55 protein-coding genes, 1 pseudogene and 1 riboswitch (1 of these 57 running past the window's edge) are annotated in these 57,671 nt (G+C 33.9%); of the genes and pseudogenes, 19 read left to right on the forward strand and 37 right to left on the reverse strand.

Annotation, left to right across the window (positions count from 1 at the left end; translation table 11 throughout):
• A protein-coding gene (locus ACTYBU_RS03535; protein ID WP_445487205.1) for a sortase crosses the window boundary here: on the forward strand, window positions 1-477 show its 3' portion. The gene continues 108 nt to the left of window position 1, outside the view; 477 of the gene's 585 nt are visible here — the last part of the coding sequence; its start codon lies beyond the left edge, outside the window; its stop codon occupies window positions 475-477.
• Between the two features lie 103 nt (window positions 478-580).
• Here the strand turns inward: ACTYBU_RS03535 and ACTYBU_RS03540 are convergent, their stop codons facing one another.
• Window positions 581-3,946: a hypothetical protein gene (locus ACTYBU_RS03540; RefSeq protein WP_445487206.1), complete on the reverse strand. Its 3,366-nt coding sequence runs from the start codon at window positions 3,944-3,946 to the stop codon at window positions 581-583.
• Between the two features lie 167 nt (window positions 3,947-4,113).
• On the opposite strand from ACTYBU_RS03540, the gene ACTYBU_RS03545 reads away from it, so the two are divergent.
• The gene (locus ACTYBU_RS03545; protein WP_445487208.1) at window positions 4,114-5,490 is read left to right on the forward strand and encodes a dipeptidase; all 1,377 of its coding nucleotides are present in this window, start codon (window positions 4,114-4,116) and stop codon (window positions 5,488-5,490) included.
• Between the two features lie 148 nt (window positions 5,491-5,638).
• On the opposite strand, the gene helD is transcribed toward ACTYBU_RS03545, so the two are convergent.
• From helD to ACTYBU_RS03560, 3 genes are all read right to left on the reverse strand, one after another.
• Window positions 5,639-7,960: an RNA polymerase recycling motor HelD gene (gene helD / locus ACTYBU_RS03550; RefSeq protein WP_445487210.1), complete on the reverse strand. Its 2,322-nt coding sequence runs from the start codon at window positions 7,958-7,960 to the stop codon at window positions 5,639-5,641.
• A 317-nt stretch (window positions 7,961-8,277) separates the two neighbouring features.
• Complete coding sequence (locus ACTYBU_RS03555) at window positions 8,278-9,546, reverse strand: MFS transporter (RefSeq protein ID WP_445487211.1); 1,269 nt, start codon at window positions 9,544-9,546, stop codon at window positions 8,278-8,280.
• A gap of 367 nt (window positions 9,547-9,913) precedes the next feature.
• Complete coding sequence (locus tag ACTYBU_RS03560; protein ID WP_445487213.1) at window positions 9,914-11,860, reverse strand: LTA synthase family protein; 1,947 nt, start codon at window positions 11,858-11,860, stop codon at window positions 9,914-9,916.
• A 473-nt stretch (window positions 11,861-12,333) separates the two neighbouring features.
• On the opposite strand from ACTYBU_RS03560, the gene ACTYBU_RS03565 reads away from it, so the two are divergent.
• Window positions 12,334-13,377 carry a M42 family metallopeptidase gene (locus ACTYBU_RS03565; protein ID WP_445487215.1) on the forward strand — a complete coding sequence of 348 codons (1,044 nt, stop codon included), beginning with the start codon at window positions 12,334-12,336 and terminating at the stop codon, window positions 13,375-13,377.
• Window positions 13,378-13,676: 299 nt separating this feature from the next.
• On the opposite strand, the gene ACTYBU_RS03570 is transcribed toward ACTYBU_RS03565, so the two are convergent.
• The 10 genes from ACTYBU_RS03570 to ACTYBU_RS03615 form a co-directional block, all read right to left on the reverse strand.
• Complete coding sequence (locus ACTYBU_RS03570; protein WP_445487216.1) at window positions 13,677-14,246, reverse strand: M15 family metallopeptidase; 570 nt, start codon at window positions 14,244-14,246, stop codon at window positions 13,677-13,679.
• Window positions 14,247-14,251: 5 nt separating this feature from the next.
• Complete coding sequence (locus tag ACTYBU_RS03575) at window positions 14,252-15,199, reverse strand: response regulator (RefSeq protein ID WP_445487218.1); 948 nt, start codon at window positions 15,197-15,199, stop codon at window positions 14,252-14,254.
• Between the two features lie 6 nt (window positions 15,200-15,205).
• A complete protein-coding gene (locus ACTYBU_RS03580; RefSeq protein WP_445487220.1) occupies window positions 15,206-16,501 on the reverse strand; it encodes an ATP-binding protein in 1,296 nt (431 codons plus the stop codon).
• Window positions 16,502-17,115: 614 nt separating this feature from the next.
• Window positions 17,116-18,390: a cation:dicarboxylate symporter family transporter gene (locus tag ACTYBU_RS03585; protein WP_445487222.1), complete on the reverse strand. Its 1,275-nt coding sequence runs from the start codon at window positions 18,388-18,390 to the stop codon at window positions 17,116-17,118.
• 284 nt (window positions 18,391-18,674) lie between these two features.
• Window positions 18,675-21,812 carry an AAA family ATPase gene (locus tag ACTYBU_RS03590; protein ID WP_445487224.1) on the reverse strand — a complete coding sequence of 1,046 codons (3,138 nt, stop codon included), beginning with the start codon at window positions 21,810-21,812 and terminating at the stop codon, window positions 18,675-18,677.
• Window positions 21,809-22,954: an exonuclease SbcCD subunit D gene (locus tag ACTYBU_RS03595; RefSeq protein WP_445487550.1), complete on the reverse strand. Its 1,146-nt coding sequence runs from the start codon at window positions 22,952-22,954 to the stop codon at window positions 21,809-21,811. The genes ACTYBU_RS03590 and ACTYBU_RS03595 overlap by 4 nt, the downstream gene beginning before the upstream one ends.
• 172 nt (window positions 22,955-23,126) lie before the next feature.
• Window positions 23,127-23,327 carry a cold-shock protein gene (locus ACTYBU_RS03600; RefSeq protein WP_445487226.1) on the reverse strand — a complete coding sequence of 67 codons (201 nt, stop codon included), beginning with the start codon at window positions 23,325-23,327 and terminating at the stop codon, window positions 23,127-23,129.
• Window positions 23,328-23,613: 286 nt separating this feature from the next.
• On the reverse strand, window positions 23,614-23,748 hold the full coding sequence (locus ACTYBU_RS03605; protein ID WP_445487227.1) for a YvrJ family protein: 135 nt from the start codon (window positions 23,746-23,748) through the stop codon (window positions 23,614-23,616).
• Window positions 23,749-23,817: 69 nt separating this feature from the next.
• On the reverse strand, window positions 23,818-24,033 hold the full coding sequence (locus tag ACTYBU_RS03610; protein WP_445487229.1) for a DUF2922 domain-containing protein: 216 nt from the start codon (window positions 24,031-24,033) through the stop codon (window positions 23,818-23,820).
• Between the two features lie 25 nt (window positions 24,034-24,058).
• Window positions 24,059-24,277 carry a DUF1659 domain-containing protein gene (locus ACTYBU_RS03615; RefSeq protein WP_445487230.1) on the reverse strand — a complete coding sequence of 73 codons (219 nt, stop codon included), beginning with the start codon at window positions 24,275-24,277 and terminating at the stop codon, window positions 24,059-24,061.
• Between the two features lie 226 nt (window positions 24,278-24,503).
• Here ACTYBU_RS03615 and ACTYBU_RS03620 point away from each other — a divergent pair, with 226 nt between their 5' ends.
• Window positions 24,504-24,770, forward strand: coding sequence for a phage holin family protein (locus tag ACTYBU_RS03620; RefSeq protein WP_445487232.1), 267 nt, complete (start codon window positions 24,504-24,506; stop codon window positions 24,768-24,770).
• Window positions 24,771-25,055: 285 nt separating this feature from the next.
• Here the strand turns inward: ACTYBU_RS03620 and ACTYBU_RS03625 are convergent, their stop codons facing one another.
• The 3 genes from ACTYBU_RS03625 to ACTYBU_RS03635 all read right to left on the reverse strand — a co-directional run bounded on the left by ACTYBU_RS03625 (window position 25,056) and on the right by ACTYBU_RS03635 (window position 27,102).
• Complete coding sequence (locus ACTYBU_RS03625; protein ID WP_445487233.1) at window positions 25,056-25,523, reverse strand: CcdC family protein; 468 nt, start codon at window positions 25,521-25,523, stop codon at window positions 25,056-25,058.
• 344 nt (window positions 25,524-25,867) lie between these two features.
• Entirely contained in the window at window positions 25,868-26,227 is a 360-nt protein-coding gene (locus tag ACTYBU_RS03630) for a response regulator (RefSeq protein ID WP_445487234.1), read from the reverse strand.
• 167 nt (window positions 26,228-26,394) lie between these two features.
• Window positions 26,395-27,102, reverse strand: coding sequence for a cytochrome c biogenesis protein CcdA (locus ACTYBU_RS03635; RefSeq protein WP_445487236.1), 708 nt, complete (start codon window positions 27,100-27,102; stop codon window positions 26,395-26,397).
• A gap of 349 nt (window positions 27,103-27,451) precedes the next feature.
• Between ACTYBU_RS03635 and ACTYBU_RS03640 the strand changes: the two genes are divergently transcribed.
• Window positions 27,452-27,652 (forward strand): Spo0E family sporulation regulatory protein-aspartic acid phosphatase, encoded by a 201-nt coding sequence (locus ACTYBU_RS03640; protein ID WP_445487237.1) that lies wholly within the window; start codon window positions 27,452-27,454, stop codon window positions 27,650-27,652.
• A gap of 265 nt (window positions 27,653-27,917) precedes the next feature.
• Here ACTYBU_RS03640 and ACTYBU_RS03645 read toward each other — a convergent pair whose 3' ends face one another.
• The 6 genes from ACTYBU_RS03645 to yneA form a co-directional block, all read right to left on the reverse strand.
• Window positions 27,918-28,136 (reverse strand): YneF family protein, encoded by a 219-nt coding sequence (locus tag ACTYBU_RS03645; RefSeq protein WP_445487239.1) that lies wholly within the window; start codon window positions 28,134-28,136, stop codon window positions 27,918-27,920.
• An 84-nt stretch (window positions 28,137-28,220) separates the two neighbouring features.
• The gene (gene sirA, locus ACTYBU_RS03650) at window positions 28,221-28,661 is read right to left on the reverse strand and encodes a sporulation inhibitor of replication protein SirA (RefSeq protein WP_445487241.1); all 441 of its coding nucleotides are present in this window, start codon (window positions 28,659-28,661) and stop codon (window positions 28,221-28,223) included.
• A gap of 222 nt (window positions 28,662-28,883) precedes the next feature.
• Window positions 28,884-30,899, reverse strand: a complete 2,016-nt coding sequence (gene tkt, locus ACTYBU_RS03655; RefSeq protein WP_445487242.1) for a transketolase — start codon at window positions 30,897-30,899, stop codon at window positions 28,884-28,886.
• Window positions 30,900-31,376: 477 nt separating this feature from the next.
• Window positions 31,377-31,610, reverse strand: coding sequence for a DUF896 domain-containing protein (locus ACTYBU_RS03660; protein WP_445487244.1), 234 nt, complete (start codon window positions 31,608-31,610; stop codon window positions 31,377-31,379).
• 423 nt (window positions 31,611-32,033) lie between these two features.
• A complete protein-coding gene (locus tag ACTYBU_RS03665) occupies window positions 32,034-32,684 on the reverse strand; it encodes a YneB family resolvase-like protein (protein ID WP_445487246.1) in 651 nt (216 codons plus the stop codon).
• Between the two features lie 72 nt (window positions 32,685-32,756).
• Window positions 32,757-33,068: a cell division suppressor protein YneA gene (gene yneA / locus ACTYBU_RS03670; protein ID WP_445487248.1), complete on the reverse strand. Its 312-nt coding sequence runs from the start codon at window positions 33,066-33,068 to the stop codon at window positions 32,757-32,759.
• 155 nt (window positions 33,069-33,223) lie between these two features.
• Between yneA and lexA the strand changes: the two genes are divergently transcribed.
• From lexA to ACTYBU_RS03685, 3 genes are all read left to right on the forward strand, one after another.
• Window positions 33,224-33,844, forward strand: a complete 621-nt coding sequence (gene lexA, locus ACTYBU_RS03675) for a transcriptional repressor LexA (RefSeq protein WP_445487249.1) — start codon at window positions 33,224-33,226, stop codon at window positions 33,842-33,844.
• 674 nt (window positions 33,845-34,518) lie between these two features.
• A complete protein-coding gene (locus ACTYBU_RS03680) occupies window positions 34,519-34,674 on the forward strand; it encodes a hypothetical protein (protein WP_445487251.1) in 156 nt (51 codons plus the stop codon).
• A gap of 210 nt (window positions 34,675-34,884) precedes the next feature.
• A complete protein-coding gene (locus ACTYBU_RS03685) occupies window positions 34,885-35,172 on the forward strand; it encodes an AbrB/MazE/SpoVT family DNA-binding domain-containing protein (RefSeq protein WP_445487252.1) in 288 nt (95 codons plus the stop codon).
• A 121-nt stretch (window positions 35,173-35,293) separates the two neighbouring features.
• Here the strand turns inward: ACTYBU_RS03685 and ACTYBU_RS03690 are convergent, their stop codons facing one another.
• From ACTYBU_RS03690 to ACTYBU_RS03700, 3 genes are all read right to left on the reverse strand, one after another.
• The gene (locus ACTYBU_RS03690) at window positions 35,294-36,073 is read right to left on the reverse strand and encodes a nucleotidyltransferase domain-containing protein (protein ID WP_445487254.1); all 780 of its coding nucleotides are present in this window, start codon (window positions 36,071-36,073) and stop codon (window positions 35,294-35,296) included.
• A complete protein-coding gene (locus ACTYBU_RS03695; RefSeq protein WP_445487255.1) occupies window positions 36,070-36,549 on the reverse strand; it encodes a YbaK/EbsC family protein in 480 nt (159 codons plus the stop codon). The genes ACTYBU_RS03690 and ACTYBU_RS03695 overlap by 4 nt, the downstream gene beginning before the upstream one ends.
• 226 nt (window positions 36,550-36,775) lie before the next feature.
• Window positions 36,776-37,204: a cell wall hydrolase gene (locus ACTYBU_RS03700; RefSeq protein WP_445487257.1), complete on the reverse strand. Its 429-nt coding sequence runs from the start codon at window positions 37,202-37,204 to the stop codon at window positions 36,776-36,778.
• Window positions 37,205-37,588: 384 nt separating this feature from the next.
• On the opposite strand from ACTYBU_RS03700, the gene ACTYBU_RS03705 reads away from it, so the two are divergent.
• Both ACTYBU_RS03705 and ACTYBU_RS03710 read left to right on the forward strand, forming a co-directional pair.
• Window positions 37,589-38,176, forward strand: coding sequence for a CBO0543 family protein (locus ACTYBU_RS03705; RefSeq protein ID WP_445487259.1), 588 nt, complete (start codon window positions 37,589-37,591; stop codon window positions 38,174-38,176).
• 74 nt (window positions 38,177-38,250) lie between these two features.
• Window positions 38,251-38,406, forward strand: a complete 156-nt coding sequence (locus ACTYBU_RS03710) for a DUF4021 domain-containing protein (protein WP_445487260.1) — start codon at window positions 38,251-38,253, stop codon at window positions 38,404-38,406.
• Between the two features lie 68 nt (window positions 38,407-38,474).
• Here the strand turns inward: ACTYBU_RS03710 and ACTYBU_RS03715 are convergent, their stop codons facing one another.
• Window positions 38,475-38,768, reverse strand: coding sequence for a hypothetical protein (locus tag ACTYBU_RS03715; RefSeq protein WP_445487261.1), 294 nt, complete (start codon window positions 38,766-38,768; stop codon window positions 38,475-38,477).
• Window positions 38,769-38,955: 187 nt separating this feature from the next.
• On the opposite strand from ACTYBU_RS03715, the gene lepB reads away from it, so the two are divergent.
• Window positions 38,956-39,501: a signal peptidase I gene (gene lepB, locus ACTYBU_RS03720; protein ID WP_445487263.1), complete on the forward strand. Its 546-nt coding sequence runs from the start codon at window positions 38,956-38,958 to the stop codon at window positions 39,499-39,501.
• A gap of 535 nt (window positions 39,502-40,036) precedes the next feature.
• Here lepB and ACTYBU_RS03725 read toward each other — a convergent pair.
• The 3 genes from ACTYBU_RS03725 to ACTYBU_RS03735 all read right to left on the reverse strand — a co-directional run bounded on the left by ACTYBU_RS03725 (window position 40,037) and on the right by ACTYBU_RS03735 (window position 43,811).
• Entirely contained in the window at window positions 40,037-40,459 is a 423-nt protein-coding gene (locus ACTYBU_RS03725) for a (2Fe-2S)-binding protein (RefSeq protein ID WP_445487551.1), read from the reverse strand.
• A 209-nt stretch (window positions 40,460-40,668) separates the two neighbouring features.
• Window positions 40,669-41,493: an FAD binding domain-containing protein gene (locus ACTYBU_RS03730; RefSeq protein WP_445487264.1), complete on the reverse strand. Its 825-nt coding sequence runs from the start codon at window positions 41,491-41,493 to the stop codon at window positions 40,669-40,671.
• Window positions 41,490-43,811, reverse strand: coding sequence for a xanthine dehydrogenase family protein molybdopterin-binding subunit (locus ACTYBU_RS03735; protein ID WP_445487266.1), 2,322 nt, complete (start codon window positions 43,809-43,811; stop codon window positions 41,490-41,492). Before ACTYBU_RS03735 ends, ACTYBU_RS03730 begins: the two co-directional genes overlap by 4 nt.
• A 321-nt stretch (window positions 43,812-44,132) precedes the next feature.
• On the opposite strand from ACTYBU_RS03735, the gene ACTYBU_RS03740 reads away from it, so the two are divergent.
• From ACTYBU_RS03740 to queF, 3 genes and pseudogenes are all read left to right on the forward strand, one after another.
• On the forward strand, window positions 44,133-45,074 hold the full coding sequence (locus ACTYBU_RS03740) for a bile acid:sodium symporter family protein (RefSeq protein ID WP_445487268.1): 942 nt from the start codon (window positions 44,133-44,135) through the stop codon (window positions 45,072-45,074).
• Between the two features lie 191 nt (window positions 45,075-45,265).
• Window positions 45,266-45,309, forward strand: a riboswitch (PreQ1 riboswitch).
• Window positions 45,310-45,432: 123 nt separating this feature from the next.
• On the forward strand, window positions 45,433-45,609 hold the full coding sequence (locus ACTYBU_RS03745; protein WP_445487269.1) for a hypothetical protein: 177 nt from the start codon (window positions 45,433-45,435) through the stop codon (window positions 45,607-45,609).
• A 304-nt stretch (window positions 45,610-45,913) separates the two neighbouring features.
• Window positions 45,914-46,246, forward strand: a pseudogene (gene queF / locus ACTYBU_RS03750) (preQ(1) synthase); the annotation flags it as partial.
• A gap of 64 nt (window positions 46,247-46,310) precedes the next feature.
• Here the strand turns inward: queF and ACTYBU_RS03755 are convergent.
• The 4 genes from ACTYBU_RS03755 to ACTYBU_RS03770 all read right to left on the reverse strand — a co-directional run bounded on the left by ACTYBU_RS03755 (window position 46,311) and on the right by ACTYBU_RS03770 (window position 50,317).
• Window positions 46,311-46,820, reverse strand: coding sequence for a YfiT family bacillithiol transferase (locus tag ACTYBU_RS03755; RefSeq protein ID WP_445487270.1), 510 nt, complete (start codon window positions 46,818-46,820; stop codon window positions 46,311-46,313).
• A 32-nt stretch (window positions 46,821-46,852) separates the two neighbouring features.
• Window positions 46,853-48,523 carry an ATP-binding protein gene (locus ACTYBU_RS03760; protein ID WP_445487272.1) on the reverse strand — a complete coding sequence of 557 codons (1,671 nt, stop codon included), beginning with the start codon at window positions 48,521-48,523 and terminating at the stop codon, window positions 46,853-46,855.
• Between the two features lie 206 nt (window positions 48,524-48,729).
• Entirely contained in the window at window positions 48,730-49,311 is a 582-nt protein-coding gene (locus tag ACTYBU_RS03765) for an LOG family protein (protein WP_445487274.1), read from the reverse strand.
• 169 nt (window positions 49,312-49,480) lie between these two features.
• Window positions 49,481-50,317, reverse strand: coding sequence for a helix-turn-helix transcriptional regulator (locus ACTYBU_RS03770; RefSeq protein ID WP_445487275.1), 837 nt, complete (start codon window positions 50,315-50,317; stop codon window positions 49,481-49,483).
• Between the two features lie 117 nt (window positions 50,318-50,434).
• On the opposite strand from ACTYBU_RS03770, the gene fabF reads away from it, so the two are divergent.
• The gene (fabF, locus tag ACTYBU_RS03775; RefSeq protein ID WP_445487277.1) at window positions 50,435-51,673 is read left to right on the forward strand and encodes a beta-ketoacyl-ACP synthase II; all 1,239 of its coding nucleotides are present in this window, start codon (window positions 50,435-50,437) and stop codon (window positions 51,671-51,673) included.
• A gap of 386 nt (window positions 51,674-52,059) precedes the next feature.
• Here fabF and ACTYBU_RS03780 read toward each other — a convergent pair whose 3' ends face one another.
• Window positions 52,060-52,716, reverse strand: a complete 657-nt coding sequence (locus ACTYBU_RS03780) for a TetR/AcrR family transcriptional regulator C-terminal domain-containing protein (RefSeq protein WP_445487278.1) — start codon at window positions 52,714-52,716, stop codon at window positions 52,060-52,062.
• Between the two features lie 119 nt (window positions 52,717-52,835).
• Here ACTYBU_RS03780 and ACTYBU_RS03785 point away from each other — a divergent pair, with 119 nt between their 5' ends.
• The 4 genes from ACTYBU_RS03785 to ACTYBU_RS03800 all read left to right on the forward strand — a co-directional run bounded on the left by ACTYBU_RS03785 (window position 52,836) and on the right by ACTYBU_RS03800 (window position 55,754).
• Window positions 52,836-54,326, forward strand: a complete 1,491-nt coding sequence (locus ACTYBU_RS03785; protein ID WP_445487279.1) for an MDR family MFS transporter — start codon at window positions 52,836-52,838, stop codon at window positions 54,324-54,326.
• Window positions 54,327-54,517: 191 nt separating this feature from the next.
• Window positions 54,518-54,673, forward strand: a complete 156-nt coding sequence (locus ACTYBU_RS03790; protein ID WP_445487280.1) for a hypothetical protein — start codon at window positions 54,518-54,520, stop codon at window positions 54,671-54,673.
• Window positions 54,674-54,957: 284 nt separating this feature from the next.
• Complete coding sequence (locus tag ACTYBU_RS03795; RefSeq protein WP_445487282.1) at window positions 54,958-55,065, forward strand: YjcZ family sporulation protein; 108 nt, start codon at window positions 54,958-54,960, stop codon at window positions 55,063-55,065.
• A 446-nt stretch (window positions 55,066-55,511) separates the two neighbouring features.
• Window positions 55,512-55,754, forward strand: a complete 243-nt coding sequence (locus tag ACTYBU_RS03800) for a DUF2164 domain-containing protein (RefSeq protein ID WP_445487284.1) — start codon at window positions 55,512-55,514, stop codon at window positions 55,752-55,754.
• A 472-nt stretch (window positions 55,755-56,226) separates the two neighbouring features.
• On the opposite strand, the gene ACTYBU_RS03805 is transcribed toward ACTYBU_RS03800, so the two are convergent.
• Window positions 56,227-56,397 carry a hypothetical protein gene (locus tag ACTYBU_RS03805; RefSeq protein ID WP_445487285.1) on the reverse strand — a complete coding sequence of 57 codons (171 nt, stop codon included), beginning with the start codon at window positions 56,395-56,397 and terminating at the stop codon, window positions 56,227-56,229.
• Between the two features lie 628 nt (window positions 56,398-57,025).
• Window positions 57,026-57,556 (reverse strand): GrpB family protein, encoded by a 531-nt coding sequence (locus tag ACTYBU_RS03810; RefSeq protein WP_445487287.1) that lies wholly within the window; start codon window positions 57,554-57,556, stop codon window positions 57,026-57,028.
• Between the last annotated feature and the right edge of the window lie 115 nt (window positions 57,557-57,671).

Raw genomic sequence — 57,671 nt, forward strand, 5'->3', positions numbered from 1 at the left:
CAAACAACTATTCCATACAAAGAATATACAAACAACAAGCATGCACCCTTGCGAACAAGTACCATGCTTAAAGAAGGGGACTTGATAGGAAATATTATTTTGCCAACTCTTCACAAATCAATGAACATATATCAAGGAACAAATCAAAAAATTTTAGATAAAGGAATTGGACATTATTTAGAAAGTTCTATGCCTGGAGATCACAATAACACTGTTCTATCCGGACATAGAGATACTTTCTTCCGCGCTTTAAAGGATATAAAACCAAAGGATTTTATTCTAATCAAAACGAATAAGGGAACATTTTATTATAAAGTGAGAAAAATTGATATTGTTACTTCTAACAATCACCAAGTATTAACCGTAAAATCAAGGCCAATATTAACATTAACTACATGCTATCCCTTCTATTATATTGGGAATGCACCAAAACGGTATATTGTAACATCAGATCTTATCAAAAGTGAAACCAATTAATACCACTTCACTAAGCCGCTCCATTTTTGGCTTATTCTCCTATTAATCCATGGGCAATACATCCTAACTTCCTTTGGAGCTGCAAGTTAGGATTTTTTCTTTGTTATTGCCATTTAGATAAATTATTTTTTATCTTACTTTTCCAATCTACAAACTTCAACATGATTTTTTCACCGTTTTTTTGTTTTTGCCATTCATAATAGCTCGCAATAACAATCAACAAGCTTCCGGCTATAAGAAGGTATGCCCACCATGGGAAATTCCCCCAGAAAGGTCTTGTTTGCAGCAGAACGTTTAAAAGAAGCACGATTATTCCAATAAAGAAGTAGGATTTATATTTAAAATAGAATCCACAAACTACAGATAATAACGATAAACTTCCTAATATGATCGCATCAAAGATCGTGGCTGTTTGCAAAGCATCTACTATCAATAACATAGAAGCAATAATTAAAACGACCCATTCAGCTCGATTTACCATTTTAGAAGGAATACCTTTTACGATTTTTTTACTGATGATGATCAGAATAACCCAAGGGAGTACAATTGTTTCTTCTGAAAGATAATATGGGATCGGCAGCAACTTTAACAGTGCATAATATGGCTGCAGCAAATAAAGGACCGCTGACATAACAGGAATCCACCCTATGTTTTTTGGCATCCTTCCTTTTTGAATGAATAAAGAACCAGCAATAAGCAAACCCGGTAAAATAGTCGCCCATGAATCGTATCCATTTATCTTGTATAACAACAAAAAGAAAATAATGCCTGTCACGCTGTAAAAATCAATATAATTTCCTTTCTTCTCTCCAAAACAATAGAGTGTTTTATAAGCATAAGATCCAATAAAGATAAGCATAATGCCTAAAATACTATATAAAAGAAATTGATCAAACGGAATCAATTTTTGGCTATAATGAAATCTTTCCGTACAAGCTAACAGTAAAATGAGCCCCGCTCCCTGAAAGTAATGCCTTTTCGAAAGATACGTATAAATTAAATAAAGTGCAATATAACATAATCCCACCGTATAAGTGTGAGCAGTATAATTGGAAGCAGCTATCCAAGAGCCTATTCCTATAATAGATAACGGATAGAAAAAATACACTACTGCAGTCTTTTTTCCCTTATGGATTAGCATATTGACGAAAAAAACTAAGATACTAGTTAATATAAATGCCTGCGATAAAGGACTGCCTCCAGCAAATCCCTTATTGATACTTGATGCAAAATACAATAAAAAGCAGCAATAACAAGCATAATGAAATAAACTATTCACTATATTATGTTTAATCATAAACGCACTAATCATATAAGCAAGTAATGCTATTAAAAAATGCATATGTATACTGTTCCCATTTACTAGGTAATCAGCAGAAATAGAAATCAATAAATACATATGTGCAATAATAAAAAACGAACGTTTAAATGGTGTTTTGTTTACCATCCATTGCAAAACAAAAAACAGTATCCAACCATAGGTATTCCATTTTATTTGCATCGTTAAAGACACATGAAAAAGATCTCGAATGAATGATAAATAAGTTATTGGCACCATAATACTCACTAACCAGATGATCATCCAATCTTTTTTTGCTTTATAAAAAGCTAAAAAGACGAGTAAGCCAGCTGTATAGATACATGTTCTTATCCATATGACCTGAGGCGGTTCTGAAGCTGTTAGCAAAATAGCTAACAAATACATTCCTTGCCCAATAAAAAAACTTATTCGATTTATCAATAGATCTTTATTCGAAAAAATTGCTTTCGTTGCCAATAATGTGACACTTGAACATGCAATGACGAATGCTGTCCCCTTCATTTCCAACATAGGAATTGCCTCAAAAAAAGCAAGATACGCTGCAGCAAAACAACATGGTATGAAATATGGCAAAGTAGGCAAATAACAAACTGGCCATTTCTCTTTTTTCACCAGCATTAAGATGAATCCTAAAAGAAGAAACAAACAGCATGCATACCACTCTCCTAGATAAAACATACCTGTAAAACACGCAAATGAAAGCATGAGCGATAAGCCAATTACTGCAGAACTATACTTAATTTTTTCAAAAAATTTTGTTCGATTAAGGAATCCCAACAGGCCAAAGAGTACAAACCCAATACTGTACAAAACAATAAATAAAGCTGGCAACGAAGTGATCAGGTTCATTTTTAATGCAATTTGAAATAAGGAAAGTCCGCTAAATGCAGCTGGCGTATATTCAAAAAATCTATAGGGCAATTTATTTGCCAAAAAAGTAAATTGACCAGCAATCATCAAATAAGTTATTGCTAAGATTATGGAACCTTTAAAATCAAAATCCATGTAAAAAAACTGGCAATAAACAAAGAGCATGCAAATAACAATTGCACTAGAAATCTCCCAAGTTTTTCCCCAGTTAATAGACCCTCCTTTTAATATAAATCCAATCAGCATAATAAACAAAGCTACTATAGCGAAAAACATTGGACTCCAAACATACATCAGATCAATTGTCATAATGCGGTAACAGCCAATAACGATCATTAACGTCACAAAAATATGGTAGTGCTTATATTTTGTTTCATATAATATCCCCATATACAAAACACCTAACAATATAAAGTTAATCCCTTGAAATACTGCACTATTATATAGAAAGGCTAAACAAATTGTTGTTAGCAAAAGATGAACCTGTGTATAAATCGGCAGCTCTTTTGCCATTTTTGTTACCCACATATTTTCTTTATATTTAGAAAGAAGCAAAATCATGCAGCTATTAAAGCCAATAAAAAAGAAGAAAAATAGATCCTTTGAAGGATGAAAGCTTAGTAGTAAAAATGCAATCATCGTTGAAAATGCTGCTAATGTTACGATACGAAAAAAAGCAGACTGTAGAAAATTAGCTAAATAAAAGTAAAGAGGAATTAATAATCCAGTGCCGATAACACCCAGAATATAGTTTCCTTCCCCTCTTAATGAAAGAAAATGCCCTAACAATTCAAACCAGCTGACTGATATCATGCCAATTGGCAAAAAGAAACTTCCTAAGACAAAAAATGCAAAAGCCGTTTTTTCTATTTTAACTATATTTTTTGCAAAAACTGCAAAACTGTAGAATACAATGGAAACCAAAAAGATAGAGCCTGCTTTCATCCATCCTTCCATGCTGTCCCAATTGCTTGTAGCAACAAACATTCCCCCAAGCAAAAGAAAAAAAACGCCAATGTACAACAAAAATCCAATATTTTTTTCCCTAAGTTCTTCTTTAGTGTGAATTTTTTTCTCTTTTATTTTTTGGGGCTTCTCCTCCGCTTTCTGTACTGTTTGTGTTTTTAATGAAACCTCTGCTTCTATTTTTATTTTTTTCTCTTCGTAAAAATGATGATATGCATGTAATACAAGGTCATATACGCTTGTCGTTATGTATTGATTATTAAGCAGTGTTTTTAATTCCGTTGTAAAAATATCCTTTTTGTTTTGTTCCATTAAAACCATTCCCCCTTTTCTATAAAAAACTAAAACAACTTTTTATACTTTAAGTGTAATATTACATTAATTGTAACTATTATTCAACTGTTTTATCCTCTAAAAGAAAGGATTTACCCTCTCTTTTATCGAATTTTATTTTGATAGTCTAAATTAGGAGGGATAAAATGGACAAAGAAATCATGGCTTATTTATCCAAAAACCGAAAAGCACATTTAAATGAATTATTTCAGTTCTTATCAAAAGAAAGCATTAGTGCACTTCCTGATTACAAACAAAAGGTGCAAGAAACAGCACAATGGACAGCTGAAGCTTTAAAGAACGCAGGAATGGAAAATGTAAAAGTTTATGCAACAGAAGGTCACCCTGTAGTTTATGGCGACTATCTTCATGCAGAAGGGAAACCGACGGTGCTTGTGTATGGTCATTATGATGTTCAGCCTGTTGATCCGCTTCATTTATGGCAGAGTCCCCCTTTTTCTCCAGAAATCCGCAGTGACAAAATTTTCGCACGAGGTGCGAGTGATGATAAAGGTCAAGTATTTATGCATATAAAAGCTGTTGAGGCTATTTTAAAAACCATGGAAGAGCTTCCTGTAAATATGAAGTTTTGCATAGAAGGAGAAGAAGAAATCGGCAGTCCTAATCTTCCAGTATTTGTGAAAAATAATACTGATTTGCTGCAGGCGGATGTCATCGTAATCTCTGACACTAGCATGATGGAAAAAGGCAAACCTACAATCTGTTATGGACTGCGCGGACTATGTGGATTGCAAATTAATGTTAAAGGGCCTAAAGGAGATCTGCATTCAGGACTTTTTGGAGGAGCGGTTCAAAATCCAATAACTGCATTAGTTTCTATTTTATCTTCCTTTCATAATGAAAATGGAGAAATTACAGTTGAAGGCTTTTACGATAAAGTGGAATCGTTGACAATGGATGAAAAAAATGCTTACGAGGCATTAGACTTAAAAGATGATATATTTATCAAACAAACTGGTGTTCCTTCCCTTTTTGGCGAGAAAGGTTATAGTACATTGGAAAGAATGTGGGTTCGTCCAACATTAGAGATTAATGGTATAAATGGCGGTTTTCAAGGCGAAGGAATCAAAACAGTCATTCCTTCTGAAGCAAGTGCAAAAATTACGTGTCGGCTTGTGCCGAATCAAGATCCTGATGAGATTATTTCCTTATTACAGGCCCATATTCAAAAACAAATACCTGTTGGAGTAGACGTCTCCATCCAGTTATTTGATAAAGGCGCCCCATTTGTCACTCCATTTGATCATCCGGCCATACAGGCTGCTGGAAGATCATATGAAAAGGTATATCACGTGCCTACTTCCTATACAAGAGGCGGTGGCTCCGTTCCGATTGTAGCTGTTTTTGATCAATTTCTTGAATTGCCTATTGTTTTGATGGGGTTTGGTCTGCCAGATGAAAATTTTCATGCACCCAACGAACATTTTCATTTAGAAAATTACGATAAAGGATTGCAAACAATTTGTACATATTGGTATGAACTGGCTCATACTTTATCATAATATTGAAAATCAGAGGCTAGTTATTGACTAAAGTATGTAATTCAACAAAATATATTTCCGTTTGATCAGCGACCCATTGTTATCTTATAAATGACAAGTTGGAAACGAAAGACCTCTACTTTTTAGACTCTAGTAGAGGTCTTTTTAATCAAAAAATTTGTTCGTCCGCTTCAACGATATGATACGTATTTTTATTGATATTTTTCAGAAAGGAATTTCTCTTTCCACTTTCAGAAAAAAGGACCAGCTCATGCATTGCTCTGGTACATGCAGTATAAAATAATTCTTTCTCTAGATGATTTGTGTATAAGGAACTATTATAGATAATGACTCCATCAAATTCGATTCCTTTCGCCAAGTAGGCTGGTATAATGGAAATACCTTTTTCATAAGAGACCGTGCCTTTTTCAATTAACCGGACATCTATATGTTTTTTTAACCAGCCATATACACGTTCACTTTCTTTTTTTGTTTTACATATAACAGCACTTGTTTCATAGCCTTTATTCTTTAGCTGCCGCAATTCTCTTAAAACTTCCTTTTTAAACAATTCCACATTTGCCACTTCACGAACTACTGGTTTTTCACCATTCCGATTAAAAGGCTCGATCATCTCCCCTTTTTCAGCCAAACCCTTTGTAAATTCTACTATCTCCCTAGTTGATCGATAACTTTTTGTCAATACAATCTGTTCTATTTCTTTACTGTTTTCACTCTGCATCCATTCATTATTTTCATGGGCATAGATGGCTTGGTTTACATCCCCTAATAAAGTCAATTTGCTGTATGGAAACAATTCTTTTATATATTCCATTTGAAATGGTGAATAATCTTGTGCTTCATCAATAAAAACATGCTTCATGCTTGTGCTGGATTTTTTTCCTTCCATTTTATCTTTAAAATAAGCGAATGCTGTACCATCTTCATTCCAAAGCTGTTTATTTTTAATTGCATTCAATGTATTCGCTTGAATGAGCATCCATTCTTGTTCTGTTAGGATGCTTGGTGCATCATGTTGAAAAGCTTCCTGGTACATTGCACCATAATCAACAAAACGCAAGGTTTTTATCCGCTTGTATATTTTTTTGAATCGTTTATTTACGATTAATTTCCGTAGAATTTGTTCTTCTTCATTAAAATAGGAAAACTCATCCGACTTTTTTTGCGATGCCCTATATGCTTCTAAAAACTCCTCTTTATCTAAAAGCTGCATCTCTTCCTCTACCCAGCTTTGCTTTCTTTCTTGCTTTGCATGTACTTTCATTTCTTTTTGAACCCATTCTTTTAATAATTGCAATCTGTTTGCCAAGGGTAAAGAAGTATCCCATTCATAAAATTTACGTGTTAGTTCTTCTTTCGAAAAAAGCACTTTATTCCGAAAAGCAATATTTTTAAAAAGAATTCCCTTTGATGCCAATTGTGCTAAATGTGTATCTAGATTCTTTTTAAATGCAAGACTGCTTTTATATTGAATGCTTTTAAGTCTCATTTTTTGCAATGATTGATTTTCTTCTGACAAAAGAACCTCTAATTGAGAGAAAGGATCTTCCACCGCCCAGCTAGAACCAATTCTGCTTACTATATACTCCTGAAAAGTAGACTGCTGCATATTTTCTTCCCCAAGCTCTGGAAGTACGGTGGAAACATAACTATTAAATAATGGGTTCGGAGAAAATAACATGATATTATCAGACGTTAATGTTTGTCTATGCCGGTACATTAAATAAGCAACTCTTTGCAATGCAGCAGAGGTTTTTCCGCTTCCAGCTACTCCTTGAACTATTAATACTTTGCTTGAGTCATTTCTAATAATTTTATTTTGTTCTTTTTGAATGGTAGCAACAATGCTTTTCATTAAAGCAGTGGCATTATTCCCCAAAACTTCTAATAATAATTCATCTCCTATCGTGACACCTGTATCAAATAAACTAATAATTTTGCCTTCGCGAATGATAAACTGCCTTTTTAATAAGAGTTCTCCTTCGATTTTGCCTTCTGGTGTTTGATAGTTTGCTGGACCTGGCGAATAATCATAATAAACACTAGAAATAGGTGCACGCCAATCATATATATAAAAATTTTGTTCTTCTTTATCCATTAATGAAGCTATGCCAATATATATTTCTTCTTGCTCTTCATCACGTTCTTTAAAATCAATCCGTCCAAAATAAGGGGAATTTTTTAACTTTGTTAATGTATTCATTTGGTTATGTAATTGTCCGTAGCTTCTTTCTCGTTCACCTAATAGCTCGGCTTGTTGTTTGATGCTCGCATAAGTTTCTGCGATATCATCTGATTCATCAAAATTCACCGTAACATCTTCCCAAAATGTTCTGCGCAATTGACTGGCATCCACTCCAATTAATTTGCTTGCTTTGATATACTTTTTGATCTTTTCATCTATTTCTTTGATTACTTTTTGTACTCTGCTCTCTTCTAGAATGATTTCTTCTTTTTTTTGCTCTGACATTTCAACCACTCCTTCAATCTTGTTTCTTGACACACAAGATTTTTTATGGTAATCTTATATTGGGTATTTATATACATATAAATTTTATATACTACATCAATTTAGTTTAGCATATTTTACTTTTTAATTCCATCAAAAGACATATCCCATGCTCATAATAAAGAGCATGGGATTTATTATTCTGTCACAACTTTTGACTGGAACAATGCTAGAACACGACTATCAATCGAAAACGAGCGACTAAGCGCTTTTTTATTACAGAATTGGGAACGGTTTTCGCCGCCTAAATTTTGTGCAATATGGATTCGTTCTCCCTTTTACATAACGGTAACGGAAGACGAATCAACACGTTGCTTTTGTACAAAGTTTTGTTTTCTTTTTAAGTATATGTAAAATAGAAAAAAACATACACCACTTAATGCTCTAAATACTGATGAAATATACATGGCTGCTACAATGTTGGTCATTTCTAATATATATACACCAAACTGCGGAGCCACAAAAGCAATCAAAGCTAAAAGAATATTATAATTTGCGATACATTGGCTTCGAATTTTTTCTTCTGTCGATTCTAAAAGCAGGTTGAATAACAATAATACCGTTCCAGAAACAAATAAACCTGCGAAAATATTCACCAATACAATATAGACTAAGTTGGTTGACAGTACCGTTAAAAAAGGCGCACTCGCCATTCCAATCGAAACATATATTAACATCTTTGTATTGGTGTATTTATCTGCCATTTTCCCCCACCATTTAAAGCTGACTACTTGACCGATGGAATTGGCAACAGCAAATAAACTGATCCACAAACCAGTCGCACCTGCATATTTAATTTGATAAATACTGAAGAGCGACCAGCACATTTGCCATCCAAAATTAAAAAATAAGCTGCATAAAAGAAAATAAAAAAAAGGTTTATGTTTAAATACAGAAATATCAAAAAGTGGCTTTTTCTCCAATTTCTGCAGAATAGGCTGCTTTTTTTCTTTGTGTTTTTTTAAATAAAAAATTTCCAACAAACCACATATAAAGGCTGCTATATAAAGAAATTGATAGGGAGCAGCATTGGTTTTATCAAATAGCTGCAGAAAAAAACCGATGATAAATGTAGAGATCATCCCTATAAATGTCATTACTCGATTTCGATTACTAAAAAAGGCATTCCTGCGCTTTTCTGAAATAATATCTGCAATTAGTGCCTGCCATCCTAAAGTCGCAAAAGAAAAAGGAAAATTCATCAAACTAACCAAAAGAATAAAAGTCATGCTTTGATATTGTTTTGGAAGAAAGAATACAAATGCCATTGCGATTAAAAATAGTCTTGCTGCAAAAAAAGAATAAACAGTAAACATCTTTTTCTCTTTCAGCCTGCTGATAATAATAGAACCAATAACCATTGCAAACATCCCTATAAACTGCGGCAAAGAACTCATCAATCCAACTTCATAGTTAGATGCTCCTAACACACTTATCGCAAAAAGAGGAAAATAATTAGTTGAAATATTTAATATAACAGTCGTAAATACCCCATTTCGAATACTCCATTTTTCATTTTCACTATTTATTTGCTCACTGTCGCTCATATATCATTCATCCTTCTATAAATAAAATAAACTATCTCTAATATTTCGGTTTATGAATTAAAACCATAGCTATCATACTCCCTTATGTGCATCACTGCAAGAGATTTTTACACATTCTACTCATTATTTTGGATTAAAATAATATTAGGATCTCATTTTCCTAGATAAAGTAAACTTCCATCAGTGGGGGTTTTCCTCATCCCCCACTGATGGTTAGTTGCACTTATCGGATCTTTACGGGCGAGTTTCAACGTCTATCTTCCTCGATTTCTCGGCATCTTGAGGCGGGGGGTCTTACTGCCCGTTAAGAGTGGGATAAACGAAAAAACCTCTTATCCAAAATAATGGATAAGAGGTTTTCACTTAGTTACTTGCTTGTCGTTGTATCAGCATCTTTAATATAATTGTAGTCTTCGCGATTTATCGGCGTATACCCTTCTGGTGTATAAAAGCGCAATAAATCTTTGTTTACAATACTATCTGAAGCTTTTAGCTCTGCTGCTGCTCCGTCCGTTTGTTTCTGATAATCCTTCCCATCCAATAATTCTCCGGTTTTGGAATTATAGTAGCTATCGCCTACTTTTGTAACAGTCGGTGATACAAAATCCCCATTTCTAAATGGAATTGTTTCACGATGATTTTTGGACAATAAATCAGAACCTATTTGCAAGTAGTCTTTTGTATTAACACCTAGTAAATGCAAAACAGTCGGCATGACATCAACATCTCCGCCATATTTGCTGACAATTTTCCCTTCCACTCCCGGGACATGAATAAACAATGGAACTCGTTGTAATTGAGCATTCATTAATGGAGTAATTTCATCCACTCCCATTATATCCTTCATAGCGGTATTATGATTTTCAGAAATACCATAATGATCACCGTACATAACAACCATTGTGTGATCATATAATCCAGATGCTTTTAATTCGTCAAAAAATAATTTTATCGATTGATCCAGATAATGAGCGGACCTGAAGTAGTCATTCACCACTTTATCCTTAGTCGTTGCAGCAGGAAAATCTGTATCCCCCTCATCCATTTCAAATGGGTAGTGGTTGGACAATGTAATAAATTTTGAATAAAACGGTTCTTTTAAACCTGTCAATAATGGCATGCTCTCTTTAAAGAAAGGAATATCCTTCATGCCATAATTCTTTGTTTTCTCTTCTGACATGTCATAATACTCTGCATCAAAAAACTTATCATAGCCAATGGATTTATACATTTCATTTCGATTCCAGAAAGTTTTATAGTTTCCATGAAAAACAGCAGAAGTATAGCCTTTTCCTTTTAATATTGCTGGAGCCGATTGCAGTGTATTTTGTGCTTTATTTACAAACACAGATCCTTGCGACATTCCATATAGAGAATTGTCCATCATAAATTCAGCATCGGACGTTTTCCCTTGACCAGTCTGATGGTAGAAGTTTTTAAAATAAAGTGTATTTTGATCTTTTGTTAAAGAATTTAAAAATGGTGTTACTTCCTGTCCATCTAATTTATAGTCTATTACAAAGGATTGCAGCGATTCTAGAGATATGTAGACTACATTCATACCTTCCGCTTTTTTATAATACACAGAATTAGGTTCGGAGAAATTTGCATTGATATAGTTCTGAACTTCTGTAATATCACTGCTGTCTGCTAAAGCTCTTTGGCTTTCAGAACGAGCATTTTGTACAATATCATAAATCGTGAAATTATAGGCGCCTAAATATTTCACTAAATAGTTTCGGTCAAATGAGCGGCTCAATAGTTCCGGTCGATCTACTTCCGCTAAACCTAAATTAACAATAAATGTCAATATAGCCAAAGCAAAAATCGATTTTGCTTTTCTTCTGTTTTTTTGCATAGTTGGTTTATATTTCTTCGTAGCCAGCAATACTATAAGTATAATCACGTCTAAGAAATATAAAACATCATACCCTTTTAGCAAAGAAAAAATACTGTCATTTAATTGTCCACCATTTACTTTCACTTGCATAACAACTGGAACTGTTATGAAATCCGTAAAAAAGCGATAATAAACAATATTTGCATATAGCAGCGAAGACATTAGGGAGGTCATAATAATAATCATGATCGGCTGTGCCTTCCCCTTAATGAATAATGCGAGTCCTATAAAGAATAAAGCAGAGCTGATAGGATTAATAACTAATAGAAATTGTTGAAAAGCCCCAGTTACCCCTAAATTAAATTCTACTTTATAAGCTACGTATGTTTTAATCCAAAATAAAATAATAGCGATTAAAAAGAAAGAAGAATGTTTCGTAATAAACTTATTAAATAATTCTACTGTACCTTTCAATCTTGTTCACCTCAATTCAAAATGTTACAAATGATACTGTTCGTCTTTTTATTGAAATCAACAAAAACGATTTCCTTTTTTTCTTTTTTTAAGTTTAATCCCTATTTCTGTGTTTTAATCTTCCTTACAAAAAACAAAAAAATTTACATGATATTTACAAAACAACGTAATCCATTATATCATATGCATTTAAAAATCCAAATAATTAAATATGCCTGTTTTCCCATTATTTTCTAACAAGTCATTATCATAAGATTTTTAAACTATTGAAATCAAAATTTATCTTACATTAATTTTTTATAAATTTCTAGTAAAAACATATTGATGTTAATTAATAATAATATTCAGCAAAGTCAATTATGTTCTTTTTCTCATTTTTTTCTTCCAGTTCCTTCTCCTTTGTTATGATTGGATACTGCTTCCAGCACCTTTTTCAAGTATAATGAAAAGTAAAGAATAAAGGAGGTTTCATCATGATAAATTTGAATCAACAAGAATACATAACTATATTAGAAAAACTGCTTTCTATAAACAGCCCTTCCGGCAATACAGGGAAAATTATTGATTTTATCGAAGGTTTTTTGCACGATCTTCAGATTGATACAAAAAGAAACAATAAAGGCGGTATCATTGCAATATTTAAAGGTGAATCAAATACAAAACAAAGAATGATTACGGCACATGTTGATACTTTGGGGGCGATGGTAAAAGAAATAAAGAATAACGGAAGATTACGCCTTGATTTAATTGGCGGCTTCACTTATAACAGCATTGAAGGTGAAAACTGTTTAATTGAAACAACAAACGGCAAAACATACACCGGCACCATTCTACTGCATCAAGCTTCAGTTCATGTATACAAAGATGCATCAAAAACGGAGCGGAATCAAGCGAATATGGAAGTCAGAATCGATGAAAAAGTAACAAATGCCGAAGAAGTCCGAAATTTAGGGATTTCTGTAGGTGATTTTGTTTCTTTTTATCCAAGAGTAAAAGTAACCCCATCAGGTTTTATAAAATCAAGACACCTTGATGACAAAGCAAGTGTAGCCATTCTTCTACTCCTGCTTAAGCAGTTGAAACAGGATAAAGCTACACTTCCTTATACCACGAATTTTCTTATTTCGAATAATGAAGAAATCGGCTATGGGGGTAATTCTAATATACCTTCAGAAACAATTGAGTATTTAGCCGTTGATATGGGGCCGATGGGAGACGGCCAATCCACAGACGAATATACTGTATCTATTTGTGTAAAAGACGCAAGCGGTCCTTATCATTATGAGTTAAGAAAAAAACTTGTTCAACTTGCAGCAGAACATGACATTCCATATCAGCTGGATATTTATCCTTATTATGGATCTGATGCATCAGCAGCTATACGTGCAGGGCATGATATAAGACACGGATTAATTGGACCAGGCATTGATTCTTCCCATGCTTATGAACGTACACATTTTTCTTCTGTCAAATCAACTGGTCTGCTTATTTATTATTATTTAATGTCTTCCATGTAATAATAATCAAAAGCTTATTGCAGAGTGTAGACAAAGTAATTATTCCCAGAAACTTCAGGCTGATCGATTCTTAAAAGCTGCAAGTCAATCAACGAAGATGTTAGGACGTAGAGAAGTTAGTCAATTTTCATGATATCTTACATAGTGTTCATCCTCTTTTCCAATAATGAGCATGCAAAGTAAAGTGGACAACGAAGAAACGAGCGTTTTTCGACAGTCTAAAATATGCAATGATTATTACTGTGTTGCCTTATTATGATGTAAATTAAAAAAAGCTGTCCTCTAGTCATAATATCGACTTAGCGGACAGCACTTTTTGCTTTTTTAAGTTCTTGTATGGATACTCCAAAGTTCATTTCCAAGTGAGGATAATCCTTAAAAGAAACCCAATCTCCACCCCACTCAAAGCCGATTGATTTAGCTAATTCCACTACTTCCATCCAGTCGCTTTTCCCATTGCCATTGCCATCATAATCCATATCCCAAATTATTTCACCATTTTTGTTTTTAAGAGCAAAATCGATTGCCAGTCCATAATTATGGTAGGATTCTCCCGCTTTTGCATTTGTTACAATATTGCCTTTAGCTGTTCTTCCCTTCGCAAAGAGAGCATTTTGTTCTTTCTTGCTGCGAAAACCCTCTGTAATAACAACTTGGATGCCTTTTTCAGCTGATTTTCCAAGAAGGACATCTCTTTTGTCCGCAACTTCTTCGTTTAATCTTAAAGCTGTCGAGAATTCAGCTATTTTTGAGTTTCGTTCTGCTTTCCAGAATGAAGCCCAAATAATTAGCAACATAACAAAGAAAATAAAAAACAAAAAAAGCCGTTTTTTTCTTTTTCTTTTTCTTTGCAAATTTATCTCTATCATAAACCTTACTTCATTTCCATTCGATTGGACTGAACAAGTTTCTTTGCTTCAAAATATAGTACTTGAATGAACTTTTTTGTGTGTATTTTAACATGTTTTGAATGCCCAGTTTTTTCATTTTTCAGCTCTGTCATTTTGCTTCTTACAATGGAAAAGTCAAAAAATTTCAAAGCATAGTTTTCAAATTTAGGATTGGAAAAATCGGTTAATCCAATGCTTGCCAAATGCGTGATGGACTGATTGATAGCCCTTCTTACGCGCTGTTCACTCGCCTTCGTTTCTCTTAATAGCTCCATTGTAGAAACGTTGTCGCCTGCACGCATTCTTGCAACTCCTTCAAAAAGCTCTTTCATGGACGGAAAATTCATTTCAAATGTATCGTTTTCTTCATGTTCGTACAAATATTGCAGAATTTCCATTAAGTCCTTGCTGCCGTTTTCACCAATTATGCCTAGATCAGACAAAAGAAATTCTCCAGCCTCTGTTATACTATAATTTTTTACAGCTGGTTCCTTTTTTCTTTCATTATTAGTTATTTCTAAAACACCATTTAATGTTCTTCTAATTTCTCCAACCGTTCTTTCTAATAAAATTGTTTGTATAACTTTATTCGTTATGGAAACAAACTCGTTGCTGTTAATAGGTTTTGTTACGTAATATTCTATTCCGAGAGAATAGGCTTCCCCTATCAATTCTTTTGATTCAACTTGAGAAAGCATGATCGTTTTCCCTTTATATTCACCGTTCCAAGAACGAATGGTTTCAATTCCATCTCGAATAGGCATCAATAAATCAACAATCACAATATCTACCTTTTTAAAATTTAATAATTGACTCGTTACGTTCTCGCCATTTTCTGCTTCCCCGACAACCTCGCCAATATCCTCATCTTCAATAATATGTGTAAGCAATGAACGAATTACTTCATCATCATCAACTAGAAAAAAACGCATAATTAGCTACTCCTTTATTAATCGTGCTTTTGGTAGTTCCACCATAAATTTCGTTCCCTTTTCTGGAAGCGCCTCGTGTGTAATGGAACCACCATAGTTTGTAATTATTTCTTTGCTGTAGGAAAGTCCAATTCCTGTAGAAGAAATTCCTACACCATCAAATTTAAGTGAAAAACCAGGCATATATATAAGCTTGTCATATTTTTGATCAACGCCAATTCCTGTATCAATTACTTCAATATACAGCCTTTCCTCTTTTTCATAAGCATTAATTGATATAGAACCACTTTTTTTAATGGCCTCAATGCTATTGGATACAAGATTATTTATTATCGATAATAATAAATATACTTCATATTGAGCATTGGAAACAGATAAATTTGTCGAAAAACTAATCTTTTTACCAAGCGATTGTGCATATTTACCATTGCTTTTCACAATTATTTCAAGCAGATCCTTGACTTGCATATATTCCGAAAAATTTTCACAGGCAATTAACTTTGAAATTCCCGCATAAATTCTTTGGTTGTCTTTTTTAATATCATGAATATCTCCTGCAATTTTTAATGCCTCTTGGCTTAATCTTTGTGTTTCGACAATTGTTAAATCTTTACTTTTTAATTTGCGGTATAACTCATATGACTCTTTTGTAATAATCTCCACATTTTTTAAGGTTTTTTTCACATGGATACTTTCTTCATATAAACTAGATAGCAGCAATAATAAATGTTCATTTTTGCTGGTTATTTCCTCTTCTCTTATTTTTGCTTCATATATAACAATCATACTATAAAAGGAAACAACAAAAAAACTGCGAAAAACGGCAATTGTACCGATTTGATAGGAATCATCTAAATTCATTTGCAAGCCGATTAGATACGATTGAATAGTCAGCTCAACCATTTGAGAAATCAACTCGAGTATAATGCCGAATACGCCAATTTTCCATACTTCATTTTGAATGTTTTTCACTTTTAATAAAGAAAAAAAGAGAGCATAGCTTATGTAATAAAAACAAGCAGGTAATCTCATTAAAAAAGAGTGGGAAAAAGTATAAGAATCTAAAATGAAAAAATCTACTCCCGTACGGAAAAGACCGACAGCCGCTCCAGTTATAATACCAGCAGCTATAATCTTCCTTTGTGGCAAAAACAAGAGTAAAAAGAAAAAAACTGTTGGTGCAATGCTAACACGAAACTGATCATTTAATGGAAAAAACTTAAACTCGCCTGCAATAGGAACCATAATGATCATCATAAAAATAATAGCAGAATCCGATTTCAGCAATTGATGTATTTTCATTTTTACCTCACCTTTCAATGCTGATAAGTATATCTTTTGTTGATATACAATTCAATTGCGAATAAAGTTTTTAAAATCAAGGCTCTATTAAATTTCATTGTTGATTTATAAAGTGAACCTTCCATCAGTGGGTGTTTTCCCCATCCCCACTGATGGTTAGTAGAACTTATCGGACCTTTACGGGCAGTCATCCCCCACCTACCTTCCTCGATTTCTCAGCATCCCCGAGGTGGGGATCTTACTGCCCGTTATGAGTGGGATAAATGGTCAGGAAATCCACTCGCTTTCCGCGGACGAACTGGCGAGTCTCCTCGCTCGTACCTCGAGGCCACTGAAAAAGTGAATGCTATAAAATATAGATTGTGACAATCCAAACAACGCAGAGGTTTTCGTTAGGTTTTTCGAGGCTTACCACACGCTTTCTGCGGGTCGAGCGCCGAGCCGCTTCGTCGCTACTTTCCAGCAGCAGGGTCTCGCCTGTCTCTCGCTAATCCCACAGGCGTCTCGCAAATTTCCTTCCAAAATCGACATTATCGTTTTACAGAGCCTAAATCAAAAAAGAAAAAGGGTTGTCCCAAAAGTGTTTTACTTTTGGGACAGTCCCTTTTTATGCTTTAAGCAGCATTAGACTTTTTCACTTCTGAAATATACTCATTTGATTTTTGTTGATCAAACTCGCCTTCCCATTTACTCATGATAATAGTAGCCAATGCATTTCCAACCACATTAACAACCGTGCGCAGCATATCCATAATTCGGTCAACCCCTAAAATTACAGCAATGCCTTCTACAGGAATATTCATAGAGCTTAGCGTTGAAACGATAACAACAAAGGAAGCACCAGGAATCCCTGCAATTCCTTTAGATGTCAACATTAATACCAACACCAATGTTAACTGTTGTGCAATGGACATTTCTATCCCTGCCATTTGGGCAATAAATAAACACGCAATACTTTGATAAATAGTGGAGCCATCCAAATTAAAGGTGTAGCCTGTTGGAATTACAAAAGATGTAATGGATTTTGGACACCCGAATTTTTCCATCTTATCCATCAATCTCGGCAAAACAGCTTCCGAACTTGCAGTACTATACGCTAAGATCAATTCATCTTTTAATACCTTAAGCAGCGTAAATATATTTATTTTTACTAGTTTTGCGATAATCCCTAAAACAACAATAACAAAAAATACCATAGTTCCATATACTAATAAAACTAGTTTCGCTAAAGGAAATAATGTTTCAAGCCCAAATTTAGATACGGTAATGCCAATCATTGCAAAAACACCAAATGGAGCAAACTTCATTACTAAGTTAGTGACCCAAAACATACTTTCTAAAACGCCTTCGGTAACAGATAACACTGGTTTCCCTTTTTCACCAATTGCCGCAACACCTAATCCAAATAAAACACTGAAGAAAATAATTGGCAATAAATCACCATTCGCCATGCTTCCAACTACATTTGTCGGCACCATGTGAACAAGAATATCCCCGATACCATGACTATCCTTTGTCGCCTCTGAAGATTGCTCATATTGAGAAATATCTGTCTTTTCCAACCCATCTTGATTAACGCCAAGTCCTGGTTGAAACACATTTGCAACAAGCAATCCAAAAAGAATAGCTACTGTTGTAACAATTTCAAAATATAGAATTGTTTTTCCACCAAGTTTGCCCAATTTTTTTATATCGCCAACCCCAGCAATCGAAACAATCAGTGCCGCTACTACGATTGGAACAACAATCATTTTAATTAGATGAAGAAAAATATCTCCAATTGGGGTTAATATACTTATCAATACATTATTCTGATGGAAAATTGCGCCTACAATAACTCCTAAAACAAGTGCAATTAAAATTTGTATGGCTAATCCATATTTTTTCATTCATTTTCCTCCCTTTCCATGATAACTTTTATGACAATGAATATACATAGTAGTAACTATATAACAACACCTACATTAAATAACTCAATTCGACAATAAGTATTATTTTCATCTAATTCTCCTATTAAAAAAGCTAAAATTTATATAAAAAAAAGCATGTTTTGACTATTTCTCCAAACATGCTTTTTTTGATAAGAACTATTTGTTTAAGAAAAAATCTTGGTAGGACAGATAAAACACTTGATAAGAAGGAAGTTGTCTTGAACAATTACATCTGGATCTTATTAATGCAGCGTTCGAAATGCGGTTTTACTGCCTGTTTGTCCAGCAATTACTTCCAAATGCATCTCCATTCTTTCCTTTATTTCTGGAACGTGTGAAATAATTCCAACAAGCCTCCCTGAACTTTGAATATCCATTAAGGTCTCAATTGCTTGGTCTAATGATTCCGGGTCAAGTGTTCCGAACCCTTCGTCAATAAACATTGTTTCTAAGGAAACACCTCCAGCATATTGCTGAACAACATCAGCCAGACCAAGTGCCAACGATAATGCCGCTTTAAAACTCTCTCCTCCTGATAGAGTTTTCACATGTCTTTCTTGCCCAGTATATTGATCATATACTAAAAGTTCTAATCCACTTTGCACATTTCCTTTGGATCGATCCGTTTTCCTTAATAGTTGATAGCGTCCACTTGTCATTTTTATTAGACGCATATTTGCCGCTTGTAAAATTTCATCCAAAAAAGATGCCAGAACATATCTTTCAAATGTAATCCGGTATGTATTTTGCCCTCTAGTTATATCGTATAAATGACCAAGCAATTTATATTCTTCTTCTAATTGCTTTATTTCTTTATTGATTGCAAGCACCTGATTCCTAACGTCTTCATTATCGCGTTTCTTTACCATTAAATTCGTATATTCCTGCTGAACTTGTGAGATGCTTTTCTCTATATCTTCTACTTTCTTTTTGAGCAGAACAATGTCTGGTTTTTTCACATTTTTTAGACTGTCTAGCAAATCTTGATAACGATCGCAGACGGATCGATATTCTTCATGATATAGCCGAATATTTTTCATTCGCTTATCTGACTCCTCTTCCGGGAGTTTAGCCTGTGTATAGGCGGAATAATTAGCAAAACCTTGTGTTCTCATACTTTCAAGAAAAATGGCACGCTCTGATTTCATATTCTCTTCTAATCTAGTTATACTCGCCACAGTTCCTTCTCGTTTTATTGTTGCTTTTTGCAGAGAATCTTTTGTTTCCTGTAATGCATCTTGAGCTTTTTTATAGGATTCTTCTAATCTTTTCAACTTTACTTTAGCATGATCCTTCTCTTTTATATATTGAGCAACATCCCGCAAGTAATCAGGAATCATACTTTTCATACTGTCTAAGGTCGTTTTTTGCTCTGCCAATCGGATTGAGTTTTCCTGTATTTCTAAAGAATTTTTATCAGCTTCTTCTTGAATAGCAGATAAGCGCTGCTCTATTTTCCTAATTTCTTCTTCTGTTTTTATCACCTTTTTTTCTGCTTCCATTAACTGTATTTGTTCTTTTTTTAATGCTTCTACTTCTGATTCCAATTTTCTGTTCATGGTTTCTGAATTTAACGCTGAGTAGTCTGGTAAATTTTTTCTAATCTCTTCCATCGAAGCATTTTGGTCTTCCTGTAAGAAAGTTTGCTGTGTTTGCAATGTCATCAAAATAGATTCTGCTTCACTCTTCTCCTTTTCAAGTTGCAAAAGATCAGCTCTAGCACTCTTTACATCTTCATCATTTGTAATGTGAACAACCGCACTATTAGCCATCCGCGGATGATCGGTACTTCCACAAACTGGACATGGCTCGTCCTTTTGCAGTTTTTCAGCTAATAAATAAGATTGTGCAGCCAACCATTCAGATTCCATTGTTTCTAATAGTACTTTTCCATCATTAAAACGGCTTCTTATCTTTTCTACAATAATTTGCTTCTCTGCTATTTGTGTATGCAAGGAAGAATATTTTTTTGCTAATCCCTTATATTTTTCCGTTTTTTCCAAAATATAATGGAGCGTCATTAGCTTCTCTTTATTTTCTAAGTAGGTTATTTTATTTGCTTCGAACTGTCTTTTTTCCTCGTTGAGTACTAAGAATAAAGCTTCATTTTCTTTCTTACTTCCTTGTAATTGTCTTTTTTTCGCTTCTGCATTTTTTAATATTAAAGCTAGTTGCTTCACTTTTGTTTCTTTTTCGGAAAAAAGCTGGACATCTTTTTCAATACTCTTTAAATAAGAAATATGGTCGGTTAATTTTTTACGTTCCTCTTCTTTTTTTTCTTCGATTTTGAATTGTTTTTCAGCTCCAAGCCAATTTGCTTTTTCTTTTTCTATTAAGTCATTTAAATGATATTTTTCTTTTTCACTTGCATCTATCTGCTTTTTTAAATGATGACATATTTCTTCTTGTTTCGTTAAAAGGTCTGCTTTTTGTGCAAGCTGAACGGAGTCCTCCAATTTTTGATAAAAATCCTGTTTTTCGAATAGCTCCTGTTTTTTTTCTCCAAGAGAATCACGCAATTGCAATTGTTTTAAAATAGATTCTGCTTCAAATAGTTGCTGTCTTACGTTATCTCTCCTTTTATTTTTATCATCCAATGTTTTTTGAAGTTCTTCTAGTTTCTTTTCCATCGCATTTATTTCTTTTTCTAATAATGGTAGGAGAATAACATCATTCTCTCCATTATCGAGTAAATGAGTTTGCAAATCTTCTATATAAAGAGAAGTTATACTCTGCAATGCAGTATTTCGCCTAAATAATTGCAGCTCAACTGATTTTTTCAACTTAGATGAATGCACCTTCAGCTTTTCTTCAATCCGTTTATACATTTCAGTGCGAAAAAGCTTCTGTAGAATCATCTCTTTTTCTTTGCTGTCAGATGTTAATAGCTTGCGAAACTCCCCTTGAGGAATCATAAGAATTTGCCTAAATTGATTACTATCAATCTGCATGATTTCTTTTACTTTTTCATCGACTTCTCGTATCGAAGAAGCAATAACCTTCTGTTCACCATCTTCATCATAAATAAATAATTCAGCTTTTGCACCTATAGTCGTAAATCCGTCGCCACGGTCCTTCTTTTTTTCTTGTTGAGGAGACCGGATAATTAAATACCTTTCGTTTCTTAGTTTAAACTCTAGGCTAACTTCCGTAAGAAGAGAATTTGGTGCAAATTGACTTCTTAATTCAGGTCCATTTCGGTCTTCTCCACTCGCCTTTCCATAAATTGCATAACTAATGCCATCAAATATTGTGGTTTTCCCTGAACCTGTTTTTCCAGAAATAACAAACATTGTACGATTTCCCAACACATTAAAATCTATTGTTTCGCTTCCTGCATATGGTCCAAATCCCTGCATTGTTAATTTTAAGGGCCTCACTTTGTTGTTTCCTCCTTTAGGCATTCATCGATCAATTTCCCCATTAATTGACGCTTTTCTGCTGAAAAGGAAGAAGTCGTCATTTCCTCATAAAACGAGGAAAATAAATCTAATTCTGTTTTTCTTTGTTCTTTATTTACAGTAAAGGAAGTCTTTTTCTTTTGATCGATATTTTCTATTTTTCTTTCTAAATGTAAAACATTTGGATATACTTGTCTTAATTTATTTATTGGGTCTAAAATAGCTCCCTCATCTAATAGCGTAATTTTTAAATAATCGTCTATCTTTTGTTTCTTATAATAGCCTGGATCCAATAACTCCTCTAAATATCCCTCTAACTCTCTCATATCTTTTTTTGGGGTAAACGTATGAAACTTTTCTGTCATGCACCCATTTTCCTGTATTTCAATAATCGATACAGATTTTTTTTGATTCGCTTCGGAAAATGAATACTTCATTAAGGAACCGGCATATTTTACTGTATCATGCGATAATGCATCTGGACTGTGCAAATGCCCTAAGGCAGTATAGGTAAAGGAAGAAAACAACTCGGCACCAACACAGCCAGTACCACCAACTGATAGAACTCGTTCAGAGTCTGTTGTTTTCCCACCCAGAACAAAACTATGTCCAACTAATATATTTGGCTCCTCATGATTTAACTGTTCTTCTATCTTTTTAATAATAGCTTGCATTGCATGATGATGGTTCATAATCTTATCATCTTCCATTAATTGTCTGACAATTACGGGTTCGCAATATGGCACTAAATAAAAATTAACCCCTTTTATATGTACTGGTTTAAAACTTTTTTCAACTTTTCCGTTTAAATAAAACCGATTTTGCTGATACCATGAACTGCCAAACGATAATCGCTCTGCACTATCATGATTTCCAGAAATAGCAAGTACCGGCGTTTTTAATTCCACATTAATTGTATACAGCACTTCATCCAATAAATTCACCGCTTCTGTTGGAGGTATAGAACGGTCATATAAATCACCTGCTATTACCACCGCATCCGGCTGTTCTTCTTTTACGAGTTCAATAAATTGATTTAATATATATCTCTGATCCTCTGTCATATAAAGACCATGCACTAGCTTTCCTAAGTGCCAATCTGCAGTATGTATAAACTTCACGTTTGTCACCCTATCCAATAAAAATTGATTTTTCATTATTATTTTTATTATAGCAAACAAACGATCTACAGGAGGAGGTATTAATTGTAAAAATCAACCTTGATGCATTCATTTTTTGAATACAAAAAAGCTGCCATTCTTTGAATAGCAGCTTTCATTAATATTTTAATTATTATCGTGTTGTTACATTGGCAGCTTGCGGTCCACGAGCACCTTCTACTACTTCAAACGCTACATCCTGACCTTCTTCTAATGATTTAAACCCTTCTACTTGGATTGCTGAATAGTGTACAAATACATCATTTCCATCTTCTGCTTCAATGAATCCAAATCCTTTTTCTGCATTAAACCATTTTACTTTACCGTTTTTCATGTAAAAAATCCTCCTAAACAAGCCATATGAGCTTCCCATAAATTTTACCATTTTCTGCGCAAAAAGCATTTTTTCTATCATTCTTTCAAACATTATTTTATTCGAAAAGTTGATTTACAAATACTTAATACGTTTTCATAACGGTTACTATAAATTTACCATTTTTACCGTATACAGTCAATAGAAAACCCTTACATTTTTATATTGTTTATATTATTCTTTTTAAGTTAATTTTTAATTCGATATTGTATCCAACTAAATAATTTAATAAATAGTTTTGAAATAATTATTCCTTCAAATGGGACAAGTTTTGAATAGATTGAATCATTATATCAAGCTTTGCCTCTATTCGATTTAATAAGTAAAAACTTACTACAATCGGAAACCCTACTTGGCTGATAAATGATATAAAATCATTCAATGCTGCCACACTCCTTTTGGAAGGACGGCAGACAACTTGTTGCTATTCTGCCATCCTGTATATTAATGATTAGATGTTAAAATCTGAAACATTTCGCTCGACTAGACGTACACCTTTAGCTGCAATAAATTCACCATTATCAGTTGCAAAGATATTTGCGGTAATAATGCTTTGCATGGCAGTTAATACTTGTGCAGTATTAATTGGTTCAATTGGTTCTTCCAAGGAAATTTTGCTTGTTTTTCCATTTGTAGTTAAAAAAGTCAATTCCAATGTTTTCGCCATCTAAATAGCCCCCTATCTTTTTCTTTTATTTTACTACGTCGAAATTAGCATTTTTCACTACTGCTTGAAGAGGTAAAGTGACAAGTGAAGCAACTGCATCTGCGACTTGCAGCAGTTCTTCTGGTGTTGCTGTTTCTTTCACATTGCGCAGTGATTTGGAGACAAAATTAGCTTCTCCATTTTCTTTTACACCATTTTGAAATATCAATTTTATAACAGATTCATTAAACAATGATTGAGCCATTTTATCACCTCCCCTCACTCACTATATAGAACGGTAAGTTAAAAAAAGACAGGGAAAAATGAATAAACCCAAATTAAGAGGAATAGATAAAGCGAATAATAATGTATGCGATTACATTAATAGGATCAACTTTATTAATTAATATAGTAAAACTAGTTAAACGACCAATCTATCCTGATTCAGATCCCATAAAATAAAACATCAATGAAAAAGGAGGGATTTTTCTATGGATTTGCTTAAAGACTATTTAAATGAGAACTACTATATATTAGTTCCAGTTTTATGGGTAATAGGCTATGCAGTAAAACAAACCCCAAAAATTCCAGACTGGCTCATTATTTGGATTTTACTGACTTTCTCTATACTACTAGGTACATTTGCGTATGGAATGACGTTTGAAGCCATTACCAATGGCATTTTAGCAGCAGGTGTCTCTGTACTTGGCCATCAAATCATCAAACAAACCCCTTTTAAACAAACACCAAAAAAATAATGGGACAAACTAAAATCAAATACTTGTGAATCAACGAAAAAGGCTGCCTAAAAAACGTTCGCTCTCTTCGTCATTCACCGTTTTTTATGGTGCTCATTACCTAAAACGGTAACTTTGCTCCTCAAAAAGGGGCGTTCCTTATAGAAAAACGTTTTTAATCTGCCTGAAATTTTGGAATTACTTTTCTAACGCTATAGGGCTGTCATATACAGCCCTTTTGTTTGTGGATATATAACCAACCATATATAAGATACATTCTACTAATTAATCAAGATTAGAATCTTGTTATGTTCGCAGCTGCTTAGCTAATTTCCGATAATGAATATACATAGTAATTCGCCATGGCACAATCATGCTAAAAGCCAATATCCAAAACATTCCACTCAATTGTCCTACATCAATAGAACTGCTTAAAATCAGTTTTGCAATAATTCTAATCGCAAGCAACCCAAATAATATAAAAACAAATGCACGTGATCTTTTTAAATAAACACTATTTTCCTTTATTTCAAAATGTGAAGTTTTAATTAAAAGAATAGAAAATAGCATTCCTACAATTACTGCTTCCAAGATTTCTTTGCCTGTAACAGCAAAATCAGGAAACAAAAACATCAAAGCCCCTGTGCTCATAAAAATGGGGGGTAGAATTATTTTTTTTGCTGAAACTGGTTTTTTTGCTGCTTTCATGCGAACAAACATAACAAAAACTCCCATAAAAACAGCAATCACTGATGAAAGAATGACAGGTGTCATTTTCATTTCCCCTTTATTGGTTACAATATTTTAACGATTTTATGTATCAAATCACCTTATCTAAATAGAAATTATATCATGTATTATTTCAGAAAAAAAACAAAAAAAAATAGGATGTTTTACAATCACATCCTCCTATTTTCTTCGTCAATTGACCTGCATCCTACGAGCCTGTTGAATGCCGACACTAGTATATCCTGTACATCGGCTAGACCACTCGTCAATTTTTATGTGCACCATACCTCAAAATACAACCGTTCCCGATCAGTCTGTAATTTCTGCAAATATACTTTTTCTACTCTTTAAGGATATGATTTATTGCTATCATATCCTTAAAGATGTTATTACCTTAATACTCTGTTAATTGCATCTATTACTCTATTTTCATCGAATGGTTTCACAATAAAGTCTTTTGCTCCCGCTTCGATTGCTTCGACTACCATTTTTTGCTGCCCCATTGCAGAACACATAATTACTTTAGCATCAGCAAACTCTTTTCTTATTTCCTTAACAGCTTCTAACCCACTCATTTCAGGCATTGTAATATCCATTGTGACTATATCAGGATCTAATTCACGATACAAACGTATTGCTTCTTTCCCATTCTCTCCTTCACCAACCACTTCATGATCAGCTTTTATTAAAATATTTGAGAGAGTCATTCTCATAAATTTAGCATCATCCACAATTAATATTCTTGCCATCGTTCTTTCCTCCTCAACCCACAACGGAAGTTCAAACTAATTCCATTTTACTATATAAATAATACATTATTCACTATAACGGAACTTAGGATGCATTTCAATTATTAATTTTATTCTATTATTCTTTCCATTGAAATACAACCTAAAATTATCCAAAAAAATAAATTTTAAAAACCTGTAAACCCTCTAAACACTGGATTTATTACACGTGTAATCAACTTCATACCATCAAAGTACAAAATCACTCCCATTCCGATCATTATTACTCCCCCCATTTTCATAAAAAAAAGGCTATGTAATTGTATAGATTTTATACTTCCAATAAAGAAAGACAGCAATAAAAAAGGAAGGGAAAAACCTACTATATAAGATCCCATATATAGTAAACTTGCACTAGGATTCATTCCGGCTAATGACAAGACTGCAGCGAATATTGGACCAGTACATGGAGTCCATCCAGCAGCAAAACTCATTCCAATAAGAACAGAACCAACGAAACCTGCAGGACGATTTTTAAATAGATAGCGATGTTCTTTCATAAAAAACGAAGGATGAAATACTCCGATTAAAATCAATCCAAATAGGACAATTACAATGGCTCCTAAACGTCTTATTAAGTCCTGATAGTCGTAAAAAAGACGGCCAATAAAAGAAGAACCATATCCAAGTGTAATAAAAATGATAGAAAAACCAAAGAGAAATAACAACGTATGCAATAAACTCTTTTTTTGAAGCAAAACTTTTTCTTGTTTAATCCTTCCAAGGGACATCCCGGTAATATAGGATAAAAAAGCAGGATACAGAGGGAGACAACATGGAGAAATGAAACTTAGAAAACCTGCTCCCAAAGCTAAAAACACGCTTATATCATTCATTATATCCTCCTCATCCTGTATTTTCTTTATACAATATATGTTATTTGCAAATAATTATGTAGACAACATATTTTTTGCATTTACTTCCAAATATAGTTATAATTTAAATATAGAAATTGTATTTTGAAAACGTATTATAAAAAATAAAAAAAATGATATTGTACATTGGAACCGGTATATTCAACTAATCTTGCAATTTTTTGTTTTCCGATTCCAACTTCGAATTACATGGTGATGGATCAATCATCTATCATTAATAACCATTCTATTTAGCTGGCCACTTATTCATTTTCATTATTCAAAATGAATACAATTAAATTCTTGCAGTAGCTGGAAAGGAACAACAACCATGTCAAATCAGCAATTACTTAACCTAATTGAAAAAAAAAGGGACGAGCTAGTAGAAATTGTGGTGAAGCATGGTTTTTCGTCTCCACTTGCTATTACATGCAGTCAAGAGCTTGATCTACTATTAAATCAGTATAATAAATATTCAATAAAAAAGACTGGTACCTTCTTTCGTACAAAAAACCATATCTCTTCCAAATAAAGTACAATCATATAAGAAAATCAATTATCTTCATAAATATTTGCTTTCTTCCTTTTTCAGTTCCATTTATATTGATCCTTATAACAGAATAAACGCTTCCGACAAAAAAGGTAAACAAAAAACCATTATCTTCCTATACAAATGTATATAAGATAATGGTTTTATCTTGTTAAAATAACGCAATTATAAAATCCAATCTATAGATGGTTTACATACCATAACGATAATGAGCATAATTGCAGCTAATCAAAATGCTTGTCCATTATTATTTTGTTTGTTTGTTCATTGCTGACATCATTTGATTAATTTTCTTCTGTGATGGTTTCATTCCCATTTGCATCATCATCATTTTTAACATTTGCTCATTAATTGGCGGATTTTTCTTTAAATAGCTCATCATATATTTACGAGCGATAAAAAATCCAATAGCAATACCAGCAAGTAATGCTACTACAATTAGCACAATTGAAAGCCAAGTAGTCATTTTTTTTCCTCCTTCATGTTGTCTACCACTTAGTGTACTAGACCAGATATTATTATACAATATCTGTACTCTAATTTCTCTTTTTCAAACGAAATTTCTTTCTTTAATTGGCTTTAACCATCCATATCTGCCATTTTGAGTGTCTATCGCTAAAAATGACGGTTCATTCTTACGAATCACTTCAAAAAAAACAGACTCAGCATCAAAATACCCTTCTGCTTCTATCACTAAACAATTAGGAAGAATAGTTAATTCCGCCTTGCTTAAATTTCCATTTTCTATATAAAACTTATCTTTTTTTTGTTGGAAGAATTTTTTCAACTGCAATTCACTATTAATAAGCTTCTGCAGTTTCCAAACAGGGATAGGAAGAGTTATGTAATCAATCTGCTTTTGTAGAATTTCTTTTAATTCTTTTTTTCTTACACTAGTATGCTCAAAAAATAAATTGTAAATCATTCTTTCTTTTCCATTATAATGCAAAGCAACACTTTCTTCTATCAAATACAATTCATATTTTCTCATACTGTTTTTCCACCTACCTGTCTTTACGTCTTTCTACCATTATAAAAAGATACTATTACAGGTTGTGTCTCAAGGTGTAAAAAAAACAGACTATTTTTGTCGAATGTATTAAAACTTATGTATTTTTCCAGTTTTTCTAAAAAAGTTTTTATATTCATTAAAAAAGAGCAGAATAATTCCGCTCTTTTTTATTTACTACTATTAGCTATAATGTTGCTATTTTTATTTTTCTAAAACTGCTTTTAAACGTGCTACCACATTTTCAACAGAAAAACCGTATTCTTCCATAATTTTATTGCCTGGAGCGGAAGCGCCAAATGTATCAATGCTTAATACATCTCCTTCATCACCAGCATATCTATGCCATCCTAAAGAGCTTCCCATTTCTAGAGCCAAACGTTTTTTTACCGTTTTCGGAATGACACTGTTTTTGTATTCATCCGATTGTTTTTCAAAACGATCCCATGAAGGCATGCTAATAACGGATGCATGAATTCCTTCAGACTCTAATGCTTTTTGTGCTTGTACAGCTAATCCTACCTCAGATCCCGCTGCAATTAAAAGTGCATCTGGTGTTTCTTGTGATGATGGAGAAATTACGTACCCACCTTTTGTTACACCGTCATAGGCATTTTTATCTGTGTCTTTAATTGTAGGTAAGTTTTGTCTAGTCAATACAAGAGCAGTCGGTTTATTCGTTGATTCAATCGCTAATCTCCATGCTGCAGCTGTTTCATTTCCATCAGCAGGTCGAATCACAGACAAGTTTGGCAATGCACGTAATGCTGCCAATTGTTCAACAGGTTCATGCGTTGGTCCGTCTTCCCCTACTGCAATACTATCATGTGTAAATACATATGTTACAGGCAATCCCATAATTGCAGCAAGGCGAATGGCTGGTTTTAAGTAGTCAGAGAATACAAAAAATGTACCGCCAAAGATTTTTAAACCGCCATGCAATGCTACCCCATTTAAGGCTGCCCCCATTGCAAATTCACGTACGCCGAACCAAATATTGCGTCCTTCATAGTCTTCAGGAGTAAAATCTTTGTCTCCTTTTATCATCGTATTGTTGCTTCCTGCTAAATCAGCTGAACCTCCAATTAACGATGGAAGATTTTTTGCAATTCCATTCAGTACTTCACCTGAAGATGCTCGGCTTGCTAAACTGCTTCCTTCTTCATACACAGGAATGTCTTTATCCCATCCTTCTGGAAGGCTATCTGAGATAGCTACTTTCAATTGTTTTGCCAAAGCAGGGAATTCCTCTTCATATTTAGCAAATATTTCTTCCCACTCTTGTTCCTTTTTTGCACCAGCATCAGCGATTTTTTGTTTAAAATGAGCATAAACTTCTTCTGGAACATAAAAATCTTCTTCAAAAGTCCATTTATATGCTTCCTTCGTTAATTTTAATTCATCTGCACCTAGTGGCGAGCCATGAGAAGCTGATTTTCCGGATTTGTTTGGTGAACCATAGCCAATAACAGTTTTTACTTCAATTAGCGTTGGTCTATTCTCGTCCTGCTTCGCTTCTTCTAATGCACTAGTCAAGGAAGCAATATCATTTCCATCTTCTACGCGGATATATTGCCATCCATAAGATTTAAATCTTTGTTCTACACTTTCAGAAAAAGATTTATCTAAATCTCCATCTAATGAAATATCATTAGAATCATACATTACAACAAGTCTTCCTAGCTTTAAATGTCCAGCTAATGATGCAGCCTCAGCAGAAACTCCCTCCATTAAGTCTCCGTCTCCACAAATTCCATATGTATAATGATCTACTACATTATATGAATCTCTGTTATAAACGGAAGCTAAATGACGTTCTGCTAATGCCATACCAACAGCCATTGCAATCCCTTGGCCAAGTGGACCAGTTGTTGCGTCAACACCTGCAGTATGTCCAAATTCAGGGTGCCCTGGAGTTTTGCTTCCCCATTGACGGAATTGTTTTAAATCATCAATAGACAAATCGTAGCCAGATAAATGCAACAAGCTATATAATAAAGCAGATCCATGTCCTGCCGATAATACAAAACGATCACGATTGAACCATTTAGGATTTTTAGGATTATGGTTCATTATAGAAGTCCACAATGTATAAGCCATCGGCGCCGCTCCCATTGGCATTCCTGGATGACCTGAATTTGCTTTTTCGATACTGTCAATTGATAAAGTACGAATCGAGTTAATCGATAAATTATCAATGTTTACTGTCATGTTAAACATCCTCTCATAAATATTCATTACAGTATTATATTAAATGCCCTCGCTCCATAAAACAACTAATTGTATTAATAAAAATAAAATTCTGTCTATAATAAGATGCATTCCTTGTTTTTTTACAAGCTCATCTTTATCTGCGGAATGGAAATTTACATTTTTTATTAATAATCCCCCGCTTTTATCGGGGTATTGATAGATGCTGCTTATCAGTCCATCTAGAAGCGTCTGTTGCTATGAAAATCATCCATTATTTTCTAAATTTGGCTGATTAATTAAAGCGCATGCAATAATGAATGCATGTTTCAGGCTGTCGACAAACGGTCGCTTTCTTCGTTGTTCGCCTTACTCGGCTCGGATGCTCATTACCCTACTACGGTAACTCCGCTCCTCCTCATGAGCTTCACGCCTCGAAATACAAAGGTTCGATCAGCCAGCGGTTTGTACAATTAATACTTTGTCTACACTCTGGAACATGAATAATTAATGCATATTTTTCTTTTTTTGTTTATCTTTTAATTTTTGCGGTGTCACATCATCACCATTTGGATCATATATAGTTACATTCTCTAATGTGTTTAACATGGTGGAACGAAATGATTTTAAATATTCAGCTCGTAATTTTGTCTGTTCTTTTGCTTCTTCTTCAGTCAAACCAATTTCTTTTTTCTTTTTGGCAAGTTCATTTATTCTTTCTAGTTTATGATTCGAAATCATTTTAATCTCCTTCTTTAAAGTAGTTTAAAAAGGTAGGTATATCAAAAAGTAAAAAAACTCAGAATAAACTGAGCTTCTAGCTGTTGACGGACGCGGGTTTACTTCATACACACTAATTCCCAATTATAACAGCAACCTACTCACAAGGCTTCGCTCTTCACAATCAAACGTATTGTGCTCAGCCTAAAAAAGCAATAGTGACTTTGTCTTCAGTCTAAAACTCAACTTTCCTGATTTTGCAAATTACTAAACAAGATTTTTGGGGGATTTATCACTAAAAATCTGATTTTATTAAGTGGTTATTATACCATATGCTTCATAATTTATCATATTATTATGCATTTGCAATTCATTAGAAGAACAAAATGTTATATATCAGCTTTTAAAAAAATACTTATACTAACTATCAAGTAAACCTACTATTTATTCTTTTATGGATTGTTCTTTAAATTCTTGATACCTTCTATGAACTGTTGCCTTTGAAACATTATAGCCAAACCCTCTTAAAGTCGAGGCAATTTCAGCAAAGGTCAATCCGCTGTCTTTTAATTTAACAATCTCTTCGATTGGAACCTCCAATCTGCTGCGTCCCGAATTCTCCCCTCGTTTTTTAAAATTGTGCTCTGGTTTATAGCCACTTTCCACTGCTTTTTTCATGCCTCTTTTTATTTTGATGTTGTGAATTTTTCTTTGGTATTCTTCTACAAGTGCAACAATTTTTAATACCATCGAATCAGCATCAGATAAAACTAGTTCGCCGGCATGGGAAATGCTGAATAATTTTACATCTTCTCTATATATACAGTGGAGAATAGCTATCTTTGCATTTCCTCTTCCTAATCTTGTTTCATCTTGTATTAAAACTGCTGAAATATTTTTATCTTTTATAAAAGTTAATAAATCCAAAATTCCATCTCGTTCTAAGTCATAGCCGCTAGCTTGCTCCTTAATGATATGAGAAATAGTAAAGTTGTTTTCCTCTGCAAGCTGGATTAGTTCTTCCTCCTGCCTTTTTAAAGAGGAGGCTTGTTCTTTTTTATCAGTACTTACTCTACAATAAATAATTGCATTCATATAAACCACCATTGTCATTTAATTTGATGCCATCAGTAAAATTCCTGAATTTTCATTTTTACCGGATAGACTTTATTCAGATGCTAATCTTATATTCTCTTCTTCCAATCGGACAGGTATTTTTATCTCCTCGCCTGCTGCCAGCTGATTTGCAGAAAGACTGTTGTGTTTCTCGACCCATTTAATAAATTCCTTTTTTGACATTTTGTACTTTCCTTCATATTGTTCAGAAATCTGCCAAATAGAATCCCCTTTTTCCACTTTGATGCTTATGTATTGATCATGATCATGTCCAGCACTTAAACCGATTATCAAACACGTAATAAAGCTGCAAAACACTAGAATAATAGAGTAAGAATAATTTGTCCATAATTTTCCCATCATTTTATATCACCCTTTTTCGAATATATGTTCGTTTTTGTTATTTTTATTTTATACGAACAAGTGTTTCGTGTCAACCAAAAATCAGAACTTATGTTTGTATGTGTTGGTAATACATGCTATAATTAGCAAAAGAAAATAAACTTGAGGTGCATATAATGCAAAAACTATCTAAAAGACAACTAGATATATTGGATTACATTAAAGAAGAAGTTAGATTAAAGGGCTATCCACCTTCTGTAAGAGAAATTGCCGAAGCGGTTGGACTTGCTTCAAGCTCAACTGTTCATGGCCACTTAGCAAGGTTAGAAACGAAAGGGTTAATTCGCAGAGATCCAACAAAACCTCGCGCTATTGAAATATTGGATCTGGAAGAAAGCACTGTGCCGAAATACAATGTAATTAATGTACCTGTTGTTGGGAAAGTTACTGCTGGTCTTCCAATAACCGCTATTGAAAATGTGGAAGAATACTTTCCACTACCAGAAAGGCTAGCTCCAAGCGATGAACAAGTGTTTATGCTGGAAATTATGGGAGAAAGTATGATTGAAGCGGGAATATTAGATGGCGACTATGTCATCGTAAGGCAGCAAAACGCTGCAAATAATGGAGATATTGTTGTGGCTATGACCGAAGATGACGAAGCCACTGTAAAGCGATTTTTCAAGGAAAAAGATTCTATTAGACTTCAACCGGAAAACAGTTCCATGGAACCGATTATACTAAGAAATGTAGCCATATTAGGAAAAGTTATTGGGGTATACCGCCACATTCAATAATAATTTTGAAACGCTTGTATACTCCAAGCGTTCAGTTTGTCGACAAAAGGGGTTCAGAATAGTCTTATTCTGAACCCCTTTTAAGATTAAGTTTCACCCAACTTCTAATTTCTGTAATTTTTTGAAAACTGAGTCTTAAAATAGCCTTTCTTATAGACTATTTTAGGATGGACTCAAGTCCTGTTCGCCAACTTCTTCAAAATCATGGAAGCTAAAACAAGCATCGCCTGCATGGACAGTTTTTTAAGCCCCCTTAAAAGTCGTCCAACGCATGCATTCTTTTCTTTTGCATCTGCGAAAACTCGTCAATAGAAGCAATTAATTTTCACTTCGAAGATACACACCCTCTTCCATTTTCCTAAATAGCTTAGCTATTCTGTCCTAATTGAATGGTTATTAAAATTCTGTGTCCCTTTTATATGATCATAATATTTTAATTGCAAATTTTGCTTTATACTGCTGCTAAAGCAGCTTAGTATTCGAAATAACAAGCAGTCCTGGATGAGCATTTTATCTTTATAGAAAGATCCACCAATTGTGCATGCAACATATAAAATCAACAAGTTTAGCCTGTTTTTTAAATGTACATGTTACCTGGCGTTTTTGCTTACTGTTTATATAAATATTACAATGGGTATAGAGAGGACTATAATCAAAAAACATAAGGTGATACTATGCATAAGGAATTGGAATATAAGTTGTTTCATATAGAATTGCAGCGATTAAAGGTTGACTACAACAACTGTAAAAATAAGTCTTTCCGCCAGTTAATTCTTTTAGATATTTTCTTATTAATTGCTGCCATACAAGCTTTATCATTAACTACTTGAAATTAGTTGTGACTCAGGATAAAAAGATAGTTTTTACACCAACTGTTTATTCCTATTTATTGAATAATTTGCTATTATAAAGGTTATATAGAAGGAACTACAACTGTTGAGTAGAGAATATGTTATCTATATACGAAAGCATATTTTTTTAATACATCCATCTTTTTATCTTTTCCAACTATTATCATATTACGAGAAAGGAAGAAAATAATGAAAAGTACTGGAATTGTAAGGAAAACAGACAAGCTTGGTAGAATTGTAGTACCTAAAGAATTAAGAAAAACCCTTAATATTAATTATGATGATCCTTTGGAAATTTTTACTGATGAAGATAAAATTGTCCTGCAAAAATATCAACGATACACTCACTGCATGATTACTGGTGAACTAATTGATGAACCGTTGACATTGGCTAATGGCAAAATTGAATTGAGTGAACAAGGATTACAGCTATTATATGATGAATTAGTACATTTAGTTGAAAAAGCGAATCGCTGACATCCAAAATATACTTACTTCTTATTGTTCTCGTTATCAAAAAGGTCTATGTTATGAAGGAATTATCCATCATAACATAGACCTTTTTGATTTGAAGTAAACATTACTGATTAATTATTCACTAAATAGAATACTCATTTAATGTCTCTCTAAATAATTCATCTAGATATAGTGTAAGATCTCTCTCCTTTAATTGCCTGCTCGGTATAGAGGATGACCTGATTCCCAGTCGTACTAGTTCAGTCTGTATGTACTCTTGTATGATAGCGACTTGCGGTTCATTTTGCGATTCATCACCTTGCATTTTTTTTTGTAGTAATTTTTTTATTTCCTTTTTCACGAAGTTTTCTGAAATTAATTCCTCTACTAAAAAGTGAAAATCATTGGATGGCATCGTAGCATATCTTTCAATCCAGCTGCATGCTAATATTGCTCTTAATACATAAAAATATTCTTTTATCTTAATTTCTTCTTTTTGAAAGCTATTCTTAAATAAATTGTTTGCCATGGTAAAATAATGATAAAAGCATCCTCTAGGATTAAAGGTCATTTGTATCATTTCTTTTAAATTGGATTTAAAAAAATCTGATTGTTCATATACAGTATTTGATTGCAGCCATTCTAATAAGGTTGGATTTGATTGACGAAACAATCGTAATGCTTTTGTTAGCTCCCATCCATTAATGTCTAAGTTTCCTTCGATTGGAAATTCTATAACATCTTTATTTTTATCTAATGTTAAATACCATTCTTTTTGATGAATATAAATAAATCGAACATCATAATCACTATTTATTGAAGGGAAGCCCCAGGATCTGCTCCCAGATTCACATGCATATAAAACTTTGACTTGATATTCTTTTTCAATATGATCTAAGTATTGCATGATATCTTCTTTCATTCACTTTCCCAGCCTTTGCAAACATCTATCCATCGTTTCCCATTTCCTATTGTAAATAACTCTTCTGGGGTTAATTCAATAGCTGAATTACTGCTTCCACATGCAGGAAACACAGTGGAAAAACGTTTTAGAGATATATCTAAAAATACGACTAAGTCTTCCTTTAAACCAAATGGGCAAACCCCGCCAACTGCGTGGCCCGTTTTTGCTAAAACTTCTTCTGCAGTTAGCATTCTTGGTTTTTCTCCAAATACTATACGAAACTTTTTATTATCTATCTTTGCATCTCCAGCTGCAGCAATTAATATGGCATCAGATTCGCCTTTTCGAAAAGACAGTGTTTTGGCGATTCTTTCTGGTTTCACCCCAATTGTATTGGCAGCTTCTAAAACAGTTGCACTTGAACTTTCAAATTCTTGAATATCCTGATCCTTCTCCCATTTTTTCAAATGGTTTTTAACATTTACTAATGACATGTAGTAAACTCCTCTAAATATTTTTACTATTAATAGTTTAAAATATACCATTAGCTTCCTTTTAACTCAAATCGTTTTTAGCCATAATAAAGTGTCTAATACATAAGAGTGCCATTTTCTAAAAAAAAGAAAAAGACAGATATATTATCCGTCCTCGATGTATTAAATATCCATTTATAAAAATCTTACTCGCTCACACATTGAATATGTCTTCTATTTATTTCAATTAAAAAGTATTATAAACATTTTGACAAGTTTCTGCTGTGGGTTCATAAAAACAATGTAGTTTAAACCGTCCTACATGCGGCTGATTATACCATGTGGGCGGACAATCTCCAGGCGGCCTAAAATACCATAAACTAAACTTAGAAGGCCATAAACGCTCTCCATTTACAACACGCCTCGCTAACCTTCTTTCCGTTTCTCTCGCTCTCTGATAAAAATAGCCTTTCGTTGTTGCTTCAAAGGCATGTGGCTGATAAACCATATCCGGCACTGTGCGAAGTCCTTTAAAATCAGAGCAATTTGCTCTCATTCTATTAACTCCTACATTTCCAACCATTAACATTCCTTGTTGTCCTTCCCCTTCTGCCTCTGCGCGAAGAAGTCTTGCCAATAAATCAATATCTGTATTGGATGCTTTTACTACTGCCATTCCTTCACCTCCTATTATTATCCTATTAAAAACATTCTTATCCCATGACAAATAAATCAATGCCAGCTTATCCGTTTTTCTTATAGGAACCCTTCTGCCATTTTAAAAAATACCAACAATATAGACCTTTTATTTTTATTTTTATTCTCCTATTTTGTTTTTTTGTGTATCTTTATCCTTTTGTGTTTTTCTTATACGATTATTATGAACCTTTTCTGAAAAGTTCATAATAATCGTATATTTGTCTATACTAAAAAAGTTAGGGACGAACTGTGAGCTTATTAACTGATGCTTTCGACTATTTCTTTAAAGCATTTTATGTTTATATTCAAAGTTTCGATCGATCGTTTCCTATATTTTACAACCTTAGAATGGTGATATATTATGGATGTAATTTTTTTGATTCAGGCTCCTGGCTATTTCGAACTAAATCAAGAAAAAAAGAAATTAATGAATCTTTTATATTCGCATTGGATACAAAATGATTTATATTCCTTCAATTGGTGGTTCCTTTTATTTGCAACTATTGTTCCTTATTTTCTTTGGTGGAAATTTGTAAAAAGAGACCGGTTTTTTGAAATTTTTTGTTATGGCTTACTTTGTTCGAGTATTTCCATGATATTAGATGTAATTGGAACCGAAACAATGTTATGGGAGTATCCTGATATGTTATTTCCTTGTATTCCTCTGCTTGTTCCAGCTGATTTCGTCGTAATTCCTATTACTGGAATGATCGTTTACCAATACTGTAATTCATGGATCTCATTCCTTCTTGCTAATATTTGCTGGGCAGTATTTTTTTCGTATATTATTGAACCACTTTTTGTTAAATTAAGATTATTCGAATTAGGTCTGCATTGGAGTCATACTTACTCTTTTTTCGGATTTTTTTTACTTGGTCTTTGCTTAAAGCTAATAATGGAATCGATAAAAAAGAATTTATTACAGTCTAACACCAAAACAAAATGCTAGTCTTCATAACTTTTTTCTATTCTACATGTATACTATGCCTTAAAAATCGTATGCTAAGATCGAGGTGATAAAAGGTGAAAAAAGATAATATTAGTAAAGATGTTTTCTTGCAGAAAAAAAAAGATATAGGTCTTGATAAGGAAGAACAAGAAATGAATGGTTTATATGGAATGGCGGAAACAGCAGAAGAAGACGAAGTACATGATAGCAATAATTCCTATTCTTCGTAGATAAGGCTGGAGCTAATCTTTTAGTTTTAGATAATTTTTCATATTGTTTAAAACATCGGAAAGATTTGTTAATTTCCGATGTTTTCTTCATCATTTCCTGGAAAGTAAAACTGTTGTTTAATAAGAAGGGCTATGTTTTTAAAGTAGCTTTCTTCACGAGGAACAAAGTCATCCTTATTTACAGGATGTTTACTCCCTAATAGAGTTTGGTCAAGGTGGATGGCTTCCACCATAATTTCTTCTCTTCCGTTTAGACAAAATTCATAAAAAAAAGATAAATCCGTTTTATAAATGCCCTCAACTTCCTCTTCCTGCAAAATAAATTTATCTCCTGGCTGTCCCAATTCTATGTAAACTTTCATCATAAATAGTTAGAATTTCTTGTGTCATTTTATTCTCACCCTATCATCGGTAGATATTCCGAATTTATTTTTTAACCATAACATGCTAAATGATACTTTAACGATTTTTCTGAGATTCAGCTGTTATTTGTATTTTAAATACAAATCATATAAACTTTTATATAGTAAATCGATTGGAGATGCAACAATGAAAAGATCAACAAAAAATGAACTATATGCTTGGATAAAATCTTTTTTCTTTGCAGTAATAATTATTGCAGTCTGCCGTCATTTTTTCTTCAGTCCCAGTATTGTATTAGGTAAATCCATGTCTCCTACTTTTGAAAGCGGCAATAAAATCATTGTTAGCAAAACGAGCAAAATTAATCACTTTGATATGATTGTCTTTCATGCACCTGATGAAGATGAAAATTATATTAAGCGAGTAATCGGTTTGCCAGGAGATAGCATTATAGTAAAAAACGATATATTATCTATTAATGGAAAAACGTATACAGAGCCTTATTTGAAAAAAAATAAACAACTAGCCCCATTTAATAAAATAACTGGTGATTTTACATTAAAAGACTTAACTGGAAAAACGAAGGTCCCAAAAGGATATTTATTCGTTATGGGAGATAATCGTTTATACAGCAAGGATAGTAGATCCTTCGGTTTTATTCGAAAAGATTCTGTAATTGGAGAAGCAATTTTCCGATTCTTTCCTTTAAATGAAATGGAATTTCTTCAATAAAAGGCTATTATTTTTTGCAAGAAATTAAGGACAACTTTTAAAGGTCCATTTTTATTTATAAAGTGAACCTTCCATCAGTGGGGGGTTTCTTCATCCCCCACTGATGGTTAGTTGAACTTATCGGACCTTTACGGGCGAGTTTCAACAGCTAGCTTCCTCGATTTCTCTGCATCCCCGAGCTGGGGGTCTTACTGTCCGTTAAGAGTGGGATAAAAAGTATATTAATCCAGCAAGCCCTAAAGAAATTAATCCAACAAAAACAGAATCCTGAAAATTGTTCAAAATCCATTTATTTGTGTGCTGTTAGGAATTTAATCCTCAAGTAGAAGAAAGTTACAAAGTGTACATCAATCATACCTGATGCCTGTGTAAAGAATACCCTTTAATCATACATCGAACAAAGTCCAACCATTTATGAGGAGGATGAGTACGACATTTAAAAATACGGTCACTTGCAGAAGAAGTGTTAAGTAATTTAGTGAAAAACTCTTTCAAGCGATGTATCTCTTTAATCAAATGACCGTATTTCATTTGATTATTCCAGCTTCTTCTGCAAAACGGATTTTATTGCTGCTTCTATTTCATTATAGCTCGTGCAGCGGCAAATATTGGAGGATAGCCACTCCCGTATCTGTTCCTCCTCAGCATATGGATGCAGTGTGCACAATGCATGACAATTCATAATGAATCCAGGGGTGCAGTAACCACACTGAAAAGCAAAATGTTCTATAAACGCCTGTTGAATCGGAGTGCTATTTAATCCCTCAATCGTAGTAATTTCATGATCAATTGCTTCTATTGCAAGCATTAAACATGATTTTATTGGCTGCTGATCAATTAGAACCGTGCATGCCCCGCAGTCTCCATTATAGCATCCTGGCTTTGCACCCGTTAGATACAATCTATCCCGCAATGTTGTCAACAGCGTCTGCGCTGGAGAAATGACGACTTCTTTCATTTCCCCATTTATCAATAGATTGACTGCAACTTTTTTGAAAGGGTTTGCCAATTTTTTTCACCTCCAATAAAGTGAACCTTTCTATCAGTGGGGGGTTTTCTTCATCCCCCACTGATTGTTAGTAGAACTTATCGGACCTTTATGGGCGAGTTTCAACACCTAGCTTCCTCGATTTCTCAGCATCCCCGAGGTGAGGGTCTTACTACCCGTTAAGAGTGGGATAAATCATCCACTATGTCATTCATTAGATTTTTTAATACAAACAAGCGATATTCTGCTGACCCTTCTATATCGTCTAATACAGGTGCTGGTATTTTATCCATAGCTGATTCAATTTTTCCTCTTTTACTTAAGTTTGGATTGTTTATTGCTATTTCCATCTCTTTTGATCGAAACGGATAGGGACATAACCCGCTGAAGGCAATACGTATTTCATTATTTATTTTTATAGCTGCTGCAGTAATTAGAGGATACCCAGTTTCCCATTGCTGTCTTTTTTTCACTGCTGCATATGGAACGGTTAAATACTGTTTCTCTATTAGCGCTTGAACGAATAACTCACCTTTTTTAATTTGTAAATTATCTTTATAAATAGATGAAATAGATGCTGTCTTTATTTTTTCGCCGCTTTTAATGACCAAAATACTATCGGTCAACAGCAGGGGCAGTATCATTTCACGATAAATAATCAAGCCTAATAGATTCCCGCCGAAGGTAATTTTATTTCGAGCTGTTCGATCCGCCACTTCTTTAGCAACAGCAGTTAACAATGGAAATAGGTTTTTTGACTCTATTTCAGTTAATGTTAATGCTGAACCAATTGCTAAATAATCACCTTCCAATTGATATGCTTGACATTCATTTATCTTTTTTATATCAATTACTGCCTTGGTCTGCACGATATTTAAACGGCCTAATGTTAAAATTTCCGTACCTCCGCCATAGAACATGGGGCTTTTTTTTTCTTTGGTCAGGGTTTGATACAATGTTGCTGCTTCCTCTAATTTCGTCGGCAGAAAATAATCAAAGTTCAACGTGAATTCCTCCTTTTTTCTTGCCAAATTGTCTCTGGTGTAAGAGGCAGGGAATTTAACGGAACGTTTGCAGCAAGTGATAAAGCATTTCCTAGTGCAGCAGGCATTCCAATAATTCCATGCTCACCAGCACCTCTCGCACCATATGGGGCTTCCAAGTGGGCTGTTTTTACAAAATCTACTATATAATTCGGATGCTCTCCATACCTAATGGGACGATATGTTCGCAGCTGCGGATTTCGCAGCCTTCCGTATTCATTAAAATGAAAGGCTTCTCTTCCTGCCCAAGCAAGCCCCATGCTCATTGCCCCTTTGACCTGTCCAACCGCACCACCATAATTAAGCACTTCCCCAATATCCATAACAGTTACTGCTTTTAAAAGCTTATAAGTTAGATTTTTTTTATCAAATTCAATTTCTACTCCTTGTGCCGCCACAGTCCATTCTGGGCCTGGATTCCCTTTTCCAGTTTCTGGATCTAAATTAGTTAAACCACGGAGTATATATGTCCCTCTTGCTATTATTTGTCCTCCAATAGCATTTCCGTTTGGATAAACGTACCCATAAACTATATCTTTAAAAGATAAAAATTGACTTGGATTATCAGAAACATATACCTTTTCATTTGCTACGTCTAGATCTTCAAACGGCACTCTCAGCACGATGGAAGCAATGTTCTTTAATTGTTTTATCGCATCCTCTGCTGCTGCCAAAACAGCTCTTCCTGCCATCAATGTTCCTCTGCTTGCGACTGTTTTCCAATGTTCCGGTTCTGTTTGTGTATCAACGGTCATCCGAACATGTATTTTTCCCACATCCATTTTCATTTTTTCAGCTAATATTTGAGCTAATATTGTTTTTGTTCCAGTTCCGATTTCCACTAAACCGGACATTAAATTAATGCTGCCATCTGAATTAAATGTCAATACTACCCCAGAACTAGCATCCGGTCCTATGGTCGAATTCTTCCAACAGCAGCTGATTCCTTTTACCCTCACCATATTGTTTCCTAATTCGGTTATTCTTCCTTTATCCCACTCCATCCATTTTCTTACACGATTTATACATGCATCTAGATTCCCAACAATGCTTCTATTTAACACAACTTGAGTAGCAGACGTATCTCCAGGGTGAATGGCATTTATTTGTCTAAAATCCAAAGGATCCATCTGGGCTTTTTGTGCTAAGATTTCCATCGCCCTTTCAAATGCAAAGTGAACTTCACCATGACTGAATCCTCGAAAAGGCGCTGCATAAGGATGGTTTGTATAAACACATAAAGAATCACACCAAATATTTTCTAATTTATAAGGACCGATACAATCAACTGCTCCAGCTGTACATAAATGGGGAGATTTATCCGCATATGCACCTCCATCAAATAGATATTCTATTAGAGCTGCCTTTAACTTTCCATCCTTTGAGCAGCCCAGCTTTATTTTTGCATTTAACCCAATATGTACGGGTGATACGGCTAAATCTTCCTCACGAGAATTAATCACCTTTACTCTTTTGCCATTTACAGCTTTCGAAGCAATATAAGCAAATATTTCTAGATGAACAGATGCTTTTCCACCATATCCACCACCAACAAGTGGTGTTTCCACTATTACATTTCCTGGTTCTATTTTGAAATCTCTGCTAATAATTTTCTTCACCATAAATGGAGCTTGTGAACTAGTAATAATATGCACCCTTTCATTCGGATGAATTTCACATATTGCTGCCCTCGTTTCCATGGCACTATGATCAGACAATGGAATAAAAAAAGACGACTCTATAACCATATCACTTTCTCTCCATCCGTTTTCTATGTCTCCTTTTCTTATTTTGACATGGTTAATAATGTTGGTTCCTTGTTGAGGATAAACCCCTGCATCTTTTTTGTATTCTTCTAAATTTTCATGGATTAGCGGAGCATTCGGTTTAATTGCTTCTTTTGCAGTTTGGACAACGGGCAGGGGTTCATACTGCACAAAAACATTATTTACAGCTTTTATTGCGATATCAAAAGAATCAGCCACAATCAATGCAATAACTTCCCCATAATATCGAACTTTATTAATAGCAATAGGCGGCCGATCCATTACTTCTTCTCCGATCAAAGGGAGATCCCCCCCTAATATAACAGCACGGACACCATTGATTTTCCTTGCCTTTGACACATCAATAGAAAGAATTTTAGCATGGGCATAAGTACTTTTTACCAATTCAACATGTAAAGCATCTGTTGTAATATAATCTGCTGTATAAGATGCTTTCCCAGTAACTTTGCTTAAAGCCTCTTTTCGAAAAATACTTTTTCCGATTACCTTCAATACATTCATCCCCTAACTGCTAATACTAAAAAAGGAACAAAACAGACAAGTAATAGTGAATACATTTATTCTTTATAATAGCTTCAGAGCTTCCTTCCTGCATCTTAATTAAAGATTTATACATGGTACATATTTAGCTGTGTATTACAGAATTATATGAAAAAAAGAAAAGAAAAAGTATTAAATTTCGAGGTAAAAACATCACCTGCAGAAAATTAGTATATTAAAAAAAGATTGATTTTTTTTAATCTTTAAACTAGTATAAATTAATGATTATTGTGTAAGATAATTTGACAAAATATTTTGGAGGTTTCTATATTTATGGGTGTCATCGAGAAAATCAGCAACTTTGCTGGAAAAACATTTACATTATGGGTATTAATCTTTGCTATCCTTGCATTTTATTTACCAGATCAATTTATTGGACTTGGAAAATATATCGTTCCTTTATTAGGAATTGTTATGTTTGGAATGGGTCTGACACTGGAAGCGTCGGATTTTAAAGAAGTATTAAAAAGACCAAAGGATGTTGCTCTTGGGGTTATCGGACACTTCATTATCATGCCTTTGCTTGCTTTTATACTGGCTGTAGGTTTAGATTTGCCGAAAGAAATTGCTGTTGGCGTCATTTTAGTAGGCTGCTGCCCAAGTGGTACGGCTTCCAACGTTATGGTATTTCTAGCAAGAGGAAATGTAGCGCTTGCTGTTGCAATTGCTTCTGTTTCTACCATTCTTGCACCCATTGTGACGCCACTGCTCATTCTTCTGTTTGCAAGCAAATGGGTTAATATCAGCTTTGCTTCTTTATTCCTTTCGATTATACAAGTTGTTATTATTCCATTAGTACTTGGCGCAATCATTAAAAAGTTCTTTGGAAAACAGGCAAATGCAGGTGCAAAAGCAATGCCGCTAGTTTCCGTTATTGCCATTGTATTAATCGTTTCAGCTGTTGTGGCTGGCAGTGCAGACAAAATTGCACAAACAGGTCTGCTTATTTTTGGAGTTGTTATACTGCATAACCTGCTAGGATTTTTGATTGGCTTTTTCTTTGCCCGTTTATGTGGAATGGATTTAGCAAAACAAAAGGCAGTTGCAATGGAAGTCGGCATGCAAAATTCCGGCTTGGGAGTAGCAATTGCTACGTCCCATTTCTCGCCTTTAGCTGCAGTACCAAGTGCCATTTTCAGCGTTTGGCATAATTTATCTGGTTCCCTTCTTGCAAATATTTTCAGCCGAATGAAAGATAAAAATCAAAAGGATTAAAGCATATTTTTATTCAACATGTACTAAGGAGTATGTCCCGTAAAACCACCTTGAATAAGGTGGTTTTTTTCATATTTCCCTGAAGTCGGAACCCTTATTTCGTTGATATTGATTTACATACTGGAAAGGATATTTTATTGACGTAATACTGTAATTCCTATATTATTTTTTGTATATGCTAAAATCTGTACAAAGAAGAGGTTCATAGCGACCCTCTATAAAAAACTATGGAAACATGACATTTAAAAGCATTACCATAATGGAAATGGCTTTTTTCTTTTATTCCATGACAAACTTTATATTGCTATGAAACTTACCTCTTTTTATGTACCTATATTATATTATTGGAGGTTATAGGATGTCTGGCAGAAAAACAGAAGAAGGTTTAGAAGATTTAACATTATTAGGAAATCAAGGAACAAAATATGTGTATGAATACAACCCAGAAATATTGGAATCGGTTGATAACTTGCATGTAAACCGTGATTATTTTGTTAAATTTAATTGTCCGGAATTTACCAGTCTGTGTCAATAAGGGCACACTTCAGTGGCAACACTGTCGATTAAACCTCGTGAATTCAGGGAAGGAATTCGTTCTAATCCTGAGCCAAGCTCCTTATTAGGAGAAGGTGCAGAGACTATCGAAATCATGCAAATAAGAAGCGATTTATGTATTGTTTGCAGAAGAAAGTAGAGTACATCCATTTGGATGGAAGCGCGAGGATTCTAATGTTTTATCGCAGAAACATTAGAATATGATATAGTCCACCTACTGATAAGAAAAGCGGAGACAGTGGTGCAGTTTCAAAAAAGCTATACTTCCTTATCTTATACAAGTAGTGCCAATCACTGGCCAACCTGATTTTGCAACCATGTATATCAGCTACATTCCGGGTGAAAAAATTGTAGAGAGTAAATCATTAAAATTATATTTATTTAGTTTTCGCAATCATGGTGATTTTCATGAGGATTGCGTGAACATCATTATGAACGATTTAATCAAGCTATTAGATCCACGTTATATAGAAGTCTGGGGAAAATTTACACCTCGTGGAGGATTATCAATTGACCCATACTGCAACTATGGAAAAGCTGGTACAAAATTTGAAGAGATTGCTGCACATCGATTAATGAATCATGATTTATATCCCGAAAAAATAGATAATCGTTGATGTTAGCAAAAAAAGATGCAGAATAACCCCTGCATCTTTTTTAATTATCTATTAAAAATCTGAATTACCAGCTATTTTTATTGCAAAGATTGGTTATATGGGCAAGATGATGTTTTCCATGCCATGCGTAGATGCCAATATTTTCTTTCACTTTCACTTCTCCTGAATCTGGATGAATAAATGTTTTGTTTAATTGCTCTTCATTTAAGCTTCTTAGCAATACTACTAAACGGTTATGCAATAATTTAATCATTTTTAAAGACACATCAACCGGCAGTTGGTAATCCGCGAGTTCCGCCCAAGCAGCTTCTTCATATGGTTTAATAACAGGATTTTCTTCTGTTAAGGCTAATTTAAAGCGTGTATATGCATTTAAGTGACTATCTGCTATATGGTGAACAACTTGACGAATAGTCCACCCTCCATCACGGTATGGTGTATCTAATTGCATATCGTTCAGCTTTTTTACTGTTTCATTTAACAACGAGGGCAGAACCTCTAACTCTTGAATCCAGCTTTCCGTCATGTTTTCCTTGTATGCAAATTTTCCAATTGGAAATCTTTCATCCATCATTATTCCCCCCTCGACCATTATATAAATTATTTTTATATAGGTATTTTAACTTCAATTGTTGTTCCAATATTTTCTTTACTGGCAATTGTAACGATGCCATTATGATTTTCGATAATTTTTTTACTGACCATAAACCCTAAACCAGTTCCTTTTTCTTTTGTGGTATAAAATGGTTGTCCTAATTTAGACAGAACATGATCTGGAATTCCACATCCTTCATCAATAAAACGGATTAATACATTTTTATTCTCTCTATTTTTTATTTGGATAATCAGCCTTCCTCCATCCGCCATTGCTTCAATAGCATTTTTGATAAAATTAATGGATACTTGTTTTATTTGATTTTTTTCACAGTTGATAAAAATATCAGTCGAGTCAAATTCCATTTCAATTTCTACATTGTTCATAATGGCTTCTGCTTCTAATAAAATCACAATATCTTGAATCAATTCATGTATGTTAGTCAGTTCATAATGAACAGCTTGCGGTTTGGAGAGCATGAGCAGCTCACTTAGAATTAATTCGATTCTTTCTATTTCTGCTTCCATGATTTCATAATAAACAGGATTAATACCATCATTGTGTTCCGTCAACTGCAAAAAACCTTTAATCGCTGTAACTGGGTTTCGAATTTCATGGGCTATTCCCGCTGCAAGCTCTCCTGCGATCGATAATTTTTCCGTTTTTATCACTAATTCTTGTGCTTGTTTCTTTTCTGTTATATCCCGAATAATAACAGCCCTTCCGTTTACTTTGTCCTTTTCATCTCTTAATGGAAAACAAGACAACATGACATAAAGCACTGTTCCTTCTTTTGTTATACGTATGGATTCATACTCCTCTACATTCTCACCTAATAGTGTTTTATCTTTATTATTATTCACTTCTTGCTTCTCGTTTTCCAATATATGAGGTAATTGCAAGGAGTGTTTTCCAACAATTTCGGAAGAGGTCCAACCAAAAATCTTTTCAAAGGCTTCATTTACAGTCAAAACAATATCTGCATTATTTAAAATCACAACAGGATCAAGATTTCGCATGATAAAGGATTCCAATTGAAAGCTTGTAGCCTTAATAATGCTTTCTAGCTCTTTTTTTTCTTTATATACAGTAAAAGAAGGATTATTCTGCGGCATATAAAATAAGGATTCGATGATTTGATGATCGGTCATAAAGTAGGGAAATGTGGTCATTATTTTATTTTGATAGGATGCAGAAACTATTTTTCCATCAACAACAGCAATCAAGTTAGTTCCTACCCTATCATTTTCATCTGTTAATATCTCTCCCAATTGATGCAAACTAATGATATTTCCGGCACTCTCCTTAACAGGAATATGCACCCAACTATTTACCTGTACACCATTAATATTCTTTTCATTATATATTTCAGTAAAATAACTCTGAATATCTTTAAAACTCAACCCTTCACAAAGCAGTAAAAAACTTTTATCTGTCATAAAATAAATAGTATCCAATTCATTAAGAGAAAAGAGGTTTGTTATGTTTTCGTAAACAGTCTCATAAACTTCCTTTTTTTCAATAATTAATAATTGATACCCTTGTTTTATGCCGTGTAAAATAAAATGAATAAGGTTTTCAATATATTTTTCTTCACTATCATACACATAGATTGTATGCCCTCTTCGTGCCTCATAATCAATGAGCTGTTTTTTGCTTGGATGAATTATATCTTTGCGCATAGAAACACCCCTCGAGTAATTCCTAATTTATAGAATAATTATACATGAAATGGATATTGCATTCTTATATTCCACTCAATAATTTTATCTTTTGCAAGGAAACATATCTTATGAGCTGTCAAATCTTCTTTGTTTAAAAACTATTCTAAAAACCCGCATGCAGCGGGTTTAAAAGATTGTTTCATTATTGTTATCTAAACTGCTTATTACGTCTGGTTCTCCGTTAAAAATATTTTAACAGTTGGTGGTTTGTATGTATAAAATTGGTCAAGCAGTGTAATCGGATCGGAAGCTACTAAAGCCATTTCTCGAAACTTTTCTTGCAAAAATCCAGCATCTGCCATATGGTGGATTAACCGTATGAGTGGTTCATAATAATGGTTTATATTAAAAATACCGCATGGCTTTTGATGTAAACCAAGCTGTGCCCATGTAAAAATTTCAAAAAACTCCTCTAGCGTACCAGCCCCACCAGGCAATGTAATAAAACCATCTGCTAATTCTGCCATTTTCGCTTTTCTTTCATGCATGGAATCAACTACGATCATATTAGTTATACCTTTATGTGCTATTTCTTTTTCTGCTAAAAAATGGGGTAGAACGCCAGTCGCTTTTCCTCCCTCATGAAGGACAGCATCAGCTACAGCGCCCATTAAACCAACACATGATCCTCCATATACAAGCTCTATCTCCCTTTTTGCCAATTCTTTTCCTAATGCCTTTGCACTTTCTAAATAGATTGGGGATGCTCCATTGCTTGAACCACAGAATACAGCTATTCTTTTCATCTTGATTCTCCTCCACTGGCTTGAATTTTAAATAAACAATAAATATAATTATTAATCTAGAATTTATTAATATACTGTAATCTTCTACTATCTTATGATTACTAATAGCTTTCCATTCTTGTAAAAGTTCAGATATACCGATTTTCCTAAACGACGAACCTTCAACCGTTTATTCCTCTTTTAATACACTTTTTAATTTCCCCTCTGTTGGAGTGCCTTCTACTGGTGTATAAACACTGCATCTTAAATCATGGTTGCCTTGAACTTGAAAGGATGTAAGATCAAACACTAATTTCCCCAGCTTTGCATGGCGAAATTCAATCAAAACTTCAGGTGCTGAGCTTATCTCACTTTCATTCCATAATGCACTGAAATTTTGATATTCCTGTTCCATTCTCTCAATAAAATCTGTATACCACTCATCTGCAACATATTGACCGTAATATGTTCGAAAAATAGCAATAAAGCCTTTGACAAAATGCTCCCAATTAACAGCAAGAGCCTTAAGTTCTTTTCTGGAAAAAAGCAGTTCAAGTAAATTCCTTTTCTCTAAAGGTATTTCGGCAAAATCCAAAAAAATGTGCGCTGCAGCATCATTCCAGCCAACTATATAACAACGTCGATCTGAAATAATCATAGGGCAATATTGAAGCTCTTCCATTATTTTTTTCAAGGACGGTGTAATAATTGGATTTTCCTCTTGAATGACAGGTTTATCCCCTTCTTCCATTGCTAATCCTTGTAAATATTTTCTTTCATCTTTATTTAATTGTAAAGCTTCTGCAATGTTCTCCAATACAGATGCAGATACTTTAATATCTCTTCCTTGTTCCAGCCATGTATACCAGGTGGTGCTGACTCCTGAAAGCTGCGCAACCTCTTCTCTTCTTAGCCCAGGTGTCCTTCTTCTTATTCCAACAGGCAAACCAACCATCTGTGGCGTGATTTTTGATCTTTTTGTTTTTAAAAATTCGGAAAGGGCATGCAATCTTCCTTCTTGATTCATAATTTTTCTCCTTTAATGCATAATCTATTACTCATTATACTAGGATAAACCATAACTTGTAATAGGATAAAAAATAGATGAAAATAAAATAAATACAAATCAATCGGAGGTAACAGGATGAATAGAGTTGTTATTACAGGAATGGGTATCATTTCTCCTTTAGGAAATGATGTTAATCGTTTTTGGGATGCCTTAGTTAAGGGTACATCAGGAATCAGAGAAATCCAATCATTTGATACCACATCATTAAAAACAAAAATAGCCGGAACGGTAGAAGCTTTCCATGCGTCAGAAATTTTTGGTGCAAAGGAAGCAAAGAAATTAGATCGTTTTACACAATTTGCTTTGGCTGCGGCAGAACAAGCATTAATCGATTCAAAATTACAACTGGAAGCAATCGATCCAGAACGTCTTGGTGTTTATGTCGGCTCCGGCATCGGAGGTCTAAATACCTTAATAACTAATGTGGAAACGCTGAACAGCAAGGGTCCTAACAGAGTAAGTCCAAACTTAGTTCCTATGATGATCTCAAATGCTGCCGCTGCACAAATCAGCATTCGATTGGGTGCACAAGGACCGTCTATGTCTCCAGTTACTGCATGCTCTATTGGGAATACCTCCATAGGAGAAGCTTTCCAAGCTATTCAAAATAATCATGCCGATGTCATTTTCTGTGGAGGAGCAGAAGCTGCAATTTCTCCCTTATCATTAGCTAGCTTTGGCAATGCAAAAGCTCTATCTACTAAAAATGATGCTCCTCAACATGCTAGCCGCCCTTTTGATAACGAAAGAGATGGCTTTGTGATGAGCGAGGGTTCAGGAATATTGGTAGTAGAATCTTTGGAGCATGCACAAAAAAGAAACGCACCGATCTATGGGGAAATTCTTGGTTATGGAGCCAGTTCAGATGCTTATCATATGGTAGCAACACATCCAGAAGGAAGAGGCGCCTACTTAGCGATGAAACATGCCATTAATAGTGCAGGCTTGTCTCTTGAAGAAATCGATGTAATAAGTGCACATGCAACAAGTACTCGCGTTGGAGATCGTTCTGAAACATTTGCGATAAAAAATTTATTTAAAGAAAAAGCTTATCAAATTCCAGTTACTGCAAACAAATCTATGTTTGGTCATATGCTTGGTGCTGCAGGAGGTGTCGAAGCAATTGCATTAATCAACTGCTTGCGTTATGGCATCATCCCTCCAACAATCAATTTGACTACACATGACAGTGAATGCGACCTAGACTATGTATCAGAAGGTGCACGCCCAATAAACAACTTAACTATTGGACTTTCTAATTCCTTTGGATTTGGCGGACATAATTCTTCCATTATTATAAAAAGATTTAATTGATTGATTGATTGGACCAACCCCGATATTGTTGCATTATATTCGCAAAATTTATTTTTACGAATAATGGGGATTTTTTTTCTGTGGCATTCAACTCTCCCTTGTTCCAACTATTACGAATGCCTATAAAGTGAACCTTTCCATAAGTGGAGGTTTTCTTCATCCCCCACTGACGGTTAGTTGAACTTATCGGACCTTTACGGGCGAGTTTCAACACCTAGCTTCCTCGATTCCTCAGCATCTCCGAGGTGGGGGTCTTACTGCCCGTTAAGAGTGGGATAAACATATATTTCTATATCTTTCTAAAAATACCTTTTTTTATGTGTTAACATATATTAATAAAAAATGAAGCAGGAAATATGAAATTACACTTCCTGCTTCATTTTCTATTATTCAATCTTCTTTATTTCAGCCTCTATTCCTTTTAATAAAACCCTTAAACCTACTAAAAAATTTTTTTCGTTATTGATTGCTCCCTTTTGTGATAGCATGTATCGATATACAAATGGAACTTCTTCTTTTGGAATTCCGCTAATAGATTCAATAAATTGCTGATGAATTCTTTCCTCTCCCATTTCTTCGAACATTTTTTGCTGTTTTTGTTCATCTAAAACATAGGTTGTCACATAATTATTGATGGAAATAACACTTTGAAATATTTTGTCTTCTGGAAAATTTGCTCGGTGAAATAATGCTAACATGCTGTTGATTGCATATAATCTTTTATTGGTAGTCGGCAATGTATCCATCATAATCTCCGCTCCATTTGGAACAGATAATAATACTCGTCTTGTTTCTAGCGCTAAAGCTTTTATTTCTTCCTTCCAATCATTTGTCTTCTTTGGAAAGTTAATTTGACTGGAAAGATACTCTGCAATTAATTGAAGCAATTCTTGCTTATTTTTTATATACCAATATAATGCAGGTGCTTGTACTTCTAGTTTCGCAGCAACATTTCTCATCGATAATGATGCAAGTCCTTTTTCATGCAATATTTCTAGCGCAGCTTCTGTAATTGATTCTTTGTTTACCTTCTTTTTTGTCACTACTGTCACCTCAGTAATTATATTGTATATTAGTTTCCGAAAAATTGCTTTACTTACTAATTTAACGGTGTTAAACTCATATTATTATTTCACAAAGAGAAAGAAAAGAGGTACTATTTATGAAAAGTGAAACAAATCTAGTGCCCGTTATGTGTGCACTGATGCTCGGCATATTTGTTGCTTCATTAGATAATACCATTGTAGCAACAAGCATGGGCTCCATAATTGGTGATTTAGGCGGATTGGATAAATATGTTTGGGTTACGTCTGCTTACTTAGTCGCTGAGATGGCTGGAATGCCTATTTTCGGAAAATTATCAGATATGTATGGAAGAAAAAAGTTTTTTATGTTTGGAATTTTATTATTTCTTATTGGTTCAATTCTTTGCGGGACTGCTCAAACCATGACTCAGCTTTGTATATTCCGGGCAATACAGGGGATTGGCGGCAGTGCGCTTATGCCAATTGCATTTACTATCATTTGGGATGTAGTTCCAAAAGAAGTACGCGGAAAAATGAGCGGAATTTTTGGTGCAGTATTTGGTTTATCTAGTATTGCTGGACCACTATTAGGTTCTTTTATCACGGACCATTTTCATTGGCGATGGATTTTCTTTATCAATATACCACTTGGTTTGATTGCTTTAGGACTTATTCTCTTTTTTTACAAAGAGTCCAAGTTCCATACCCGCCAAAACATTGATTGGGCAGGCTCCATCCTTTTGATTATTTTTTCTGTATCCCTCATGTTTGCTTTGGAATTAGGCGGACATACATATAGTTGGGATTCTTGGCAAATCATTTCATTATTTGTATTGTCAATTGTAGGTTTTATTATCTTTTTGGTTATAGAAAAAAAGGTCAAAGACCCAATATTACCGTTTAATTTGTTTAAAGAGCGTTTATATACAACAAGTGTTCTAACAGGGATGTTTTACGGGGCAGTATTTATGGTTTCAACGATTTATATTCCACTCTATATTCAAGGTGTAGAAGGCGGAACTGCAACTAATTCTGGGTTATTATTATTGCCGATGATGGTTACATCCAGCGTTGCTGCAGCATTAGGTGGAGCACTTGCCAATAAATTTTCTTATAAAAATATCATGATTTCTTCAGGAATCTTAATGGGAATTGGCACCTATCTTTTAAGTACACTTGACCCTTCGACACCAAGATTGCTTGTAACATTGTATATGATGATTATTGGTTTGGGTGTAGGTCCTTCATTTTCTGTTTTAGGAATGGCTTCCCTGCAAAAAGCGAAGCCTCAAGAAAGAGGAATTGCAAGTTCAACAAGCAATTTTTTACGATCTTTAGGTATGACATTAGGCATCACCATTTTTGGCGTTATACAGCGAAATACTTTTACTGAAGGCCTACCTAAAATGTTTAATAAAGGAGACAATGCAAATAGCGGTAGCATACTATCTCCTGAAGAACGTGCACAAATTCCTGCAAATGTTTTAAAAGAAATCACAAATGTCTTATCCAGCTCTATCACCACTACGTTTATTTGGACATTTGTACCGCTTATTATTTCATTAATATGCATTCTCTTTATGTCAAAAGATAAGCTTAGTGATTCGAAATTAAGACAACAAAGTTAAATCAAATAGAACGTTAGCAGAACTATTTCAATAGTTTGACACACTATCTCAACTGTTGAAATAGTTTTTCTGTATGTAAAACAAAAAAATTACAAAAAGTTTACAAATTACGTTTTATTTCAAAATATAAAGGGTATAAAATGTTGTACTAAATAGAGAATATTCCTAATCTTTATTACAAGGAGATTATCATGCCAACTAACAATGTACTATATAACGGGCGTTTATTTACCGTTATTTTTCAATATGATAATGGATTTTGTGAAATCCGAGACACGGCAAACAAATTCAAGGTAGCATTAGTTCATTCTTCTCAGTTAACAACCTTAACTGCTCCTCCTAATTAAAAACCATTTGTTAGGTCAATAAGATAACTTAAGAAAGAAGCACTTTTAAACTTAATTGACTTGTTATCCCATATCCCTATTCAATCCACTCTCCATTTAGATAAAAGTTTTTAACGGAACCGAAACAGAAGATACTCAACAAGATTTACCATTTCATCCAATACCATATAATATATGCCTTCTACACCCATTTTAATTTTTCAAACAAAAGTATATACTTGTCCATTTCAAACGCTGGAAATAATTCATACCTTATAAAGAGATTAGCAAAGGAGGTGTGGTTTATGTCTGGATATCATGAAGGTGGACACTCAAATAATAGCTTTGCATTATTTGTTGTTTTATTTATTCTACTTGTGATTATTGGTGCTTCTTATTTAGGAAGCTACTAATCCTTTTAGCTTGTTTTTATTCCGAATTGGGACATCTATTTATTCTATATACGCCTCAATTCGGAATTACTACTATCCTTCTTAAAAAAAGAATACATAAGCTTAATTTGCATTTTTCACTAACTAAACGTCTTTGATCGTTATGTTTCTTTTTTTCACATATGGTTAGCCAGCAAATCATGCATGTATTCTTTCCTATTTTTCCAAACATTTCACATTTATTGACATAATTCTTTTCTGTATAGGGAATAGAATAAATGTATGGGAGAATATTCTTTCATACACCTTCCGCACTATTCTTTATCCGGCAAATGCCGGATATTTTTTCCTTCTATTCAAATAACTAAAGATTCCTTGTACATATCCCTCCTTAAAAATATAGCCTATTATTTTCAATTTTTCACCTGTATAATGACAGTACAAATTTTTTAAGGAGTGTGTCTTATTTGTTTTATAAACTATCAAAACAACAACAACAAACAATGATTGCTGATATTCAATATTTCTTTTCTCAAGAAAGAGAAGAAGACATTTCTGAATTTGCAGCTGAAAGAGTATTGGATTTTGTAAAGGAGTACCTTGCCCCTCATTTTTACAACGCCGCGGTAGCAGATGTTAAAGATATTGTTGAGCAGCAATTTTCTAGTCTTGAGGATGAAATATTAACACTTGAGCGGCCTATAAAATGAATACTAAATGTGTTTGGGGTTCTTTGGTTCTTTCATCCCATACAGTTGGTTAACTGCGTTTTAGAAAATTTAAAAACACATCGAATCGCAAAACTTGTAAACTTTTGCTTTCTCTTTTCTAAATAACAAGATTTTACAAGGAAAACCAGTAAAATCCCTCCTTTGTCTAAGAAAATATTTTTCACATTATTTTCTTAGACATATATTTATCTTCCTTCCAATGGCATGCTCTGTAGAAAGCAAAAAGCTATGACTAAGCTGTTGCCCACCTATTTTTTGCTATAAAACGCGTTCTTAACCTTCCTTGAAAAATAGCATAACAAAAGAACCGATCTGATCCCGGTCTTTCTCAGCTGTCAAGGGCTTATATAGATTACGTTTTAGCTAAGAACAATCTCCTTTAATCGGGAAATACTGTTACCGTTTCAGTTTGCTGTATTTATTCTTCCAATATAATACATCATAATTTGTCTTATTTTATCCATCTTCCTTTAAAGGGAATGATGACACAATCTCCTTTGTTCAATTCCGTTGCTTCAGGCTCAACTTCTTCTGCAGCCCCCATCAGCTCATTCCCAATCACATAATCTGTTGGCATATTGGATATAATGGCAACTAGCCCTCTCCTCTTTTCTTGCCCCAATAAAAAAAGCCCCGGCGCTTACAGCGCCAAGGCTTCTCCTTCTTAATACATTTCCAAGTACTGATCTCTCTCCCATGGATGCACTTGAGTGCGGAACATGCTTTTTCTTTTAAATCCTTTGCATAACCTTACGAAAAACCTTATTTTCCTATAAATACTAAAATCATTATTTTATATTATTTCATACTCTTTCACCAATTTGGATATTATACACCTTTTTTTTAAATAGAATAGAATAATTTACTTTTATTGACTATTACAAATAATATAATGATTTGGTATTTATTTAAACTCATAGATCTAGTTAACAATAATAAGTAGCTGCCTTTTATGGCAACTACTTTTATGTGAACATACCATTAATTAACTTCATTTCATATAAAAATAGCATAGTTTTTCTAATCTTGAACCCTATATTCTTTATTTTATCTCATAACTTTTTACCAAATGGGGGCATATTCGGGGGCAAAGTTTCAATATGAAAAATTGTTACCTTATTTCACAAACGCCCCCGTTACTTTAAGTACATTTATTCACAAAGTTAGCATTTTAACACTCATTTATTACAGGAATATGTTTTTTATTACATTAAAAAGTGCTACCCATTAGATAGCAACTTAGCGTAGTATTACCTAGTTAATTTTTGGTGTTCCTCATACCAATTCAATGATTTTCGTTCAATTGCCTTAACCAGATCATCCTTACCATTTATGTATGACTCAATATCATTGGGAAATTGTTGGGCCAATTTCTCTTTTAATTCACCATATTTCTTCATTTCGTCTGTATGTAATGCTAAATAATCACGAAATGCCAAGTGCCGTTTTATCTCGTAACTTCCAGTCTGATAAATATGAACGTGATGAGTGCGATTATCCCCACCCTTTTGAAAATATCTCCGTTTGGGTATACCGTTTTCACCTTTCGGCTCATAGCCAAATTCTTGCATAACAATATTAAATTTATCAACTGTATTAATATCCCTAACAACAGGCATTATGTCTATTATTGGTTTTGCTTTTAACCCTGGAACTGAGGTACTACCAATGTGATGAATATCTACAATTTCATTTCCGAAAATAGTTTGTAGTTTCTTCTTTTCTTCTCTAAACATTTGAGTCCATTTCTCATTGTATGGATATACTTCTACCTTACGCAAGTATTCCCCTCCAATCATCCATGATTTTCATTTTATCATACTAAACATTATTTGAATTAATCAGTTTTTTCACTAATCTTCCCTGACCGTGACAAAAGCAAGGCGAGCTTCATTT

The organism is Niallia sp. 03133 (genome assembly GCF_052663225.1).

Coding starts and splice junctions, on each gene's coding strand:
- ACTYBU_RS03690 (WP_445487254.1), bottom strand. CDS start 36,073: ATGAAAGAAGATATCATGCAATACTTAGATCATATTGAAAAAGAATAT.
- ACTYBU_RS03725 (WP_445487551.1), bottom strand. CDS start 40,459: ATGAAAGAAGTCGTCATTTCTCCAGCGCAGACGCTGTTGACAACATTG.
- ACTYBU_RS03620 (WP_445487232.1), top strand. CDS start 24,504: ATGGATTTGCTTAAAGACTATTTAAATGAGAACTACTATATATTAGTT.
- ACTYBU_RS03615 (WP_445487230.1), bottom strand. CDS start 24,277: ATGGCTCAATCATTGTTTAATGAATCTGTTATAAAATTGATATTTCAA.
- ACTYBU_RS03695 (WP_445487255.1), bottom strand. CDS start 36,549: ATGTCATTAGTAAATGTTAAAAACCATTTGAAAAAATGGGAGAAGGAT.
- ACTYBU_RS03630 (WP_445487234.1), bottom strand. CDS start 26,227: ATGGCAAGAATATTAATTGTGGATGATGCTAAATTTATGAGAATGACT.
- ACTYBU_RS03785 (WP_445487279.1), top strand. CDS start 52,836: ATGAAAAGTGAAACAAATCTAGTGCCCGTTATGTGTGCACTGATGCTC.
- ACTYBU_RS03610 (WP_445487229.1), bottom strand. CDS start 24,033: ATGGCGAAAACATTGGAATTGACTTTTTTAACTACAAATGGAAAAACA.
- ACTYBU_RS03760 (WP_445487272.1), bottom strand. CDS start 48,523: ATGCGCAAAGATATAATTCATCCAAGCAAAAAACAGCTCATTGATTAT.
- ACTYBU_RS03555 (WP_445487211.1), bottom strand. CDS start 9,546: ATGAGCGACAGTGAGCAAATAAATAGTGAAAATGAAAAATGGAGTATT.
- helD (WP_445487210.1), bottom strand. CDS start 7,960: ATGTCAGAGCAAAAAAAAGAAGAAATCATTCTAGAAGAGAGCAGAGTA.
- ACTYBU_RS03600 (WP_445487226.1), bottom strand. CDS start 23,327: ATGAAAAACGGTAAAGTAAAATGGTTTAATGCAGAAAAAGGATTTGGA.
- ACTYBU_RS03680 (WP_445487251.1), top strand. CDS start 34,519: ATGCATAAGGAATTGGAATATAAGTTGTTTCATATAGAATTGCAGCGA.
- ACTYBU_RS03540 (WP_445487206.1), bottom strand. CDS start 3,946: ATGGAACAAAACAAAAAGGATATTTTTACAACGGAATTAAAAACACTG.
- lepB (WP_445487263.1), top strand. CDS start 38,956: ATGAAAAGATCAACAAAAAATGAACTATATGCTTGGATAAAATCTTTT.
- ACTYBU_RS03645 (WP_445487239.1), bottom strand. CDS start 28,136: ATGACTACTTGGCTTTCAATTGTGCTAATTGTAGTAGCATTACTTGCT.
- ACTYBU_RS03625 (WP_445487233.1), bottom strand. CDS start 25,523: ATGACACCTGTCATTCTTTCATCAGTGATTGCTGTTTTTATGGGAGTT.
- yneA (WP_445487248.1), bottom strand. CDS start 33,068: ATGATGGGAAAATTATGGACAAATTATTCTTACTCTATTATTCTAGTG.
- ACTYBU_RS03660 (WP_445487244.1), bottom strand. CDS start 31,610: ATGATTTCGAATCATAAACTAGAAAGAATAAATGAACTTGCCAAAAAG.
- ACTYBU_RS03545 (WP_445487208.1), top strand. CDS start 4,114: ATGGACAAAGAAATCATGGCTTATTTATCCAAAAACCGAAAAGCACAT.
- ACTYBU_RS03585 (WP_445487222.1), bottom strand. CDS start 18,390: ATGAAAAAATATGGATTAGCCATACAAATTTTAATTGCACTTGTTTTA.
- ACTYBU_RS03795 (WP_445487282.1), top strand. CDS start 54,958: ATGTCTGGATATCATGAAGGTGGACACTCAAATAATAGCTTTGCATTA.
- ACTYBU_RS03745 (WP_445487269.1), top strand. CDS start 45,433: ATGTCTGGCAGAAAAACAGAAGAAGGTTTAGAAGATTTAACATTATTA.
- ACTYBU_RS03640 (WP_445487237.1), top strand. CDS start 27,452: ATGTCAAATCAGCAATTACTTAACCTAATTGAAAAAAAAAGGGACGAG.
- fabF (WP_445487277.1), top strand. CDS start 50,435: ATGAATAGAGTTGTTATTACAGGAATGGGTATCATTTCTCCTTTAGGA.
- ACTYBU_RS03790 (WP_445487280.1), top strand. CDS start 54,518: ATGCCAACTAACAATGTACTATATAACGGGCGTTTATTTACCGTTATT.
- ACTYBU_RS03580 (WP_445487220.1), bottom strand. CDS start 16,501: ATGAAAATACATCAATTGCTGAAATCGGATTCTGCTATTATTTTTATG.
- ACTYBU_RS03740 (WP_445487268.1), top strand. CDS start 44,133: ATGGGTGTCATCGAGAAAATCAGCAACTTTGCTGGAAAAACATTTACA.
- ACTYBU_RS03685 (WP_445487252.1), top strand. CDS start 34,885: ATGAAAAGTACTGGAATTGTAAGGAAAACAGACAAGCTTGGTAGAATT.
- ACTYBU_RS03700 (WP_445487257.1), bottom strand. CDS start 37,204: ATGGCAGTAGTAAAAGCATCCAATACAGATATTGATTTATTGGCAAGA.
- ACTYBU_RS03705 (WP_445487259.1), top strand. CDS start 37,589: ATGGATGTAATTTTTTTGATTCAGGCTCCTGGCTATTTCGAACTAAAT.
- ACTYBU_RS03665 (WP_445487246.1), bottom strand. CDS start 32,684: ATGAATGCAATTATTTATTGTAGAGTAAGTACTGATAAAAAAGAACAA.
- ACTYBU_RS03715 (WP_445487261.1), bottom strand. CDS start 38,768: ATGAAAGTTTACATAGAATTGGGACAGCCAGGAGATAAATTTATTTTG.
- ACTYBU_RS03755 (WP_445487270.1), bottom strand. CDS start 46,820: ATGATGGATGAAAGATTTCCAATTGGAAAATTTGCATACAAGGAAAAC.
- lexA (WP_445487249.1), top strand. CDS start 33,224: ATGCAAAAACTATCTAAAAGACAACTAGATATATTGGATTACATTAAA.
- ACTYBU_RS03770 (WP_445487275.1), bottom strand. CDS start 50,317: ATGAATCAAGAAGGAAGATTGCATGCCCTTTCCGAATTTTTAAAAACA.
- ACTYBU_RS03575 (WP_445487218.1), bottom strand. CDS start 15,199: ATGCGTTTTTTTCTAGTTGATGATGATGAAGTAATTCGTTCATTGCTT.
- ACTYBU_RS03565 (WP_445487215.1), top strand. CDS start 12,334: ATGATAAATTTGAATCAACAAGAATACATAACTATATTAGAAAAACTG.
- ACTYBU_RS03635 (WP_445487236.1), bottom strand. CDS start 27,102: ATGAATGATATAAGCGTGTTTTTAGCTTTGGGAGCAGGTTTTCTAAGT.
- ACTYBU_RS03570 (WP_445487216.1), bottom strand. CDS start 14,246: ATGATAGAGATAAATTTGCAAAGAAAAAGAAAAAGAAAAAAACGGCTT.
- tkt (WP_445487242.1), bottom strand. CDS start 30,899: ATGTTTAACATGACAGTAAACATTGATAATTTATCGATTAACTCGATT.
- sirA (WP_445487241.1), bottom strand. CDS start 28,661: ATGAGAAAATATGAATTGTATTTGATAGAAGAAAGTGTTGCTTTGCAT.
- ACTYBU_RS03765 (WP_445487274.1), bottom strand. CDS start 49,311: ATGAAAAGAATAGCTGTATTCTGTGGTTCAAGCAATGGAGCATCCCCA.